55 protein-coding genes are annotated in these 55964 nt (G+C 71.3%); 20 read left to right on the forward strand and 35 right to left on the reverse strand.

Annotated features, from left to right (window positions below; translation table 11 throughout):
* Nucleotides 1-152: 152 nt before the first annotated feature.
* The 14 genes from AB0H83_RS41955 to AB0H83_RS42020 all read left to right on the forward strand — a co-directional run bounded on the left by AB0H83_RS41955 (nt 153) and on the right by AB0H83_RS42020 (nt 13977).
* Nucleotides 153-608, forward strand: coding sequence for a chemotaxis protein CheW (locus AB0H83_RS41955; RefSeq protein ID WP_327008652.1), 456 nt, complete (start codon nt 153-155; stop codon nt 606-608).
* 4 nt (nt 609-612) lie between these two features.
* A complete protein-coding gene (locus AB0H83_RS41960; protein WP_360106024.1) occupies nt 613-2157 on the forward strand; it encodes a methyl-accepting chemotaxis protein in 1545 nt (514 codons plus the stop codon).
* Nucleotides 2158-2370: 213 nt separating this feature from the next.
* On the forward strand, nt 2371-3159 hold the full coding sequence (locus AB0H83_RS41965) for a hypothetical protein (RefSeq protein ID WP_360106027.1): 789 nt from the start codon (nt 2371-2373) through the stop codon (nt 3157-3159).
* A gap of 165 nt (nt 3160-3324) precedes the next feature.
* Nucleotides 3325-4545: a chemotaxis response regulator protein-glutamate methylesterase gene (locus tag AB0H83_RS41970; RefSeq protein ID WP_360106030.1), complete on the forward strand. Its 1221-nt coding sequence runs from the start codon at nt 3325-3327 to the stop codon at nt 4543-4545.
* Entirely contained in the window at nt 4542-5399 is an 858-nt protein-coding gene (locus AB0H83_RS41975) for a protein-glutamate O-methyltransferase CheR (RefSeq protein WP_360106033.1), read from the forward strand. The genes AB0H83_RS41970 and AB0H83_RS41975 overlap by 4 nt, the downstream gene beginning before the upstream one ends.
* A gap of 6 nt (nt 5400-5405) precedes the next feature.
* Nucleotides 5406-5807, forward strand: coding sequence for a response regulator (locus tag AB0H83_RS41980; protein ID WP_327008657.1), 402 nt, complete (start codon nt 5406-5408; stop codon nt 5805-5807).
* A complete protein-coding gene (locus tag AB0H83_RS41985) occupies nt 5804-6280 on the forward strand; it encodes a chemotaxis protein CheX (protein ID WP_360106038.1) in 477 nt (158 codons plus the stop codon). Before AB0H83_RS41980 ends, AB0H83_RS41985 begins: the two co-directional genes overlap by 4 nt.
* On the forward strand, nt 6277-6639 hold the full coding sequence (locus AB0H83_RS41990) for a response regulator (protein ID WP_360106041.1): 363 nt from the start codon (nt 6277-6279) through the stop codon (nt 6637-6639). Before AB0H83_RS41985 ends, AB0H83_RS41990 begins: the two co-directional genes overlap by 4 nt.
* Nucleotides 6640-6647: 8 nt before the next feature.
* Entirely contained in the window at nt 6648-7130 is a 483-nt protein-coding gene (locus AB0H83_RS41995; RefSeq protein ID WP_360106044.1) for a hypothetical protein, read from the forward strand.
* Between the two features lie 121 nt (nt 7131-7251).
* Nucleotides 7252-8292 carry a LacI family DNA-binding transcriptional regulator gene (locus tag AB0H83_RS42000; protein WP_360106047.1) on the forward strand — a complete coding sequence of 347 codons (1041 nt, stop codon included), beginning with the start codon at nt 7252-7254 and terminating at the stop codon, nt 8290-8292.
* 466 nt (nt 8293-8758) lie between these two features.
* Nucleotides 8759-10129: an extracellular solute-binding protein gene (locus tag AB0H83_RS42005; RefSeq protein ID WP_360106050.1), complete on the forward strand. Its 1371-nt coding sequence runs from the start codon at nt 8759-8761 to the stop codon at nt 10127-10129.
* A 103-nt stretch (nt 10130-10232) separates the two neighbouring features.
* Nucleotides 10233-11228, forward strand: coding sequence for a sugar ABC transporter permease (locus tag AB0H83_RS42010; protein WP_360106053.1), 996 nt, complete (start codon nt 10233-10235; stop codon nt 11226-11228).
* A 35-nt stretch (nt 11229-11263) separates the two neighbouring features.
* Complete coding sequence (locus AB0H83_RS42015) at nt 11264-12286, forward strand: carbohydrate ABC transporter permease (RefSeq protein WP_360106056.1); 1023 nt, start codon at nt 11264-11266, stop codon at nt 12284-12286.
* Nucleotides 12287-12384: 98 nt separating this feature from the next.
* Complete coding sequence (locus tag AB0H83_RS42020) at nt 12385-13977, forward strand: alpha-amylase family glycosyl hydrolase (protein ID WP_360106059.1); 1593 nt, start codon at nt 12385-12387, stop codon at nt 13975-13977.
* Nucleotides 13978-14874: 897 nt separating this feature from the next.
* Here AB0H83_RS42020 and AB0H83_RS42025 read toward each other — a convergent pair.
* A complete protein-coding gene (locus tag AB0H83_RS42025) occupies nt 14875-15879 on the reverse strand; it encodes a hypothetical protein (RefSeq protein ID WP_360106062.1) in 1005 nt (334 codons plus the stop codon).
* Between AB0H83_RS42025 and AB0H83_RS42030 the strand changes: the two genes are divergently transcribed.
* Nucleotides 15848-17488, forward strand: coding sequence for an alpha-amylase family protein (locus AB0H83_RS42030; RefSeq protein WP_360106065.1), 1641 nt, complete (start codon nt 15848-15850; stop codon nt 17486-17488). The genes AB0H83_RS42025 and AB0H83_RS42030 overlap by 32 nt on opposite strands.
* Here the strand turns inward: AB0H83_RS42030 and AB0H83_RS42035 are convergent.
* Together AB0H83_RS42035 and AB0H83_RS42040 are read right to left on the reverse strand one after the other, a co-directional pair.
* Nucleotides 17485-19227, reverse strand: a complete 1743-nt coding sequence (locus AB0H83_RS42035; RefSeq protein ID WP_360106068.1) for a bifunctional diguanylate cyclase/phosphodiesterase — start codon at nt 19225-19227, stop codon at nt 17485-17487. The genes AB0H83_RS42030 and AB0H83_RS42035 overlap by 4 nt on opposite strands.
* Nucleotides 19228-19283: 56 nt before the next feature.
* The gene (locus AB0H83_RS42040) at nt 19284-19733 is read right to left on the reverse strand and encodes a MarR family transcriptional regulator (protein ID WP_360106070.1); all 450 of its coding nucleotides are present in this window, start codon (nt 19731-19733) and stop codon (nt 19284-19286) included.
* Nucleotides 19734-19777: 44 nt separating this feature from the next.
* Here AB0H83_RS42040 and AB0H83_RS42045 point away from each other — a divergent pair, with 44 nt between their 5' ends.
* Nucleotides 19778-20152: a hypothetical protein gene (locus AB0H83_RS42045; protein WP_360106073.1), complete on the forward strand. Its 375-nt coding sequence runs from the start codon at nt 19778-19780 to the stop codon at nt 20150-20152.
* A gap of 62 nt (nt 20153-20214) precedes the next feature.
* On the opposite strand, the gene AB0H83_RS42050 is transcribed toward AB0H83_RS42045, so the two are convergent.
* The 3 genes from AB0H83_RS42050 to AB0H83_RS42060 are packed head-to-tail and all read right to left on the reverse strand — an operon-like array spanning nt 20215 to nt 23698.
* Nucleotides 20215-21336: a geranylgeranyl reductase family protein gene (locus tag AB0H83_RS42050; protein ID WP_360106076.1), complete on the reverse strand. Its 1122-nt coding sequence runs from the start codon at nt 21334-21336 to the stop codon at nt 20215-20217.
* A gap of 37 nt (nt 21337-21373) precedes the next feature.
* Entirely contained in the window at nt 21374-22453 is a 1080-nt protein-coding gene (locus tag AB0H83_RS42055) for an EscU/YscU/HrcU family type III secretion system export apparatus switch protein (protein WP_360106079.1), read from the reverse strand.
* Nucleotides 22454-23698: an HDOD domain-containing protein gene (locus tag AB0H83_RS42060; RefSeq protein ID WP_360106082.1), complete on the reverse strand. Its 1245-nt coding sequence runs from the start codon at nt 23696-23698 to the stop codon at nt 22454-22456.
* A gap of 105 nt (nt 23699-23803) precedes the next feature.
* On the opposite strand from AB0H83_RS42060, the gene flhA reads away from it, so the two are divergent.
* From flhA to AB0H83_RS42075, 3 genes are read left to right on the forward strand one after another with little or no spacing between them, the layout of a single operon-like run.
* Nucleotides 23804-25849 carry a flagellar biosynthesis protein FlhA gene (gene flhA / locus AB0H83_RS42065; protein WP_360106085.1) on the forward strand — a complete coding sequence of 682 codons (2046 nt, stop codon included), beginning with the start codon at nt 23804-23806 and terminating at the stop codon, nt 25847-25849.
* Entirely contained in the window at nt 25839-27596 is a 1758-nt protein-coding gene (locus tag AB0H83_RS42070) for a hypothetical protein (RefSeq protein ID WP_360106088.1), read from the forward strand. Before flhA ends, AB0H83_RS42070 begins: the two co-directional genes overlap by 11 nt.
* A gap of 10 nt (nt 27597-27606) precedes the next feature.
* The gene (locus tag AB0H83_RS42075) at nt 27607-27900 is read left to right on the forward strand and encodes a hypothetical protein (protein ID WP_360106091.1); all 294 of its coding nucleotides are present in this window, start codon (nt 27607-27609) and stop codon (nt 27898-27900) included.
* A 21-nt stretch (nt 27901-27921) separates the two neighbouring features.
* Here the strand turns inward: AB0H83_RS42075 and AB0H83_RS42080 are convergent, their stop codons facing one another.
* The 22 genes from AB0H83_RS42080 to flgB all read right to left on the reverse strand — a co-directional run bounded on the left by AB0H83_RS42080 (nt 27922) and on the right by flgB (nt 45942).
* Nucleotides 27922-28695 carry a flagellar biosynthetic protein FliR gene (locus AB0H83_RS42080; RefSeq protein ID WP_360106094.1) on the reverse strand — a complete coding sequence of 258 codons (774 nt, stop codon included), beginning with the start codon at nt 28693-28695 and terminating at the stop codon, nt 27922-27924.
* Complete coding sequence (gene fliQ / locus AB0H83_RS42085; RefSeq protein WP_360106097.1) at nt 28688-28963, reverse strand: flagellar biosynthesis protein FliQ; 276 nt, start codon at nt 28961-28963, stop codon at nt 28688-28690. The genes AB0H83_RS42080 and fliQ overlap by 8 nt, the downstream gene beginning before the upstream one ends.
* 15 nt (nt 28964-28978) lie before the next feature.
* Nucleotides 28979-29764, reverse strand: a complete 786-nt coding sequence (gene fliP, locus AB0H83_RS42090) for a flagellar type III secretion system pore protein FliP (RefSeq protein ID WP_360106100.1) — start codon at nt 29762-29764, stop codon at nt 28979-28981.
* Entirely contained in the window at nt 29761-30096 is a 336-nt protein-coding gene (locus tag AB0H83_RS42095; protein ID WP_360106103.1) for a flagellar biosynthetic protein FliO, read from the reverse strand. The genes fliP and AB0H83_RS42095 overlap by 4 nt, the downstream gene beginning before the upstream one ends.
* A gap of 11 nt (nt 30097-30107) precedes the next feature.
* Nucleotides 30108-30848 carry a flagellar motor switch protein FliN gene (gene fliN / locus AB0H83_RS42100; RefSeq protein ID WP_360106106.1) on the reverse strand — a complete coding sequence of 247 codons (741 nt, stop codon included), beginning with the start codon at nt 30846-30848 and terminating at the stop codon, nt 30108-30110.
* Nucleotides 30845-31822, reverse strand: coding sequence for a flagellar motor switch protein FliM (locus AB0H83_RS42105; protein WP_360106108.1), 978 nt, complete (start codon nt 31820-31822; stop codon nt 30845-30847). The genes fliN and AB0H83_RS42105 overlap by 4 nt, the downstream gene beginning before the upstream one ends.
* 144 nt (nt 31823-31966) lie before the next feature.
* Nucleotides 31967-32419: a flagellar basal body-associated FliL family protein gene (locus tag AB0H83_RS42110; protein WP_360106111.1), complete on the reverse strand. Its 453-nt coding sequence runs from the start codon at nt 32417-32419 to the stop codon at nt 31967-31969.
* A 13-nt stretch (nt 32420-32432) separates the two neighbouring features.
* Complete coding sequence (locus AB0H83_RS42115; protein ID WP_360106114.1) at nt 32433-33353, reverse strand: flagellar motor protein MotB; 921 nt, start codon at nt 33351-33353, stop codon at nt 32433-32435.
* Nucleotides 33353-34126 carry a flagellar motor protein gene (locus tag AB0H83_RS42120; protein WP_360106117.1) on the reverse strand — a complete coding sequence of 258 codons (774 nt, stop codon included), beginning with the start codon at nt 34124-34126 and terminating at the stop codon, nt 33353-33355. The genes AB0H83_RS42115 and AB0H83_RS42120 overlap by 1 nt, the downstream gene beginning before the upstream one ends.
* Nucleotides 34127-34131: 5 nt before the next feature.
* Entirely contained in the window at nt 34132-34416 is a 285-nt protein-coding gene (locus AB0H83_RS42125; RefSeq protein WP_360106120.1) for a flagellar FlbD family protein, read from the reverse strand.
* Nucleotides 34417-34580: 164 nt separating this feature from the next.
* On the reverse strand, nt 34581-35804 hold the full coding sequence (locus AB0H83_RS42130; protein WP_360106123.1) for a flagellar hook protein FlgE: 1224 nt from the start codon (nt 35802-35804) through the stop codon (nt 34581-34583).
* Nucleotides 35805-35820: 16 nt separating this feature from the next.
* A complete protein-coding gene (locus AB0H83_RS42135) occupies nt 35821-36342 on the reverse strand; it encodes a flagellar hook capping FlgD N-terminal domain-containing protein (RefSeq protein ID WP_360106188.1) in 522 nt (173 codons plus the stop codon).
* On the reverse strand, nt 36302-38632 hold the full coding sequence (locus tag AB0H83_RS42140) for a flagellar hook-length control protein FliK (RefSeq protein ID WP_360106126.1): 2331 nt from the start codon (nt 38630-38632) through the stop codon (nt 36302-36304). The genes AB0H83_RS42135 and AB0H83_RS42140 overlap by 41 nt, the downstream gene beginning before the upstream one ends.
* Nucleotides 38633-38663: 31 nt before the next feature.
* Complete coding sequence (locus AB0H83_RS42145) at nt 38664-39701, reverse strand: transglycosylase SLT domain-containing protein (RefSeq protein WP_360106129.1); 1038 nt, start codon at nt 39699-39701, stop codon at nt 38664-38666.
* Nucleotides 39698-40132, reverse strand: coding sequence for a cell envelope biogenesis protein TolA (locus tag AB0H83_RS42150; protein WP_360106132.1), 435 nt, complete (start codon nt 40130-40132; stop codon nt 39698-39700). The genes AB0H83_RS42145 and AB0H83_RS42150 overlap by 4 nt, the downstream gene beginning before the upstream one ends.
* The gene (locus AB0H83_RS42155; protein WP_360106135.1) at nt 40132-41439 is read right to left on the reverse strand and encodes a FliI/YscN family ATPase; all 1308 of its coding nucleotides are present in this window, start codon (nt 41437-41439) and stop codon (nt 40132-40134) included. Before AB0H83_RS42155 ends, AB0H83_RS42150 begins: the two co-directional genes overlap by 1 nt.
* Nucleotides 41436-42236: a FliH/SctL family protein gene (locus tag AB0H83_RS42160; RefSeq protein WP_360106137.1), complete on the reverse strand. Its 801-nt coding sequence runs from the start codon at nt 42234-42236 to the stop codon at nt 41436-41438. Before AB0H83_RS42160 ends, AB0H83_RS42155 begins: the two co-directional genes overlap by 4 nt.
* Nucleotides 42220-43230, reverse strand: a complete 1011-nt coding sequence (gene fliG, locus AB0H83_RS42165) for a flagellar motor switch protein FliG (RefSeq protein WP_360106140.1) — start codon at nt 43228-43230, stop codon at nt 42220-42222. The genes AB0H83_RS42160 and fliG overlap by 17 nt, the downstream gene beginning before the upstream one ends.
* 6 nt (nt 43231-43236) lie before the next feature.
* The gene (fliF, locus tag AB0H83_RS42170; protein WP_360106143.1) at nt 43237-44850 is read right to left on the reverse strand and encodes a flagellar basal-body MS-ring/collar protein FliF; all 1614 of its coding nucleotides are present in this window, start codon (nt 44848-44850) and stop codon (nt 43237-43239) included.
* A complete protein-coding gene (fliE, locus tag AB0H83_RS42175; RefSeq protein WP_360106145.1) occupies nt 44850-45170 on the reverse strand; it encodes a flagellar hook-basal body complex protein FliE in 321 nt (106 codons plus the stop codon). The genes fliF and fliE overlap by 1 nt, the downstream gene beginning before the upstream one ends.
* Before the next feature lie 2 nt (nt 45171-45172).
* Complete coding sequence (locus tag AB0H83_RS42180) at nt 45173-45577, reverse strand: flagellar basal body rod C-terminal domain-containing protein (RefSeq protein WP_360106148.1); 405 nt, start codon at nt 45575-45577, stop codon at nt 45173-45175.
* Nucleotides 45578-45579: 2 nt separating this feature from the next.
* Entirely contained in the window at nt 45580-45942 is a 363-nt protein-coding gene (gene flgB / locus AB0H83_RS42185; RefSeq protein WP_360106151.1) for a flagellar basal body rod protein FlgB, read from the reverse strand.
* A gap of 277 nt (nt 45943-46219) precedes the next feature.
* Here flgB and AB0H83_RS42190 point away from each other — a divergent pair, with 277 nt between their 5' ends.
* Entirely contained in the window at nt 46220-48373 is a 2154-nt protein-coding gene (locus tag AB0H83_RS42190; protein WP_360106154.1) for an MMPL family transporter, read from the forward strand.
* Between the two features lie 72 nt (nt 48374-48445).
* Here AB0H83_RS42190 and AB0H83_RS42195 read toward each other — a convergent pair whose 3' ends face one another.
* From AB0H83_RS42195 to AB0H83_RS42225, 7 genes are all read right to left on the reverse strand, one after another.
* Nucleotides 48446-50629, reverse strand: a complete 2184-nt coding sequence (locus AB0H83_RS42195) for a glycosyltransferase (protein WP_360106157.1) — start codon at nt 50627-50629, stop codon at nt 48446-48448.
* Between the two features lie 41 nt (nt 50630-50670).
* Nucleotides 50671-51003: a hypothetical protein gene (locus AB0H83_RS42200; protein ID WP_360106160.1), complete on the reverse strand. Its 333-nt coding sequence runs from the start codon at nt 51001-51003 to the stop codon at nt 50671-50673.
* A complete protein-coding gene (fliS, locus tag AB0H83_RS42205) occupies nt 51000-51386 on the reverse strand; it encodes a flagellar export chaperone FliS (protein ID WP_360106162.1) in 387 nt (128 codons plus the stop codon). Before fliS ends, AB0H83_RS42200 begins: the two co-directional genes overlap by 4 nt.
* Nucleotides 51387-51427: 41 nt before the next feature.
* Complete coding sequence (gene fliD, locus AB0H83_RS42210; protein WP_360106165.1) at nt 51428-52792, reverse strand: flagellar filament capping protein FliD; 1365 nt, start codon at nt 52790-52792, stop codon at nt 51428-51430.
* Nucleotides 52793-52861: 69 nt separating this feature from the next.
* A complete protein-coding gene (locus AB0H83_RS42215) occupies nt 52862-53719 on the reverse strand; it encodes a flagellin (protein ID WP_360106168.1) in 858 nt (285 codons plus the stop codon).
* A gap of 175 nt (nt 53720-53894) precedes the next feature.
* Nucleotides 53895-54752 carry a flagellin gene (locus tag AB0H83_RS42220; protein WP_360106171.1) on the reverse strand — a complete coding sequence of 286 codons (858 nt, stop codon included), beginning with the start codon at nt 54750-54752 and terminating at the stop codon, nt 53895-53897.
* Between the two features lie 166 nt (nt 54753-54918).
* Entirely contained in the window at nt 54919-55752 is an 834-nt protein-coding gene (locus tag AB0H83_RS42225; protein WP_360106191.1) for a FliA/WhiG family RNA polymerase sigma factor, read from the reverse strand.
* Between the last annotated feature and the right edge of the window lie 212 nt (nt 55753-55964).

Raw genomic sequence — 55964 nt, forward strand, 5'->3', positions numbered from 1 at the left:
CACCGCGTCACCGAACTCCTCGACGTCCGCCGCGCCATCCTCGCCGCCGACCCCCTCTTCCACACCACCATCAACCACACCACCAACCCGTACGACCCGTACCAGTCGGACGCCAACGCCGACTACACCTACCAGCCCGCCGGAGCCTGATCATGGCCAGCCGCCAGTACGCCACCTTCGAGGTCGCCGACCAGCTCTTCGGGCTGGACGTCGCGAAGGTGCAGGAGGTCCTCTCGTTCGACCAGTACACGCCCGTGCCGCTCGCCCCGGAGTCCGTCGGTGGGCTGTTCAACCTCCGCGGCCAGGTGATCGCCGCCGTCGACCTGCGCGTGCAGCTCGGCCTGCCGCCGCGTACGAAGAGCGCCGAGCCGGCGATGAACGTGATCGTGAAGACCGACGAGGAGTCCGTGTCCCTGCTCGTGGACCGGATCGGCGAGGTCGTCACGCTGCAGGACGACACGTTCGAGCCGCCGCCGGACACCCTGCACGGCCCCAGCCGGCACCTCATCACGGGCGCGTTCAAGCTCGACGGCCGGCTGCTGCTGGCGCTGGACACCACGAAAGCCGTCAACACCAGTCAGCCCGGCACCGGCAACCGCGAGGAGTGACCGTATGAACTGGTTCACCGACCGCGGTGTGCGCACGAAGGTGCTCAGCGCCCTCGTCGTCGCCGGCATCGTCATGATCGCCATCACCGCCGGGGCACTGCGCGAGCTGAGCGACGCCAACGACACCATGCGCCAGGTCACCAGCAAGAGCGAGCAGTTCACCGCCCTGTCCGACATCCGCGACGGGATCATCGACACCCTCGCCGCGCTGTCACCCGAGGAGCAGCAGGCGGCCGACGAGAGTGTCGCGGCCGGGGTCGAGCGGTACAGCAGCAGCGGCGCCGCGCCCGACCGGGTCGCCGAGATCAGGGCCGTCGGCGAGGCGATGAAGACGTACCAGACGGTGCGCGACACCGAGATGCTGCCGGCCGCCAACTCCGGCCGGGTCGACCACTACGTGCGGATCGCCGCGGCCAAGGGCACCCCGCAGATCGTCAAGGCCGAGCACCTCCTGGCCAAGGTGCAGGCCGCGGAGTTCGCCGAGGCCGAGCAGTGGCGGGCCGCCGCCCAGGACGACTACGAGCGCAGCCGGATGATGCTGATCGGCGCGGCCGTGCTGGGGCTGCTCGCCGCGTTCGGCATCGGCCTGTGGGTCACCGCGCTCGTCGTGCGGCCGCTGCGCCGGGTCGCCGAGGTGCTCGGCGCCGTTGCCACCGGCGACCTCAGCCAGCGGGTCGAGGTCAGGTCCGCCGACGAGGTCGGCGTCATGGCGGAGGCGCTCAACAAGGCGACCGAGAGCATGCGCACGACGGTGCAGACGATGGACCACACCGCCTCGTCGCTGGCCGCGTCCGCCGGTGAGCTCACCGGGGTCAGCGCGCAGATCGCCAGCGGCACCGGCGAGGCCAGCGACCAGGCCAACCTCGTCGCCGCCGCGGCCGAACAGGTGTCGCGCAACGTGCAGACCGTGGCCGCCGGTGCCGACGAGATGGGGCTGTCGATCCGGGAGATCGCGCAGAACGCCAGCGAGGCGGCGAAGGTCGCGTCGCAGGCCGTGATGGCGGCCGAGTCGACCAACCAGGCGGTCGCCCGGCTCGGCGAGTCGTCCACCGAGATCGGCAACGTCGTCAAGGTCATCACCTCGATCGCCGAGCAGACCAATCTCCTCGCGCTCAACGCGACGATCGAGGCGGCCCGCGCGGGCGAGGCCGGCAAGGGCTTCGCCGTCGTCGCCAACGAGGTCAAGGACCTGGCGCAGGAGACGGCCCGGGCGACCGAGGACATCTCCCGGCGGGTCGAGGCGATCCAGGCGGACACCACCGGCGCGGTCGCCGCGATCGGCGAGATCAGCCAGATCATCTCGCGGATCAACGACTACCAGCTCACCATCGCCTCGGCCGTCGAGGAGCAGACCGCGACGACCAACGAGATGAACCGCAGCGTCAGCGAGGCCGCGACCGGCTCCGTCGAGATCGCCACCAACGTCTCCACGGTCGCCGCGGGCACCCAGAACACGTCACTCAACGTAGCGGAAGCACAACGTGCGGCCTCGGATCTGTCCCGCATGTCGAGTGAGATGCGCTCACTCGTCGCACGGTTCAGGATCTGACCCGGCCGGCCGGGGTACGCTCGGGGGGTGACGGCCGGCCGCCCGCCGGGCGTCGCCCCCGACCCTTTTGGCTGACAGACCGGGGTGCAGGAGCGTTGCAGACTAGTTGCCATGTACAGCCTGGTTAGCGCCCCCGTTCTCGGCTTCGACCTCTCCCGTCTGCAGGGCGGATCGGCCGCGGCCGATGTGCTGCTTCGCGGACTCTCGCTCACTGTGAGTGACCTTGACGCCGTCGCGTCGGCCCGCGCCGACGACGACTGGGACCGTGTCGGCCTGTGGCGTGACGTCGACGCCGCCGCCCAGGAGCGCCGCGCGGTCAACGCCGACGCCGGCGGGCTCGCGGTGGTCGAGCGCGCCCCGCTCGGGACCCTCGACGGGCTGCTGCACTGCCTGCGGTACGACATCCTCGACTGGACCTGGGGCAACCGCCCGGCGCAGGCGACCACGCCGACGCCGCAGGTGCGCGCGCCGCGGCAGCGGCAGAGCGAGATCGCGAGCAAGGCCACGGGCGTGCTGTCCGACGCCGCCGCGGCCGCCTACCTGCGGGAGCTGCTGACCGACGAGTCGCGGCGCCGGCTGAGCGCCCCCTACGCCGCGGCGCTGCGCGCCCTGCCCGAGCCCGAGCACGACCTCGGCCCGCAGGCCGACGAGCTGCGCCAGCTGCTGCGCCGGGTCGGCTCGCTGTCGCCGGCGCAGATGCGCCAACTCAACAAGGTCACCGACACCTCGCGCCCCGGCCTGGCCGACTGGGCGCCGGCCGTGCACTCCGCGTCCTGGGCCGTCTTTCTCTCCGGCCGGGTCCGCACCGGTGCCGCCGCGCAGCTGCTGCTCGTGCAGGCCCTCGACCGCTCCGGCGTGCCGGTCAGCGACCGCGCCGGCGGGGTGTGGAACCTGCTCAGCGGCGCCGTCCAGGCCCTGATGGTGCGCGACCTGCTGGACTCCGCGACGGCCCGCCGGCTGCTCGACCCGTACTTCACCGCGATGGGGCCGCTGTCGGTCTGAAGCCGCGGCCCGCGAGCCCAAACATCGCCCCTGTCCGGAATGCTCCGGGCAGGGGCGGTTCTTTTGGGATTTCCCTCATCGTCCCGGGAACAACGCCGATTTATCCGCTGGAACGTGACGGGCCTCGCACTTGCCTCGAGGCCCCCGGTGCTGGAGGCAGGGCGCGTGATCTCGGTTCTGGTGGTGGACGACTCAGTCGTCGTCCGGCGTCTGATCACCGACGCGCTGAGCGATGACCCCGAGATCCGTGTCGTCGGCACCGCCCCGAACGGCAAGGTGGCGCTCGCCAAGATCGAGCAGCTCCACCCCGACCTGGTCACCCTCGACATCGAGATGCCGATCATGGACGGACTGGAGACGCTGCGCGCGATCCGCGCCCTGTACGCCCGGCTCCCGGTCATCATGTTCAGCACGCTGACGGCGGCGGGCGCGACCGCGACCCTGGACGCGCTGTCGGCGGGCGCCAGCGACTACGTCACCAAGCCGGCCAACGTCGGCAGCGTCGCGGAGAGCATCCGGTCTGTCCGCGAGCAGATCATCCCGCGGATCCACGCGCTGTGCGGTGGCCGCCGGGGCGCGCTCGCGGCACCGGTGCGGCCGTCGATCGGCATCGGGCCCAACATCGGGCCGAACACCCGCACGTACGGCGCCGGCCACGCCGTCGCCCCGCCCATGACGCCGCCACTGGCCCGCCCCGGCGGCAACCCGCTGCCCGGCGCGACCCGGCCGCCGGCGACCGCGCCGCCGCCCGCACCGGCGCGCACCGCACCGCGGACCGACCGGGTCGAGGTCGTCACCATCGGCTGCTCGACCGGCGGCCCGGACGCGCTGACGACCGTCGTGCGGGCCCTACCGGCGAACCTGCCGGTGCCGGTGGTCGTGGTGCAGCACATGCCGCCCGTCTTCACCAAGATGTTCGCCGACCGGCTCGACCGGACCGCGGCGCTCAACGTCGTGGAGGCCACCGGCGACATGGTCGTGCGCCCCGGCACCGTCTACATCGCACCCGGCGACTTCCACCTGGAGGTGCACCGGCGCGGGACCGAGGTGGTCACGAAGCTCAACACCGGCCCGCCGGAGAACTTCTGCCGGCCCGCCGTCGACGTGCTGTTCCGATCGGTGGCCAAGACCTACGGCCGCGCCACCCTCGCGATCATCCTCACCGGGATGGGACAGGACGGCAAGCGCGGCGCCGAGCAGCTGCGCGGGGCCGGCGCGGAGATCGTCGCGCAGGACGAGGCGACCTCGGTCGTGTGGGGCATGCCCGGCGCGGTGGCGACGGCCGGCCTGGCCCACGCCGTCCTGCCGCTCGGTGAGATCGCCCACCATCTCATCAGCCGTACCGCCGGTGGCCGGGGTGCGAAGTCCATGGAGGTGACCCGATGACATTGACTGCCCAGGAGTTCGCCTTCATCAGCGGCCTCGTCCGGCGCGACGCGGCGATCGTGCTCGAGGCCGGCAAGGAGTACCTGGTCGAGGCGCGGCTGCTGCCGCTGGCCCGGCAGTCCGGTCTGCCGAGCGTCTCGGAGTTCGTCGCCCGCGCCCAGCAGCGGCCCGAGCCGGAGGTCCACCGCAAGATCGTCGATGCGCTCACCACCAACGAGACGTCGTTCTTCCGCGACGGCGAGCCGTTCAAGCAGCTCGTCGACACCGTCCTGCCGGACCTGCTGGCCCGGCGGGCGTCGACCCGCTCGATCAAGGTGTGGTCCGCGGCGAGCTCCAGCGGGCAGGAGCCGTACACGATCGCGATGGTGCTGCAGGACAACCTGCCGCCGGGCTGGTCCTTCGACATCATCGGCACCGACATCTCCACGGAGATGCTCACCAGGGCCGAGGCCGGCCAGTACACCCAGCTGGAGGTCAACCGCGGGCTCCCGGCGCCGCTGCTGGTGAAGCACTTCGAGCGCAACGGGGCGCACTGGCAGGTCGCGCAGTCGTTGCGCAAGAACGTCTCGTTCCGCCGGCTCAACCTGGCCGCGCCGTTTCCCTCCATGGGGCCGTTCGACATCGTGTTCATCCGCAATGTGCTGATCTACTTCGATGTCCAGACGAAGCGCACGGTGCTGCAGCGGGTCGCCGGCACGCTGCGGCCCGACGGCTGGCTCTTCCTGGGCTCGGCCGAGACCACGATCGGCATCGACGACAGATTCGAACGGGTGGTCGCCGGCAGGACGTCCGCCTACAAGCTGCGGACCGCACCGAAGACCGCCGCTTCCGTGAGCGCAGTAGGAAAGGGGTGACGCCAGATGCTCACCATGGTGATCGACGATTCCCGCGCGATGCGCCTCATTCTGAAGCGGATCGTGGCGCAGCTCGGCTTCGACGTGGTCGAGGCGGGCAACGGCCAAGAGGCGATGGACTACCTCACGGCCAATGTTCTCGACGGTGACGGCGAGATCCCCGGCCTGGCGCTGGTCGACTGGAACATGCCCGAGATGAACGGGCTGGAGTTCGTGACCGCGGTCCGCGCCGAACCCCGCCTGCGCGGGATGACGCTGATGATGGTCACGACGGAGAGCGAGCAGAGCCAGATCGTGCGGGCGTTGGCCTCGGGGGCGCACGAATACGTGATCAAGCCGTTCACGCCGGACGCGATCATCGACAAGCTGGCGCTGCTCGGCCTCGTCCCGAACGGAGTCGCGGCATGACGACGATCCCCACCGAGGACGACCTGAAGGTGATCGCCGAGCAGGTCTGGTCCTCCTACCTCGACCTCGACGGCGCCAGTCCGCTGGTGCCGATCCCGGCGGAGAAACACCAGGCCGACGTCACGGCCTCGGTCTCCGTCACCGGTGCCTGGCGCGGCCACGTCCTGGTCAGCTGCTCCGACGCGGCGTCGCGCAACGTCGCGGCCGCGCTGCTGGGCATCGAGTACGACGAGGTGGCCGAGGAGGACGTCGCCGACGCCCTGGGCGAGCTCGCGAACATCATCGGCGGCAACGTGAAGAGCCTGCTGCCGGAGCCGTGCGCCCTGTCGCTGCCACACGTACACGTCGAGGGGACGTCGGGTCGCTACCCGGCCGTCACCGAGGTGTGCCATCTCGAAGGCACCTGGATGGACGAGTCCGTCACCGTGACCGTCCTGGAGAGCACCACCGACCTTGCTGGAGCAAGCGCATGAAAATTCTGATCGCCGACGACAGCCGGGTCATGCGGCAGATCGTGACCCGCACCCTTCGGCAGGCCGGCTACGAGGGGCATGACCTGGTCGAGGCGTGCGACGGGCAGGAGGCGTTCGACAAGGCCGTCGCGGAGAAGCCGGACCTGGTGCTGTCGGACTGGAACATGCCCCACCTGAGCGGTGTCGAGGTGCTGCGGATGCTGCGGGCCAACGGCGTGCAGGTGCCGTTCGGCTTCGTGACGTCGGAGGGCACGCCCGAGATGCGGCAGGCGGCGCAGGACGCGGGGGCGCTCTTTCTGGTCACCAAGCCGTTCACAGCGGACACATTCAAGGACGCACTCGACCCAATTTTGGGATGATTTAAGCCATGGAGCATGTTTTGCCCGTTCCGAAGGCCGTCAAGGACCTCTTTGACGACCTTCTCGGCCGGCCCGTCACGGTCAGCCCGGCCGAGCCGATCCGAGCCGCCGACGTCCCCAAGACCCTCGTCGCCCTGTACACCGACGAACGCCAGCAACTGCTGGCGGTGATCGGGATGGACTTCGCGCTCACGGCGTTCGCCGGTGCCGCGATCGGTCTGATCCCGCCCGGCGGTGCCGAGGCCTGCATCGAGGACAACGAGATCTCCAAGATGATCGGCGAGAACGCCATCGAGGTGTGCAACATTCTCGCCGGGCTGCTCAACCGCGAGGGAGCGCCGCGCCTGAAGCTGTACCAGACCTTCCTGCCGGGCGAAAGTGCGCCGACCGACGCGGTGAACTGGCTGATGGCGCTGGGCCGGCGGCTCGACCTGAAGGTCGACGTCTCGGGGTACGGCGCCGGGAAGATCTCCATCACCCTTGCCGGCTGATCGTGGCGGCTGCGGCCTTTGTGCCGGTTTTCCGGTGGTCGCAGCCGCACCGCGGGCCTCGGGGCGGTTGGGTGGGCGACATCGTGCAAAAAATTGCGAAGGCATGCACTACGCTTGCGGTATGACTCGACGACTCGCTGAGGTGGCGAAGTACGCCGGCGTGAGCGAGGCGACCGTGAGTCGGGTGCTCAATGGCAAGCCCGGCATCTCTGACGCTACCCGCACCGCTGTGCTCACCGCGCTCGACGTCCTGGGCTACGAACGCCCGACGAAACTGCGCGGCGAGCGCGCCCGCCTCGTAGGGCTTGTGCTGCCGGAACTGCAGAACCCGATCTTCCCGGCGTTCGCCGAGGTGGTCGCCGGCGCGCTGTCCAAGCGCGGCTTCACGCCGGTGCTGTGCACCCGGACCGCGGACGGCGTCTCGGAGGCCGACTACGTCGAGATGCTGCTGGACCAGCACGTGTCCGGCATCATCTTCTGCGGCGGCCTCTACCATCAGGCTGCCGCCGAGCACGAGCACTACCACCGCCTGCATGAGCGCGGCCTGCCCGCGGTGCTGGTCAACGCCGCGATCGACGACCTGGGCTTCCCGCGGGTGTCGGTCGACGACGGCCACGCGGTGGACCAGGCGTTCAACCATCTGGTATCGCTCGGGCACAAGCGCATCGGCCTGATCCTCGGCCCGGCCGACCACGCGCCGTCCAACCGCAAGCTGACCGCCTTCGAGGCGGCGGCGCGGTTCAACGACACGGTCAACGCCGAGGATGTCGAGCGGGTCATCTTCTCCATGGAGGGTGGCCGGGCCGGCGCGACGCGGCTCATCAAGCACGGCGTCACCGGCATCATCTGCGCCAGCGACGTGCAGGCGCTCGGCGCGATCCGGGCGGCCCGCCGACTGGGCCGCGAGGTGCCCGACGACATCTCCGTGGTCGGCTTCGACGACTCACTCTTCATGAACTGCACGGACCCGCCGCTGACCACGGTCCGCCAGCCCATCCAGGCGATGGGGCAGGCGGCGGTGACCCTGCTCGTCAGCCAGGTGGCCGGCACGCTGGTGCCGACCGAGGAGATGCTCTTCGAGCCGGAGCTGGTCGTGCGCGGCTCGACGGGCGCCCTCAAGGTGGCCCCGCCGAAGGCGACGAAGGCGGCCTCCGCCGCGTAGTTCCGGTCCGAAGTTTCATAGCTGCACCGAGCGCCACGACTCCTGCACAGGGGTCGTGGCGCTCTTTCGTTGCGTGCGCAACGGTACGGCCGTCGCGGGCCGCGACCTTCCGTGCGCACCGCCGGGGCCGACCGGGGGCCAGTGCACGATTTCAACCGCTTTCGTGCAAGTCCACGGCGCATGGGAGCGTCTCCATGCAAAGACCTGCCTGTGGATCATTAAAATCTTGCAACGAGCCATGGACTTCTTGTGGCGCGTGAGCCTAATCTCTTGCCTACGTCAGGCCGAAACCCTGACGCGACGCTACGGAAACCGATCAGTAACGCGCCTGAAGCACGTGAATACCCCGGCAGCCGACGCGAGGCTGCGCACCTGTGCGGAGCGGTCCAGGTCGGACGCCCACTTCTCCATCCGGTTCCCGTCCAGGCGGGGACCGGATGTCTCCACACCCCAACAAGGAGCGACGATGAAGTACTCACGTACCAGGATGGCTGTAGCCATCGCCGGTGCGCTGGCGCTCACCAGCACGCTCGTCGCGTGCGGCAGCGACGAGGACACCAAGGCCGACACGAACGCCAAGGTCACCCTCAACGTGGTGGGCCTCCTCCCGGGCTCGAAGCCCGAGGCGCAGCAGGCGCTCGCGGCCGAGGTCGCGGACTTCCAGAAGGAAAACCCGAACATCACGGTCGTCACGAAGGACTACGAGTGGAAGGCCACCACGTTCGCGGCCGACCTCGCCGGCGGGACCCTGCCGACCGTGTTCGAGATCCCCTTCACTGACGCGAAGACGCTGATCAGCAACGGGCAGATCGCCGACATGCAGGCGAACCTGAGCTCGCTGTCCTACGCCGCGAACTTCAACAAGAACGTGCTCCAGTACGGCCAGGGCCCGGACGGGCACGTCTACGCCATCCCGGCCAAGAGCGTCTACGCGATCGGCCTGCACTACAACCGCGACCTGTTCACGCAGGCCGGTCTCGACCCGAACAAGCCGCCGACGACCTGGGACGAGGTCCGCAGCGCGGCCAAGGCGATCGCGGAGAAGACCGGCCAGGCCGGCTTCGCCCAGATGGCCAAGGACGGCACCGGCGGCTGGCAGCTGACGGTCGACACCTACGCCCGGGGCGGCCGCCTCGAGGACGGCAAGAAGGCGACGCTCACCAACGACGCCACCAAGGCATCGCTGCAGTTCCTGAAGGACCTGCGCTGGACCGACAACTCCATGGGCGCCAACTTCGACTACGACTGGACCGGCATCAACCAGGCGTTCGCCGCCGGCAAGGTCGGCATGTACACCTCGGGCCAGGACGTCTACACCAGCCTCGTGCAGACGAACAACATCAACCCGAAGTCCTACGGCCTCACCATGATCCCGCTGTCCGGCGGTGACTCCGGCGTGCTCGGCGGCGGCACCATGGCCGCCGTGTCCAGCAAGGCCAGCGCCAACGAGAAGGCCGCGGCGATCAAGTGGATCGACTACCACTACCTGCGCAAGTACACCAACCAGGAAGCCGCGAAGAAGGCCGCCGAGATCCAGATCGCGAGCAAGCAGCCCGTCGGCACCCCTGAGCTGCCGATCTTCACGCAGCAGCAGTACCAGCAGTACCAGGAGTGGATCAAGCCGCTCGTGAACGTGCCGCTGGACCAGATGACCACGTTCACCGGCAAGGTCTTCGAGGCCAAGGTCGTCAACGAGCCGCCGCTGGCCACCCAGGACGTCTACAAGTCGCTCGACTCGGTTGTCCAGGCCGTCCTGACCGACAAGAACGCCAACATCGACCAGCTGCTCGCCGACGCCAACACGAAGGCGCAGCGCGCCATCGACGCGGCCGGCTGACCCTCACCGCACATCGACAAACCCGCAGAGGTGTGGGCCGTGGGTACGCCGACGGCCCACACCGGGGCTCTGCCCCCGAAACCAGGACGAGGAGTGAGGTGTCGTGAGTTCTTCCGGCGCCCTGCGGCACACCGGCGGCGACGCCGCCACCGGGGGCAACCACACGCCGGGGACGGACGGCCCCCGAGGCGGGCGGGGCCGCCGCCGTGACGTGGTGACCTGGGTCCAGCGCGGGGGGCTGAGCTCGGTCGTGTTCGCGCTGCCGCTGCTGCTGATCTTCGGGATCTTCTCGTGGTGGCCGATCGTGCGGTCGGTCATCATGAGCTTCCAGAAGACCAACCTCGTCGGCGACCCGACGTGGGTCGGCTGGCGCAACTTCGAGTACGTGCTCACCGACCCCGACCTGCCGAACGCGATCGGGAACACGCTGTACTTCGCGCTGCTCGCCCTCCTGTTCGGGTACCCGATCCCGCTGGTGACGGCGGTGCTCATGAGCTCGGTCCGGCGGCGCAAGGGCCTCTACTCCGTGCTCGCCTACCTCCCCGTCGTGGTGCCGCCGGTCGTCGCCGTCCTGCTGTGGAAGTTCTTCTACGACGGCGCCGCGGACGGCGTGTTCAACACGATCCTCGGCTACGTCGGGCTCGGCCCGTACGCCTGGCTGTCCAGCCCTTCGCTCGCGATGCCCTCGCTGGTGCTCGAGGCGACCTGGGCCGCGGCCGGCGGGACCGTCATCATCTACCTGGCCGCGCTGCTCAGTGTCCCGGACGAGCTGTACGACGCCGCCGAGGTCGACGGCGCCGGCATCTGGCGCAGGGTCTGGCACGTGAGCATGCCGCAGCTGCGCGGGGTCCTGCTCATCACGTTCATCCTGCAGATCATCGGCACCGTTCAGGTGTTCCTGGAGCCCTACCTGTTCACCGGCGGCGGCCCGGCGGGCGCCACGCAGACGATCCTGCTCATGATCTACGACTATGCGTTCGGCAGGTCGCTGGGCGGAAACTACGGTGCCGCGACGGCGCTGTCGGTCATGCTCGCCGCGTTCCTGGCGATCCTGTCGCTGGTGTACTTCAAGCTCACGTCCGGCTGGAGCAAGTCATGACGGGCCGGCACATCCCGGAAGGGAAGAGGACCACGATGACCGTCACCAATCCCACCGGGCAGCGGCCGGACACCGGTCCCGCCGCGGGAGCGCGGGGGCGGGCGCCCGGCGCCGCGGCCCCGTCCGGTCCGGCCAGGGGCGCGCGCACGGCCTCCAAGCGCAAGGCCTCCCAGCTCGACGGCAGCACCCGCGGCTACGTCTCCGCGCAGGACTGGCGCAACCCGCGGGTCAGGATGACCATCAAGACCCTGCACGGGATCCTGCTGGTGCTGCTCCTCGTGGTCGGCGTCGGCCCGATGCTGCTGCTCGCGAAGTACGCGATCACCCCCACCCAGGACATCATCCGCACGCCGCTGGCGATCTTCCCGAACGGCGTGCGCTGGGCGAACATCTCCGAGGCGTGGAACGACGTCAAGATCAGCCGGTACTTCCTGAACACCATCTGGCTCGCGGCCGGCTCCTGGTTCGTGCAGATGCTCGTCGCCACCACGGGCGGCTACGTGCTGTCCGTGCTGCGGCCCGCCTGGGGCAGGATCGTCAACGGCCTGGTGATCGCGACCCTGTTCGTGCCGAGCGTCGTGCTTCTCGTGCCGCTGTACCTCACCATCCTCAACCCGCCGCTCATCGGTACCTCGCTGATCAACAACTTCTTCGCCGTCTGGCTGCCGTCCGGCGCGAGCGCGTTCAACGTCGTGCTCATGACCCGCTTCTTCGACGGCCTGCCGCGCGAGGTGTTCGAGGCGGCCAAGGTCGACGGCGCCAGCACGTTCCGGCTGTTCTGGTCCGTCGTCCTGCCGATGTCCAAGCCCATCCTCGGTGTCGTGTCCGTGTTCGCCACCATCGCCAGCTGGAAGGACTTCCTCTGGCCGATGCTGGTGCTCAAGGACCCGACCAAGCAGCCGCTGTCGGTACGCCTGCCGGCCATCGCGTCGCAGACCGACCTCGGCGTGTTCCTCGCCGCCCTCGCGATCTCGACGCTCATCCCGGTCGTGTTCTTCATCGCCTTCCAGCGCCTGTTCCTGTCCGGTGCAGGATTGGGAGGAGCCGTCAAGGGCTGAGCTGACAACCCTCCGGCAGCACCAGCGACACCCACAGCCAACGCCTCCGGCAGTCCTGTCGTGTGTAGGCAATCCGAGTGTGAGAAAGCAGGTTCCACGTGGCCGACCAACACCACCAGGCTTGGTGGCGCAGCGCCGCTATCTACCAGATCTATTTGCGCAGCTTCGCCGACGGCAACGGCGACGGCGTCGGCGACCTGGCGGGCCTGCGTTCCAGACTGCCCTACCTGGCAGGGCTCGGCATCGACGCGATCTGGATCGTGCCGTGGTACCCGTCCCCACTCGCCGACGGCGGCTATGACGTCGCCGACTTCCGCGCCATCGACCCGATCTTCGGTACCCTCGCGGAGGCCGAGAAGCTGATCGAGGAGGCGCACGCCGCCGGCATCCGCGTCATCTGCGACATCGTGCCCAACCACTGCTCCTACCAGCACGCCTGGTTCCAGAAGGCGCTGGCCTCCGCCCCCGGCTCACCCGAGCGCGACCTCTTCTGGTTCCGCAAGGGGCGCGGCCCCGACGGCGAGCAGGCGCCGACCGACCTGCAGTCCATCTTCGGCGGCTCCGCCTGGACCCGGGTCCCCGACGGCGAGTGGTACCTGCACCTGTTCGCGTCCGAACAACCCGACTTCAACTGGGACCACCCGGCCGTCCGCGACGAGTTCGAGGACATCGTGCGCTTCTGGCTCGACCGCGGCATCGACGGCATCCGCATCGACTCCGCCGCCGTCCTCATCAAGGACCCGCTGGTCAGCGACGTCTACGAGGACAACGAGGGGATCCACGAGATCTACCAGAGCTGGCGGCGCATCTCCGACACGTACACGCCGCCGCGCGCCCTCATCGGCGAGCTGTGGCTGCCCGACCACGAGGCGTTCGCCCGCTACCTGGAGCCCAACGAGCTGCACACCGCCTTCAACTTCGCGTTCCTCAACGCGCCGTGGGAGGCCGCGAAGCTCCGGTACGAGATCGACATGACCCTCGAGGTGCACGCGCCGGTCGCCGCCCCCGCCACCTGGGTGCTGAGCAACCACGACGTCACCCGCGAGGTGACCCGCTTCGGCCGCGAGGTGACCAACTTCGCCTTCGCCGAGAAGCGCCGCGACGTGCCTTCCGACCTCGACCTCGGCGCCCGCCGGGCCCGCGCCGCCGCGCTGCTCATCATGTCCCTGCCCGGCGCGGTCTACCTGTACCAGGGCGAGGAGCTGGGCCTTGAGGAGGTCGAGGACCTCGACGACGCCCTCCGCGAGGACCCGATGTTCCACCGCTCCGGCGGCGTCAACCCCGGCCGCGACGGCTGCCGCGTGCCGCTGCCCTGGTCTGGCACCGAGGCCCCCTTCGGCTTCAGCCCGGCCGACGCGACCGGCGAACCCTGGCTGCCGCAGCCCGCCGCCTGGGCCGGCAAGACGGTCGCCGCGCAGGAGGGCGACCCGGCCTCCTTCCTCGAGCTGTACCGCCAGGCGCTGCGCATCCGCCGCACCGAACCCTCCCTCGGCGACGGCCCCATGCGCTGGCTCGACTCGGACCCGGAGGTCCTGGCATTCGCCCGCGACGACACCTTCGCCAACGTCACCAACCTCGGCACCACGCCGGCGTACCTCCCGCCGCACCGCGAGGTCCTCATCAGCAGCGTGCCGCTCAACGCCGACGGCACGCTCCCCTCGGACGCCTCAGCCTGGCTGCGGTTGTCCTGACCCACTCCGGACGCCGCCGGCCTCGGCCGTGGTTGTCCTGACCCGCTTGGACGCCGCCGGCCTCGGCCGTGGTTTGTCCTGACCCACCGCAGACGGCGTCCGGAACCTGGCGCTGGGCCCGGCCGCCACCGAGCCCAGCGCCAGCCGGCCCGCCGCCCACAGTCGCCGGGCGGTCGCACAAGTTGGCGGGTGCGACCGCCCGGTCCGAGCGCCGCGCGGGTGCGGCAAGCGGCTCCCCTTCGCGGTGGTGCGGGGGTCGGCGTATGACAGAAACCCGACCAGCGTCACCGGCCACAGCGCTGTCTTCGGCGCGCTCGGCAGCCTCACTCGTGCGGCATCCGGCGCTCGCCGCCCCGCCAGCCGGACCACCGTGGTGATCCAAGTCGCGCCCCGGTCATCTGAACGACCGCGATGCGACTTTGATCAACCGCGCAAGATCAGAAGCGAGCCGGTCGCGACCGCCGGGCAAGGTCACCAGTGGGGCGATCGGCGCGCGGGTTGAACAGGCTGCGGGCAGGAGGCGGCGGCTTGCAGACGCGGGCTGGGCTTGTCGTTGTGCCGGGCGCCAGGTGCCGGTGCGCACCTCGGCGGGGAGCGTGCAGGGCTGATGTGAACGGTCGATTTCCCATACTTAACTGTTAATGGCGGCCAGGCGTCGAGCGTTAACTGTTAAGCCGTGGGGAGATCTTCCGGTGGTTCGCGCGCCGCCATAACGTCATTGGCAAGGAAAACGAACTTCCTTGTGGAGGCGGCACATGCGTTCCACCCTTACCGTCGCGGCGACATCCCAGCCGTTCAGATGGTGACGCCGGTTATGTCCGGGAACAGAGGCGGGGCGCTGGACACACCGGCGCCCCGTTGTTCCCAACTGCCCAAGACCATCTGAGCAGCAGGAACTCAATCCCAGTCCCATCGGAACCCATATCGACCCGGGCCGTAGTCCAGCGCGATCGCGTGGACTGAATTGCCCACGTCGACCTCGTAAGGGGTCACCTGTTCGGTCTGGCCGTCCATCTGCTGGAACTGATAGACGGCCCGCGGCAGCGCTGCCGGGTCGAAACACACCTCGAGCACGTATTCGCGCACCGGAAGCCTGAACTTGCGCTCATAATTGGTCGCTGTCGGAAACGGCGGATAATTATGTAGCGCATGTTCGGTGATGACCGTTTCGCCTTTGGCGAGCGGGCGGTCGAAGAGCAGCTCCGCCAGGAGAAACGCGCTTTCCACGTGCTCGACCACCCGGCCCAGGCGGCAGTTGCGGACCGCGGTGATCAGCGGGAGCGGGTGCTCCAGCTCGTCGAGGCGCACGATCACCACATACCGGTCGGGGCCGTCGGCCTCGGCCCGCAGCACCTGCCGGACGAGGAACGAGACCTCCTCGCGCTCCGGCCCGACGTTGACCCGGTCGTGCTGGCTGAGCCGGGTCAGCCGCTCGTCCCAGCGGGTGTCGACGCCCTGCGCCAGGTCGGTGATGAGGTCCTGCTCGGACCAGAACGCTCCCAGACTGGGCGCCTCCTGGCTCTTGTGCAGGTGCCGGCCGCGCGGTCGCGGAGGACCCACCAGAGCGGCCAGGGATCCCGGCTCGACCTCCAGGATCTTCTCGAGCTCGGCGAGGGCGGCCAGGGACTCACGCCGCTCCGGGCGGCTGCGCCCAGTCTGCCAGTAACTCAACGTGGCGAGACTCACCGAGAAGCCCTCGGCGCGAAGCCGCTCCTGGATGCGTTCCAGTCCCAGGCCCCGTGCCTGGATGGCGTCACGTAGCGCGCCGGCGAAGTCGACCATCAGCCCCCCGGGAGCCATCCTCGCGGTCGGGGCGGGGCGCACGCAAGCGCGCGTTTGCGTAATTGCCGATTCGGTAACCCCGGAGCACATGGGCGAGCGCTGGTACACCGAGAGTGTCATCTATTGCCTGGACGTCGAGACGTTCCAGGACTCCAACGGCGATGGCATCGGCGACTTTCAAGGTCTCATCAGCCGTCTCGACTATCTGACCAGGCTCGGGGTCAACTGCCTGTGGCTGCATCCGATCCATCCGACACCTGGCCGGGACGACGGTTACGACGCCACGGACTTCTACAACGTCGACCCGAGGCTGGGTACTCTGGGCGACTTCGCCGAGTTGCTGCACGCGGCGGCGAACCGCGGCATCAAGGTCATCATCGATCTCGTGGTGAATCACACTTCGGACGAGCACCCCTGGTTCCAGTCGGCGGTCGCGTCGAAGGACTCACCGTACCGCGACTGGTACGTCTGGTCCGACAAGGAACCCTCGGACCGCTACCAGGGCATGGTGTTCCCGGGCGAGCAGCAGGAGACGTGGACGTACCACCGCCGCGCCCGCGCCTGGTACTACCACCGCTTCTACGACTTCCAGCCGGACCTGAACTTCGCCAACCCGCACGTGCGGGCCGAGATCAAGAAGATCCTGGCGTTCTGGATCCAGCTCGGCGTCGCCGGGTTCCGGATGGACGCGGTGCCGTTCATCATCGAGCTCACCGAGCCGGGGCGCCCCGAGTGCCCGATGGACTTCGACTACCTGACCGAGCTGCGCCAGCACATCCAGTGGCGCCGCGGTGACGCGGTCCTGATCGCCGAGGCCAACGTCGAGCCGGAGAAGCTGCCGGAGTACTTCGGCGACGCGGGCGGGTCGGGCAACCGCATCCACATGCTGTTCGACTTCATGCTCAACGGCCGGCTGGTGCTGGCCCTCGCCCGGCAGAACCCGGAGCCGGTCATCGAGTGGCTGAAGACCACCCCGAAGCTCCCGCCGGGCGGGCAATGGGCGACGTTCCTGCGCAACCACGACGAGATCGACCTGTCGCGGCTCACCGCCGAGCAGCGTGAGGACGTGTTCGAGCAGTTCGGCCCCGACGAGGACATGCGCCTGTACGACCGGGGCATCCGCCGCCGCCTCGGCCCGATGCTCGGCGGTGACCGGCGGCGGCTGGAGATGGCCTACTCGCTGCAGTTCACGCTGCGCGGCACCCCGGTGCTGCGCTACGGCGAGGAGATCGGCATGGGGGAGGACCTGAGCCAGGTCGGCCGGTACGCCATCCGGACCCCGATGCAGTGGTCGTTCACCGCCAACAGCGGCTTCAGCGACGCCGAGCCGATCCGGCCGGTCATCAGCAAGGGCGACTACGGCTACGAGACCGTCAACGTCACCGCGCAGCGGGACGACCCCGGGTCGTTGCTGGCCTGGTTCGAGCGGATGATCCGGACCCTGCGGGAGAGCCCGGAGGTCGGCGGCGGCACCTGCACCTGCGTCGACCAGTCGCTGCCGCCGGGCGTACTGGTGCACCGCGCCGACGGCCCGACCGGCTCGATGCTGTTCCTGCACAACCTGGGCACCGAGGACGTGACGGTCGACCTCGGCAACCTCGCCGGGGAGGCCGACCACCCCAACGAGGTGTTCACCAACCAGGAGTACGGGCCGCTCGGCGACTTCACGTCGCTGCAACTGTCGGCGTACGGCTACCGCTGGATCCGCCTGCGCCGCAGCACGGTCTAGGAGCTGGGGATCTGGGCCGGGGCGACCGGGCGGCCGAAGTGCCAGCCCTGGCCCAGGTCACAGCCGAGGGCGGCGAGGCGGGCGGCCTGGTCGGCCGTCTCGATGCCCTCGGCGGTGACGGTCATCTGCAGCGTGTGCGCGAGCCGGATCACCGTCTCCACGATCTGCTCGTCGACGTGGTCGCTGGCCAGCGAGCGGATGCCGGCCATGAAGGCGCCGGCCAGCTTCAGCCCGTGCACCGGCAGGTGGCGCAGGTAGGCCAGGTTGGAGTAGCCGATGCCGAAGTCGTCGATGACGATGCGCACGCCGAGGTCGGCGATGGTGCGCAGGGTCTGCACCGGCCGGCCGGTCGACTGCATGAGCACCGTCTCGGTCAGCTCCAGCTGCAGGTTGGTCGGGTCGAGGCCGGTGTCGGCCAGGGCGTGCCGCACGTCGTCGAGCAGGCGCGGGTCGGTGCACTGGCGGGGCGAGACGTTGACGCTGATGAGCAGCGGGGTGTCCGGATGGGCGCGCTGCCAGTCGGCGGCGACCCGGCACGACTCGCGCAGCACCCACCGGCCCAGCGGGTGGATCATGCCGGACTGCTCGGCGACGGGGATGAACGTGTTCGGTGACACCGTGCCGAGGTCCGGGTGCCGCCACCGCAGCAGCGCCTCCGCGCCGCGCAGGCGGTTGTCGGCGAGGGCGACGAGCGGCTGGTACACCAGCTCGAACTCGCCGCGGTCCAGGGCGCCGGCGAGCCGGCCGGTCAGCCCGTAGCGCAGGACCTGCTGGGCGTTGCGCTTGACGTCGAACAGCGCGTAGCGCGCCCGGCCCTCCTCCTTGGCCAGGTAGAGGGTGGCGTCGGCGGCGCGCAGCAGCTCCTCGGGCTCGGCGCCCAGGCACGGCTGCTCGACGATGCCGATGCTCGCCGACACCGCCAGCTCGTGGCCGTCGAGACGCACCGGCTTGCTGAGCTCGGCGAGCATCGCCTCCGCCAGCTCGGTCAGCTGCCCGGGGCCGCTGCTGTCGCGCACGACCACCACGAACTCGTCGCCGCCGACCCGGGCGACCAGGTGCCCGGCGCCGTTGACGCAGGCCCGCAGCCGGTCGGCGAGGGCGACCAGCAGCCGGTCGCCGGAGCCGTGCCCGAGCGTGTCGTTGATGGTCTTGAACTCGTCGAGGTCGAGGAAGCAGACCCCGATCCGCTCGCCGTCGCCGGCCGCGCCGAGGGTGTCGGTGAGGTGCCGGTAGAGCAGCACCCGGTTGGGCAGGCCGGTCAGCGGGTCATGGTGCGCCTGGTGGTGCAGCTCCTGCTGCAGGCTGTGCTCGGCGTCGGTGAGCGCCCGGGCCCAGGCGCGGCGGATCCGCTCCTGGTCGTCGAGGACGCGCTGCCGGCCGGTGCGGGTGAAGCCGGCCGCGACCGCGCCGAGGACCGCGCCGATGCGGTCGTCGTCGGGCTTGCCGTCCGCGGCGGCGGGCAGCCCGGTGAGGACCGCGATCGTGCGCTGCAGCGCCTCGGGGCTGGACAGGCCCAGCTCCACGAGCGCGGAGCCGACGGCGGCGGCGGGCTCGGGGTCGAAGGGCTCGGCGCGCAGCACCTCGGCCAGGCGCGCGACGAGGTCGTCGAACCTGGCGCGCATCGCCTCGGCGCCGAGGTCGAGGTAGCTGGTCTGGCGGACGGCGGCGACCCACCGGTGCGCGAGGTCGGACAGCGCAGGCTCGATGAGCACATCGTCCTGGCCGTCAGCGCCGCTCAACCGCATCACCCCTGGCGCGAAGATTACCGTGCCGGGAAGCGTTGAAGAATCGACGCTCAGTGCCGTTGTCCAGCCGTTTCGGTGAGGCCGGCGACGAAGCGCGTCAGGAGCTGGGCGAACAGGTCCAGGTCAGCGGCGGTCCAGCCGGCGGTCGCGGCGGCGAACCTGGCCCGCCGGGCCGCGTGCACCCGCTCCGACAGCGCCAGGCCCTGCGCGGTGCGCACCAGCAGCGAGCGCCGGCCGTCGCCCTGGTCGGCCTCGCGCCGCAGCCAGCCCGCCTCGACGGCGGCGGCGACGAGCTTGCTCGCCCGGGGCTGCGCCACGTCGAGCGCCGCGGCGACCGTCATCACCGTGGCCCGGTCGCCGAGCCCCTCGACGGCGTCGACGACGTCGAACACGGCCGGGTCGACCCCGCCGGTGGGGCCGCTGCGGGCCAGCGCGCGGCGGGTCTGGCTGCGCCGGATGGCGACCATCGCGGTCTCGACCGCGGACAGGGCATCTTGCATAATCTTTGTTATCTACATTCTTTTTGGCATGTACTGGGGGTTCCATGAAACCAGAGGAGCGGCCGATCGGCTACTGGCTGCGCGAGCTCGACCGGCGCGTCGAGGACGCGTTCCGGCGCACGCTCGACGGGCGGCAGCTGCGCCGCCGGCACTGGCAGGTGCTCAACGGGCTGGGCCCGCAGGACCCGTTCTGGGGTCCGGGGGAGCGGCCGTACGAGGAGGTCGTCGCCGACCTCGCCGGCCGCGGCTGGGTCACGCCGGACGGCACGCTGACCGCCGACGGCGAGACGGCCAGGGCGGCGATCGCGGCGGACGTCGCCGAGGTCCGGCGGCGGGCCGCCGCGGGGGTGCCGGACGAGGACTACCTGACCACGGTGCGCACCCTGGCCCGGATGGCGGACAACCTCAGCGCCGGGTGACCCATGCACCCGGACCGCGGCGGCCGCCCTCAGCGGGCGGGCGATGTCAACGGCGGGCGACCTCAGCGACGGGTGACCGTGTGCCGGGCGATGGCGGCGACCGTGCGCGGGGTCAGGGTGCCGTCGCCGAGGCCCAGCTCGACGAGGTCGTCGAAGACCGCCTGCCGGCGGTCGGCGGCCCGCACGGCGGCGTTGACGATCCACCGCTGGCCGCCGAGCAGCGCCGCCGCCCGCGAGTGCCGAAGGTGCCGCCCGAGCCGGGCCCGCAGCGCGGCGGCGTAGCGGCGCCCCGGCGCGTCCCCGGGCGCCGCCGCGGCCGCCCCCGCCAGCGCGCCGGACAGCACCGCGTAGAAGATCCCCTCGCCGGTGAAGGGGTTGATCAGCGACAGCGCGTCGCCGGCGAGCAGCAGCCGGCCCCGGGCCGGCACCGGGCGCCGGGTCGACAGCGGCAGGTGGTGGGCGCGCAGGCCGGTCGCCGCGGCGGCGTCCACGTCGGGCAGCAGCGCCGCCAGCCGGTCCAGCAGGTGCGCGCGGGAGACCGGCCGGCCGCGCAGGACCTCGCCGTAGCCGATGTTGGCGGTGCCGTCGCCGATGGGGAAGACCCACGCGTACGCCGGCCACTCCCGCGACGCGGTGACGATGCGCTGCTCGGTCGGGCCCTCGAACGGCGCGTACCCGCGGATGGCCAGCGCCAGGTGGCCGGGGCCGTTCGGCGGCTGCCCGAGCGCCCTGCGCACCACCGAGTACGCGCCGTCGGCGCCGATGACCGCGCCCGCCGACACCGTGCCGTCCAGCACGACCCGGGCCCCGCGCTCCTCGACCCGGCGCACCGAGTGCCGGCGCAGCACCGCCCCGGCCGCCACGGCCGCGTCCGCGATCCGCCCGTCCAGCCGCAGGCGCGGGACCGTGTACGCGGGCCGCGCGTGCGCCCGGGCGACCGACCCGCCCGCCGGCCCGACGAGCCGCAGCGACGGCACCGGCACGGACCCCTCCTCGACGCCGGTCACGCCCAGCCCGGCGAGCACGTCGAGGGCGTGCGGGGCGACCCCGTCACCGCACGGCTTGTCGCGCGGGAAGTCGGCCTTGTCCAGCAGCAGCACGCTCGCGCCGGCGCGCCGCGCGGCGAGCGCCGCCGCCGCACCCGCCGGCCCGGCGCCGACCACCACGACGTCGAACTCGTCCATGACCAGCACTCTGCCAGCACTTTGCCACCAGTGCGGCTCAGCGGTGCTCCGGGACCGTGTGCACGCCCGCCGCGGAGCCCTTCGACTTGAGCATCATGATGAACGCCAGGACGCGGGCGACCGCGCCGAAGAACTCCGCGGGGATCTCGTCGCCGACGTCGCAGGCGCCGTAGAGCGCCCTGGCCAGAGGCACGTCCTCGACCATCGGGACACGGTGCTCGCCGGCCACCTCGCGGATCTTCAGGGCGATCACGCCCATGCCCTTCGCGACCACCCGCGGGGCGCCCTTCGCCGGGTCGTACCGCAGCGCCACCGCCACGTGCGTCGGGTTGACCACGACCACGTCGGCGCGGGGCACGTCGGCCATCATCCGGCTGCGCGCCATCTCGTGCTGGCGCTGCCGGATCTGGCCCTTGACGTGCGGGTCACCCTCCGACTTCTTGTGCTCCTCCTTGACCTCCTCCTTCGACATCTTCAGCTGCTTGTTGACCCGTCGCTTGGCCACGAAGTAGTCGGCGAAGGCGAGCACCAGACCGGTCGCCGCGGCGACCCGGATGACCTCCAGCACCGTGTCGGCGACCAGGGCGATGATGGTCTGCAGCGGCATCGCCGTCGCCCCGAGCAGCGTCGGGATGAGCGTCCGCATCGTGTTGTAGACGACGATGCTCAGGATCACGACCTTGGTCAGGGACTTGACGCTCTCCCACGCGGCCTGCCCGCCGAAGGTACGCTTCAGGCCCTTGAACGGGTCGAGCTTCTTGAGGTCCGGCTTCAGCGTCTTCGTCGCGGGGCGCAGGCCGCCCTGGGCGGCGGTGGCGAGGATCGCGAACACGAACAGGCCCACCGTGATCGGCGCGGACAGGATCGCGATGTCCTTCCCGCCGGCCTTGAGCAGCTCCAGCGCCTTCGCCGGCTCCGGGTCGACGAACGCCTGCGTGCTGCGCATGAACAGCGACTGGGTCCGCGACATGATGGACCGGGCCGTCATCGGCAGCAGCATGCTGGCCAGCAGCACCCCGCCCCACGCGCCGAGGTCCGGCGTGCGGGCCCGGGTGCCCTCACGCCGCGCCTGCCGTTTCTTCTGCTCGGTAGGCTGCTCGGTCTTCTCACCAGCCATCTAGCGGCCGAGTGCCCCCTCGATCGTCCGCATCGACCAGCCGACCGCCGCCAGGTACGCCTTCGCCAGCTCCGCCGAGGACACCGGGGCGTTGGCCAGCGCGTGCTCGTCGGCGACCTCGTACGCGCGCACGATCGACAGCACCTGGCCGAGCCGGCCGTGCCCGTCGACCAGCGCGTCGGCCACCTCCACCGTCAGCGGCAGGTGGTTGACCAGCTCGGCGACCGGCTCCGAGATGAGTTCGGCGACCCCGGCGAGCAGCCCGACGGTGAACGCCGCGTCGCCCTGCAGCCCCAGCCGCTCCGCGACGGTCTGGCACAGCCGGGCCCGCGCCATCGTCGTGGACAGCTGGTCCTCGGTCGCGGACTCGGCCACGTCGCTGACCAGCATCAGCGCCGCCCACTGCCGGATCTTCGCCGAGCCGAGCAGGACCACCGCGTCGCGGACCGAGGCCACCTTGCGCGGCAGGCCCGACGCGGCGGAGTTCGTCGCCCGCAGCACCCGGTACGACAGCGCCGGGTCACTCTGCACGATCGAGGACACCTTCGCGATGTCGGCGTCCTCCGCGGTGACCGCGCCGAGCAGCTCCAGCCGGCGCAGCCGCGACGGCGACAGTGCGACCGCCGTCAGCACCTGGGGGCGGCCGACCGCGTACCCCTGCAGCAGGTCGAAGCCGACCCGCTGGGCGAGCAGGATGTGCTCCTCGGTCTCGACCCGCTCCGCGACGAGCTTGATGCCGGGGTACCGGCGGCACCGCTCGACCACCTCCATGAGCTCGTCCGGTTCGCGGATGAGCAGGTCCAGCTTCACGTAGGCGGCGAGCCCGAGCAGCCGCTCGTGGCCGAGGCCGAACACGAAGTCGTCGAGGGCGATCTCGTACCCCTGCTGCACCAGCCGCGCGGTCCCGGCGAGCACCGCGTCGTCGATCTCGACGGTCTCCAGGATCTCCAGGATCGCGTGGTCCGGGTCGAACGGCAGCGGCAGGTCGCCGACGAGGAAGTCGCGGGTCAGGTTGATGAAGCACTTGCGGCCGCCGACGAGCTGCTCCAGGCCGAACTCGGTGAAGGCGTTGACGATGACCTGGCTGGTGGCGTACGCGCTGCGCCGGGACGCCTCGACCTCGTCCGCGGCGCCGCGGAACAGCAGCTCGTAGCCGACGACGTGACCCGCCCAGTCATAGAGCGGCTGGCGGCCGATGTGCACGAGCTGCGTCGCGTCCGGGTGGGAGGTGGTGGCGGGCTGCACGCCCCAACGATCGGCACCGGACGCTGCAACCAAAGGAAAACCCTCAGAACGACCCGTTCGGCACCGATCAGGGGATCGCGTCACATCGGAGAAGACGGGAAGAGCGTGCCCAAACGCCTGTCGCAGTTCATCGTGCCCATCGGCATCGTGCTGATCATCCTCATGATGGTCGTGCCGCTGCCGGCTGTCCTGCTGGACACGCTGATCGCCGCGAACATCACCCTGGCGCTGGTGATCGTGCTGGTCAGCATGTACGTGAAGCGCCCGCTCGAGTTCTCCTCGTTCCCCTCGCTGCTGCTCGTCGCGACCCTGTTCCGCCTGGCGCTCAACATCAGCGCGACCCGGCTCGTGCTCACCGACGGCTTCGCCGGCGCCGTCATCGACGCGTTCGGCCACTTCGTCGTCGGCGGCTCCCTCATCGTCGGCCTCGTCATCTTCCTGATCCTGTTCATCGTCCAGTTCATGGTCGTGACCAAGGGCGCCGAGCGGGTCGCGGAGGTCGGCGCGCGCTTCACCCTCGACGCCATGCCCGGCAAGCAGATGGCGATCGACGCCGACCTCAACGCCGGCCTCATCGACGAGGCGACGGCCCGCAAGCGCCGCACCGAGATCACCTCCGAGGCGAGCTTCTACGGCGCCATGGACGGCGCGTCGAAGTTCGTCAAGGGCGACGCGATCGCCGCCATCATCATCACCCTGGTCAACCTCATCGGCGGCTTCGCGATCGGCATGCTGCAGCGCGGCATGTCGCCCGGCGACGCGATCGCGACCTATTCGCTGCTGTCCATCGGCGACGGCCTTGTCTCGCAGATCCCGGCCCTGCTGCTGTCGGTGGCGACGGGCCTCATCGTGACCCGCTCCGCCAACGACGGCGACATGGGCACCACGGTCAGCAAGCAGCTCAGCCAGAACCGCCGCGCGCTGCAGATCGGCGGCGGCGCGGCGCTGGCCCTGTGCCTGATCCCCGGGCTGCCGAAGCTGCCCTTCCTGCTGGTGGGCGCCGCGGTACTGGTGGTCGCGCAGCGCCTGCCGAAGCCGGTCACGGAGGCCGACGAGCAGGCCGCGGCCGCCGCCGAGGCGGAGCCGCCGCCCATGGACCCGACGGAGGCGCTGCTCGGCGAGATGCGGGTCGACCCGCTCGAGCTCGCCCTGGCCCCCGACCTGGTGGACCTCGTCGACGCCAGCGGAGGCGACCTGCTCGAACGCGTCCGGGCGCTGCGCCGCAAGGTCGCCCTCGAGCTCGGCATCGTCATGCCGCCCGTGCGGACCCGCGACGACCTGGAGCTGCCGCTGTCCACGTACGCGGTGCGCATCAGCGGCGTCGAGGTCGGCCGCGGGCAGGCCCCGCCCGGCACCGTCCTGGCCATCGGCGACGGCCTGGACTTCCTGCCCGGCCGGGCCGGCGTCGAGCCGGTCTTCGGCCTGGCCGGCAAGTGGGTCCCCGCCGAGCTGCGCCACCAGGCCGACCTCACCGGCGCCACGGTCGTGGACCGGGCGTCGGTCATCATCACGCACCTCGCCGAGATCGTCCGCGTGCACGCCAGCCGCCTGCTGGGCCGCGAGGACGTCCGCGCGCTCACCGAGATCGTGAAGCGCACCCACCCCGTGGTCGTGGAGGAGCTGACCCCGTCGTCGCTCAGTCTCGGTCAGATCCAGCGGGTGCTGCAGACGATGCTCGACGAGGGCGTGCCGATCCGCGACCTGGTGCGCATCTTCGAGTCCCTGTCGCTGCAGGCGAAACAGTCCACGGACCCGGACTCGCTCGTCGAGGCGGCCCGCGCGTCGCTGGGGCCGGCGATCGCCTCCCGGTACGCGCACGACGGCACCCTCACCGCGATCACGCTCGACCCGAGACTGGAGCAGCAGCTACTGGAATCCCTGCGGCCCACCGACAGCGGGCTGCAACTGCTGATCGACACCGCGCGCGCCGAGTCGATGCTGGCGGATCTCACCAGAATCACCGAACTCGGCGAGGAACGCGGCACCGGTCCCGTCCTTGTCTGTTCGCCGCAACTGCGCAACGCACTGCGGAAACTGGTGCAGATGGCGCTGCCGCGTTTGCCGGTTCTGTCTTACTCAGAGATCGCCGGGAGTACGCTGCGGATTGAGACTATTGGGGTGGTGAATGGTGCCTACCCGGTTGCTGCTTGAGGGTCGTGACCTCGAAGAACTGCTCGCGCAGGTGCGCGCGGAGCACGGGCCGGACGCTGTTGTCGTCTCCGCCGAGAAAGTGCGCACCGGCGGAGTCGGTGGCCTTTTCGGCACCCAGAAATATGAGCTGACGGTGGAAATTCCGGATTCCGCTGCCACAACTCAATCATCCGGCCGTGACACCCGCAACGACGACACGCCGAAACGTTCGCTGAGCATCCAGGATCTGGCCGCGCTGGCGGATGCCGCCGAGGCGCAGGGCAGGAATCCGACGTTCGCCGACGTGCTCGCCGGCGCGCGGGAAGGTGTGCGGGACGGCGTGCGGGACGGTGCGCCTGCGTTCGTCGAGGACGTGCCTCGGCCGCCGGCGGGTGGTGCCGTCCCGGGTCCGCCGGGCGCCGGGCGTCCTGCGGGTCCGCCTGGTGCCGCGGGTCCGGTCGGTGCCGGGGGGCCTGCGGGCCCGGTCGGTGCCGGGGGGCCGCCGCGGCCGCCGACCGCGGCCGACGCGTTGAACCGGCTCCTGGTCGACGCGCCGCCCGCCGAGGCGCCCAGCGGCGCGCCGTCGGTGCGCCCGTTCCGGCCGGCGGCCAACCAGCCGATCGCGAAGCTCGGGGTCCGGCAGGTCAACGCCGACCCCCGGTTCGAGCAGCGACCCGAGGTGCCGCAGCTGCAGCGGTACCAGCCACCGCCGGACCATCCGCGTGCGGCGCCGCGCGACGGCGGGCCACGGACCGACCCTCGACGCCGCGTGCTGCCGCCCCCATCACAGCTGTTCGACCCTGAAACCGATTTCTGGCAGGAGTCCCCAATGCCTGTTGAAGCCACCGCCACCGTGGAGAAGCCGCGGACACCAGACGCGAGCGAACGGCTGGCCGGCGCGTACAACCCGCACACCGCCGCACAGGCAGCGGAGCGGGCCGCCGCTGAGCGCCCGGCGGCCGCGGCCGCCACCGAGCGCGCCGCCGCTGCGCCTGCTTCGCCTTCGCCTGCCTCTGAGCGGACCGCGGCCGAGCGGGGCGCTGCCGAGCGGGCCTTGGCTGAGCGGGGCGGGGCTGAGCGCGGCGCGGCCGCGGCGCCCGCCGGCACCGAGAAGCCGGAGCGGCAGGCCGCGCTGGGCCGCCGGCTGCAGTCGCTGGGCGTGCCGAGCGACATCGCGTTCCGGGCGACGGCCGCGGACACGTACGCCGCCGTCGTCGACGCGTTCTCGGCGTTGCCGGTCGCCGAGCCGGCCCCCGACGGCCCGGGCGAGACGCTCATCGTGGTCGGCGAGTCGACGCACGCCGTCGAGGTCGCCCGCTGGGTCGCGGAGTCCCAGCGCCTCGACACCGGCCACATCCTGTTCGCCGGCCGCAACGCCGCCGCCGCGGGCATCGACCCGAAGCGTCGCATCACCGGCGCCCACGACGCCCGGCTCTGGGCCAAGAAGCTGCGCAAGTCCGACTCGGCCAGCGTCGTGGCCGTCGAGGCCGCCCTGGACGAGTCCGCCTGGGCCGCCGCGATCGTCGAGGCGGTCCGCCCGGTCGCGGTCTGGGTCGTCGTGGACGCCAGCCGCAAGACCTCCGACGTCGCCCACCACCTGCAGGGCCTGCGCCGCGTCGACGCGATCTGCCTGCGCGGCACCATGTCCAGCGGCGACCCCGCCAGCCCGCTGTCGCTGCGCCTGCCGGTGGCCCTCCTCGACGGCCGGCCCTCCACCCCGTTCCAGTGGGCCGCGATGCTCTGCGAACGCCTGAGCCTGGTGGGCTGACATGCTCGGCATGGCGCGCTTCCCCACGCTGCTCCTGGCGTTGCTGATCGCGTCGCCGGCGCTGTACGCCTCCCTCGTCACCCACCGGCTCGACCTGCAGACCGGCCTGCTGCGGCTGCTCATCGCCGTCCCGGTGGCGGCGGTGATGCTCGCGGTGTTCCGGGTGGTCACCCGCAACTACGGCAAGCCCGAGGACCGGTCCAAGGAACCGGTCACCGGCGCGCCCGCGGACGAGGAACCCCTGCGCGCCGAGGCCGTCGCCGGCGAGCCGTTCCCCCAGCGCCGCGCCGAGGACGCCTCCTGATCGTTCGCGGCGGTCCCGTCCTCAGGCGGCGAGCAGGCGCAGGACCAGGGTCACCGAACGGTCCGTCAGGTTGGCGATGGCGTTGGGCAGCAGCAGCATCGCGGAGCCCACGATCAGCAGAGTCAGCAGCACCTTCGCCGGGAAGCCGAAGGCGAACGGGTTCAGGGCGGGCGCGGCGCGGGTCAGCAGCCCCAGGGCGACGTCCACCGCGAGCATCACCGCGATCAGCGGCGCCGCGATCTGCAGGCCCGCCAGGAACATCTCGCCCAGGCCGCCGGTGATGATGTCGGTGAAGGTCTGCAGGGACATGGCGTCGGTGAGCGGGATCGCGGTGTACGAGCGGGCGAAGCCCCGCAGGATCAGCTGGTGGGAGTCGGTGGCGAACATCAGCGCCATGCCGATGAGGTTGTAGAAGCGGCCGAAGACGGCGTTGCCCTGCAGGGAGAAGGGGTCCATCGCGAAGGCGAGGGTGAAGCCGCCGACGAGGTCGATGAGGTTGCCGGCGACCTGGACGGCGGCGAAGAGCAGTGCGGTGATGAAGGCGAGCGCGGCGCCGACGACGGCCTGCTCGACGGCGTTGGCGATGAGGACGCCGGCGGACATGCCGGCGGGGATCTGCGGGGCGAGGCTCGGCGCGAGCGGCAGCGCGATCGCCACCGACAGCAGGGCCTTGATCGGTGCCGGGGCGCCGCGGTTGTTGAACGGCGGGCACAGCGCGAGCCACACGCCGGCGCGGATCGAGCCGAGCAGGACGGCCAGGACCGTGCTCAGCGGCACGGTGTAGGTGTCAGGCACCCTTGATCAGATCGGGGATCTGGGCGTACAGCTGCTCGGTGTACGTGACCATCTCGTGCAGCATCCAGTTGCCGGCGAAGAGGAGCGCGAGCCCGATCGCGGCGGCCTTCGGCACGAAGGACAGCGTCGACTCCTGGATCTGGGTCACGGACTGGAACAGGGAGATGGCGAAGCCGACGACGAGCGCGGTGAGCAGGATCGGCGCGCCGAGCTTCGCGGCGATCGTCATGGCCTGCAGGCTCAGTTCGATGATCTTGGTGTCGGTCATCAGGGGTACACCTCGTCAGTGATAGCTGGCCACGAGGGCGGTGAGGATCAGCCCCCACCCGTTGACCAGGACGAACAGCAGGAGCTTGAAGGGCAGGGCGATGGTGACCGGGGGCAGCATCATCATGCCGAGCGACATGAGGGCCGCCGAGACGACCATGTCGATCACCAGGAACGGGATGTAGATGACGAAGCCGATGATGAACGCGGCCCGCAGCTCCGACAGGATGAACGCGGGCACCAGCGTGGTCAGCGGCACGTCGTCCTTGTTCTTCGGCAGGGGCCGGTCGGCGATCTTCGTGAAGAGCGCGATCTCGTCCTTGCGGGTCTGCTTGAGCATGAACGTCTCGAGGGGCTGGACCCCGTCCTTGAAGGCGACCGACTGGCTCTTCTCCCCTCGCAGGTACGGCTGCACCCCGACGTCGTTCACCTCGCCGATGACCGGCGCCATGATGAAGAGGCTGATGAACAGCGCCAGTCCGGCGATCACCTGGTTGGGCGGCACGTTGCTGAGGCCGAGCGCGTTGCGGGTGATCGACAGGACCACGAAGATCTTGGTGAAGCTGGTCGTCATCAGCAGCAGCGACGGCGCGATCGACAGCAGGGTCAGCAGGATGATGATGGTGATCGACTGGCTGGGCTGCACGCCGCCGACGTCGATGTTGACGGTGCCGTCGGGCGGGCTCGGCGACACCGGCGGCTGCGGGGTCGGCGCGCCGGCGGCGGCGCCGGGCAGCAACAGCAGCGGCGCGATGCACCCGGCCGCAACGGCGGCCGCCCGGTCCCGGATCGCGGAGCTCATCGCCGGCCCCGCAGGAAGCGCCACGTGTCGGCCGAGAACAGCGAGCCCGCCAGCGGCGACGGCGGGGACGCCTCGACCGGCTGCTCGAACAGGTGCGCGTCGGCGTCGGCGAGCAGCGACACGCCTGCGTCGCTGACGCCGAGGACCAGGGCCCGGTCGGCGACCTTGACGATCGCGACCGAGGAGCCGCGGCTGAGCTGCTGGCGGGCGAGCACGGTGAGCAGCCCGGCCCCGTGGCCGCCGACGCCGCGCCGGGCCAGCCGCGCAAGCGCCCACAGTAGTACAAAAACTACTGTGAGTGAACACAGGACGCGCAGTGCCAGCTCGATCATGACGGCAGGTCCTACGCCCGGTCCGACGGGCCGACGATCTCGGTGATCCGGATGCCGAAGTTCTCGTCGATCACGACCACCTCGCCGCGGGCGATGAGCCGGCCGTTGACGAGCAGGTCGGCGGGGCCGCCGGCGGCCCGGTCCAGCTCGATCACCGCGCCCGGGGCCAGCGACAGCAGCTCCCGCACGCTCATGCGGGTGCGCCCCAGCTCGGCGGTGACCTCCATCTCGACGTCGTGCAGGAGGTCGAACGCGGGACGGCCACGGTCCGCGCGCTCGCTGCGGGGCTCGTCGCCGCCCGGGGCGCCGCTGACCTCCACGGCGACGGCGAGCGCGACGACGGCCTGCACGGTGCCCTCGTCGGTGCGCAGCGGCACCAGCGCGCCGCCCGCGCCGGCCAGCGTGCGCATGGCGTCGGCGGGGGAGAGCACCTCGCCGGGGTCCACGACGACGGGGCCGACGGTGGCCGCCGCGGCCTCCAGGGCTGGCCGGACGGCCTGGCTGAGGTCCAGGGCGCCCATGGGGGAGTTGGCGAGGGCCTCGACCAGGTCCTGCGTGACGACGATCGCGACCTCGCCCTGCGCCGTCCCGGCGAACCGGGCGCGGACCGCCTGGCCGTCGATGGCGAGTTCGTCGACGTTCTGCGTGGGCGCACCGACGGAGAGCGGCGAGCTGGCGGGCAGCAGTGCCACGGCGGCCTGGGCGGCCGCCTCGGCACGAGCCAGCATGGCCTCGTTGGTGGCGGTGGTCATCGGCGGGTCTCCTCAGCGCGGTTCTGGCCGAGCTGCCCGGCTGCTTGTCCGGCGGGCCGGTGGGTCGGTCGCTGGCCCGGCTGTGGGCTCGGCACCACGAGACAGGCCAGCCGGTTGCCCTGCGCGCCCGGCACGGCGTAGGCGAACGTGATGTCCGCCGTGGTCACCGCCAGGGGCGTCGAGGTGGTGTGGGCCAAGGGGACCACGTCACCGGGGCGCAGCCCGATCAGGTCGGCCGGGTGCATGCGGACCGGCTGGAACCGCACCGCGACCTCGATCGGCGCGCCCTCCAGCCCGGCGACCACGTTGCGGTACGCGGCCTCCCGGGCCAGCCGCTGCGCCTCGGTGAGCACCGCGCTGCCCTGCTCGCCCTGCAGCTTCGGGAAGATCGAGCCGAAGGGCAGGCAGATGCTCGCCACGCACTCCTCGGTGCCGACCCGCATCTCGAACGAGGCCACGATGACCGCGTCGGACGTCGCGCCCGCCTGGGCGAACTGTGGGTTGTACTCGATGGTGGTCATCTCCGGCCGTAACGCCACGATGCCCTCGAAGGCGTAGCGCAGCTCGCCGAGCGTCCGCTCGATGAGGCCGTGCAGCAACGGCGTCTCGATGTCGCTCAGTGGGCGTTGCGGCTGCGGACCGCCCGGGCCGCCGAGCATGTGGTCGATGCAGGCCATGGCGGTGCTCAGGGAGAACTCCAGAATGGCTGTGCCGGGTAGGGGGTCGATGCTGAACATGGCGACGATGGTCGGGCTCGACAGGCCACTGATGTACTCGTCGTAGGTCAGCTGCTCGATCGAGACCAGGCTGATCTGCGACACCGCCCGGAGGCTGGTGGTCAGGAGCGTGGCGTACTGGCGGGCGAAGGTCTCGTAGGCGATCTGCAGGGTTCGGATGTGTTCACGGGACAGTTTGGTCGGACGCCGGAAGTCATACGGCTCTGGACCGGAGCTCTTGCCGCCACGCCGGCTCATCCTGCCGGGCATGCGGCCGGTACCAGTGGCCGACGTTGACTGCGTCACTCTCCTACCATCGGTCTTTTCGGGTGCAGCTTGACGGAAAACGGCCGAAACGGACCTGGAGGTTTCCTAGAAACCCCCAGATCCGCCGGTTCGTGGCTACTGGATTACGAACGACGTGAAGTACACGTCCATGATCTCTTTCTCCTTGTCCACCGTGTAGGCCGCCTCGATCTTCTCCCTGAGCTCCGTCTTCGAGCGCTCCCGCTCCGCGTTGGACATCAGCTCGGCCATCTCCCGGTTGCTGTACAGGTCGATCGCGATGTCCAGCGCCTTGCTGCCGTCGGGCGCCTCCGCGACGTCCGCGGTGGCCTGCAGCGACAGCTTCAGCTTCAGGAAGTGCCCGTCCGCCAGGTTGATCGTGATCGCGTCCAGCGGCACCACCATGCCGGGCTCCGGCTCCGGCTCAGCGGTGGCGGAGGACGGCTTGAACATCAGGTAGCCGCCCGCGCCGCCGCCCAGCAGCACCGCCACGGCCGCGATGATCATGATGAGCTTCTTCTTGCGCTTCTTCGGGGCCTCGCCGGCCGCGGCCTTTTCGTCGTTCGCCATGGACGCCGTTTCCTCAGTTGCTCGAAGTCGCCGAGGGCAGCAGCGCCCGGGTGTCGGCCGGAAGGGATGACAGGACGATGATCTCCACCCGCCGGTTGAGCGACGCCGCTCGCGGGTCGTCCGCCGGGTACAGCGGCTTGGTGTCGGCGAAACCGGACGCCATCAGGCGGCTCTCCGGGATGCCGGAGCTGCTGTGCAGGAAGCGCACGACGGTCGAGGCACGGGCCGTGGACAGCTCCCAGCCGCTCGGGTACATGCCGGTCGTGGCGGCGAGCTGGTTGGTGTGCCCGTCGACCTCGATCTTGTTCGGCAGGCCGGCGATCGCCGGGCCGATGCCGGCCATGATCTGCCGCCCGGCGGACAGCAGCTGCGCCTCGCCGCCGTCGAACACGATCGCGCTGGTGACGACCGTGACGACCAGGCCGCGCTCGTCGATGGTGAACCGCACCGAGTCGGCGAGCCCTTGCTTCTTCAGGCTCTCCTCGATCTGCGCCTTGATCTTCTCGAAGTTCTCGACCTCCTGCTGGGCGGCCTTCTGCCGCGCCGACGCCGAGGCCCGCTCCTTGGCCGCCACGGCCTCCTGGATCGCCGTCGCGTCGCTGGTGGTGCCGCCGATGCCCGAGGACATGTCCATCGCGGAGTCGCTGTCGGAGGACTCCATCAGGCTGGCCTCGCCGCCGTCGAACGCCACCGCCGGGGCGCCGAAGCCGACCGCCAGGCCGTTCTTGAGCTCCGCGAACTTCTTCTGGTCGATCTGGCTGATCGCGAACAGCACGATGAAGAGCACCATGAGCAGCGTCATCATGTCGGCGTAGCTGACCAGCCAGCGCTCGTGGTTCTCGTGCTCCTCCTCGTGCGCCGCGTGCTTCTTGCCGTGCCCCTTGGCGTGCGCGCCCTGCTTGCCGCCTTTGACGGCGTGGTTCCCCCCGCTCATCAGGCGGCCTCCTTCTTCTCAGTACCGCTGCTCGGCGGCAGCAGGCTCCGGAGCTTCTGTGCGACCAGGCGGGGGTTGGCCCCTGCCTGGATGTTGATGATGCCGGCGATCACGAGCTCCATCTGTGCGCATTCGAGCTCGGACAGTCGCTTCAACTTCGCTGCCATCGGCAGCCACAGGACGTTTGCTGAGAGAACTCCCCACAGCGTCGCCACGAAGGCGCCGGCGATGAGGTGACCGAGCTTCTCCGGCTCGCTCAGGTTCTCCAGGACGTGGATCAGACCGAGCACGGTGCCGATGATGCCGATCGTGGGCGCGTACCCGCCCATGCCCGTGAAGATCGCGCCGGCCTGCTTGTCGGCCTTGCGTTTGGCGTCCACCTCCGCCTCGAGGATGGTGGCGAGCTCCTCGGAGTCGGTGCCGTCGATGGCCAGCTGCAGGCCCTTCTTGAGGAACGGGTCCTGCACCTCCTTCATCGCGTCCTCCAGGGCCAGCAACCCCTCGCGGCGGGCCTTCTCGGCGAGCTTCACGATGTCGTCGACGAGGCCGTCGGCCGGTGCCACACTGCCGAGCAGCACCCGCTTGAAGGAGTCGACGAGGGCGATCGTGTCCTTGAGCATGCCGCCCGCCATGGCGGCGCCGAAGGTGCCGACGAAGACCAGAATCAGCGGCGGCAGCAGGAAGATGGCGCCGGGGCTGCCACCTTCCAGGATCATCGCGGCGAAGATCGCGACGAAGGCCAGCACGACGCCGATAAGGGTTGCCGGATCCATGGGTGTCAGCGCTCCCGACGGTGCAGATGGACGACGTTGGTCTCGTTGACCCGCTCGCGCGCGGTCTCAGCGCGTTCGGCCGGCGTCTGGCCGACCAGCTGCTGGGCGTCGACGACGACCTGGGCCCGGTACTTGCGGATCAGCTCCACCAGCTCGGGCAGCGACTCGGCGATCAGGTACTTCGTGCCGTCCACCAGCGTCACGACGGTGTCGGGGGTGCAGTCGGCCCGCTCAACCAGGTCGGGGTTGAGGGCGAACACCGGGCCGTTGAGTCGGGTCAGCAGGATCATCGACGCGCTCCACTCCTTGGAGGTTGTGGGCGAGGCCCCCTCCGTGGGGCCTTCGGAGTTCACATCGGACCGATCACCCGACAGGTGAGGAGTTGACGGTTGCCGGGCAGGTGCTACGGAAAAGGCCCGCCACCAGGGCGGGCCTTTTCGAGCGGAACGTCCGGTTACCGCTTCAGGTTCACCAGCTCCTGCAGCACGTCGTCGGAGGTGCTGATCACCTTCGAGTTCGCCTGGAAGCCGCGCTGCGCCACGATCAGGTTCGTGAACTCCTGCGCGAGGTCGACGTTGGACATCTCCACCGCACCGCTCTGCAACGTGCCGAGACCCACCGTCCCCGCCACGCCGACCTGGGCCAGGCCCGAGTTCACCGTGAACCGGTAGAGCGAGTCGCCGACCTTCTCCAGGCCCGGCGGGTTGTTGAAGTTGGCCAGGGCGAGCTGCGCCACGGTCTGCTTGTTGCCGTTGGAGAACACGCCGACCAGCTGACCGTCGGGGTTGATGCTGAAGGACTGCAGCGTCGCGGCCGGCGAGCCGTTCTGGCTCAGCGGGCTCACTGTCGTGTTGCCGGTGTACTCCGTCAGGCCGGCCAGGTCGACCTCCACGCCGATGCCGTCACCGTCCGGGTCGTACAACAGGCCGATCCTCGTGGCGCCGGTCGAGTCCGTGTACGTCGGCTGGCTGATCTGCCCGTTCGGCAGGAACGTCAGCGGGGTCGACGCCGACGGGCTGGATCCGTCGGAGACGACCGCCTCCCAGCCGCCCGCGGTCAGCGTGAACGTCGTCGTCAGCGTCACCACGTTGCCCTGCACGTCGTACGTCTTGATCGAGCGCGGGATCGTCGTGTTCACCGGCGCATCGGCCGGCAGGTTACCGGCGATGACCATGTTGCGGGTGGCGTTCGGCGCGATCAGTGTGCCCATCGGCAGCCGGATGTCGCCGATCGGCGCGTTGGTGTTCACCTCGCCGTTGACCGCGGGCCAGCCCTGCACCGCGGCGCCGGTCGGGGTGACCAGCTTGCCCTCGGCGTCGAAGTTGAACGCGCCGGCCCGCGTGTACAGCTGCTCGTTGACCGAGTTGACGACGAAGAACCCGTCGCCGGAGATCATCACGTCGGTCGCCCGGCCGGTGGTCTGCGCCGAGCCCTGCACGAAGCTGGTGTTGATGGCGCCGAGCCGCACACCGAGGCCGACCTGCGCCGGGTTGGTGCCGCCCTGCCCCTGCTGCGGCGCGCCGGCGGCCCGCATCATCTGGCTCAGCGTGTCCTGGAAGACCACCTGCGACGACTTGAACCCCACGGTGTTGACGTTGGCGATGTTGTTGCTGGTGACGTCCATCATCTGCTGGTGCGCGCGCAGGCCGCTGATGCCGGAGAAAAGTGAGCGGAGCATTGGGGAGGGGGTCCTTTCAGGATGCCGGGTTGCGGACTTCCTTGACCGCACTGAGCGCGACATCCGTGTCGCCGACCCGCAGGGTGGGGGTGCTGCCGGAGAACGCCGCCGCGGTCACCACGCCGGTCTGCTCCTTGCCGTCGTCGCCGGTGTAGGCGACGGTCTTGCCGATCAGGTTGCTCGCGCCGAGCTGCAGCTGCGCGGTGAGCAGGCTCTGCTCCAACGTCGCCAGGTCGGTCAGCTTCTCGACCGTGGTGAACTGCGCCGTCTGCGCCAGGAACTCCGAGTTGTCCATCGGCTTCATCGGATCCTGGTACTTCAGCTGCGCCACGAGCAGCTTCAGGAACGCGTCCTTGCCCAGCTCGCCGCCGGGCTTCGCGGGTGTTTCCGTCGTGTCGCCGGCCTTCGGGGCGTCGCTCGGCGCGCTCGTCTTCGGGACGTAGTCGCTGATCTTGCCGCTGACCGGCGCGGTCGGGGTGGTGATGGCTGGACCCCCTTTAGATGCGCATGTCGACCAGAACCTCGGCGGCGTCCGGATCGCGCAGCGGTTCCGTCGCCCGTGGTTCGGGTGCCTGCTGTTGAGATCGACCCGGAGACTGCCAACCTGAGGACTGTTGCGACTGGTTGCCCGGCCGGTGCGGATCCTGGTGCGGGCCCTGGTGCTGGTCGTGGTGCAGGTCGAGCGTGCACTGGGCGAACCCGGCGTCGCGCAGGTCCTGCCGCAGGTCCGGCAGCGCCGCCTGCAACGCGGCCCGCGCCGCCTCGCTGCCGCCCGTCAGCTGCACGGCGATCGTGCCGTCGCGCACCTCCGCCACGATGCTCACCGGCCCGAGATCGCCCGGGCTGAGCTGGACCGTCATCCGGTGCACCCCGTCGGGCCCCCGTCGCAGCGGCGTCAGGACCATCGCCACCTGCGTCGCCACGGGCGGCTGCGGCACGGCGGGTGCCGGGCCGGGGCCGTTCGGCGCCGCGACGGCGGACGTGTTCGTCGGTGGCTGCAGGGGTACGCCCACCGCCTGCCCCTGATCGGCACCGACCCCCGGCTCGACACGTGCCGCGTGCCGCTGAGGGCCGGACCCGTCGCCGGCCTGCCCGCCGCGTCCCTGCGCGTCGCCGGCCGGGGCACCCTGCGCCGCCTGCGGCACGGTGAACACCGGCACGCCCGCGGCACCGCCCGGCCCGCCGGGGCTCGGGGCCGCGGCCTGGCCTGCGGCGCCAGCCTGCGTCCGGCCGCCGTCCTGGGTGCCGGCCGCAGGCACCGCCTGGGCGGCGCCCTGCCCGGCGACCTGCGCCGCGATCTGGGCGGACGTCTGGGCAGCGGTCTGGGCGGACGTCTGGGCGGCGGTCTGGGCGGCTTGCGCGGCGGCCGTGACCTGCGCGGCGCCGGTGAGCGGCGCGGCGCCGGTGGGCGGCGTGGCGGCCGTGACCTGCCCGGCGGCGGTGGGCGGCGTGGCGGGCGTGACCTGCCCGGCGGCGGTGGGTTGCGCGGCGCCGGGTGCGACGGCCTGGGGGAGCGGCTCGGGACTGCCCATGACGACGCCGCCGGCGAGGCCATGGGCAGCCGTGCCAGCGGTGGCCTGCGCTACCGGCTGTCCGCCGGCCTGGGCACCGGCCTGGTCGGTGATTTTCGTTTCGGTGACCGGGGCGGCGATCACTGTGGCCATGCCGGGGAGTGCCGGTTCGGTGGGGCGTGCGGCCGCAGCGTGCGGCGGCATGCCGGACGGCTCGATGGCCTGCCCGGTCAACGGCACGACCAGGGCCGCGTCCTGGCGGTCCCCGTCGGTCGCCATCGCTGGCTGGGTGGCCTGCGCGCCGGGAAGGACGCCGCTGGCCCGGTCTGGGCCCGCCTGTCCTGTCCCGGCCTGCCCCGCCTGCGCGACCTGCCCTTCCTGCGGGACCACGCGGGCCTGATCGGCGGCCGACGGCACGGACATCCACGTCTGCGCCGTGGCGGACCGGCCGACGGTGACCGCCGGGGGTGTCGTGCCCGGTTGCATCGCGGCGGTGGCCTGCGCGGCTCGTGCGACATCGGCGTGGCTGGTCGCGACGGTCAGCGCCTGGTCGGCCGCCAAGGCGCCCGGGACGACCGGTCCGGCCGGCGGGTCACCGGTCCAGGCACCGGGTGGTGACGGGATCCCGGCCGCCGCCGGGACGTCGGTCCGGTCGCCGAGCAATCCGGCGGCCGGAGGAGGTCCGGCCGGCAGTCCGGGCGGACCCGGTGCCGGGGGTGCGGCCATGAGCGCCGTCCCGGCGGCGTCGACGGGCACGGACACCTCGGTGACTCCGGACCGGGCCGCCGCCGCGCGCAGCATCGCCTGCAGTGCGCTCTGCCCGGCCGGCCGGGAGACCTGGGCCGGTAGCGGAGTTCTGGCAGAGGACTCGTCCTGCCGGGCCCCGGTCCCGCGACCGGCAGACCCCGCCGGGACCGAGGATTCCGGTGCGGCGGGACGCTCACGGCGGTCCACGTCGCCCGGACGAACCCCGGCGTCGCGGTGGACGGGGTCGCGGTGCTGGGCGGCTGCGGCGGTGACCGGGTCGGGGTCGGTGGCGCGGGGGCGGGGGCGTTCGTCGCGGACCCGGCGGTCCCGCACCGGGAACCGGCGCTCCTGCTCGTCCGCCCGATCCTGGCCGCGGTCCTGCGGCCGGTCCGGCCGGCGGTCGGCGGTGTGATCACGGGCGGCCTGGGCCGCGGCACTCAGCGGTACGCGGCCGCGGGTCGCGGCGGCCAGGGCGGCGGCGAAGGCGTCGGACGGGCCGGTGGCGGGGTTGGCGGAGTCCGCGGCGCGGGCGGCGCCGGCCGGGCCAAGCGGGCCGATGGGGGCGGTCATGCCATCGCCCCGGAAACCGTCGCGGTCGTGGTCATGCGAACCCTCTTCCGGCGAGCTGCTCCATCGCGGCTTTGACCTTCGGCACGTACGCCTGGGTCTGCGCGAACGGTGGGATGCCGCCGTACCGGCTGACGGCGCCGCCGCCGGCGTTGTACGCGGCGAGGGCCAGGTCGAGCGAGCCGAAGCGGTCCAGGTTCGCCGACAGCATCCGGGCGGCGCCGTCGACGGCCTGGGCCGGGTCGAGGGCGTTGACGCCGAGGCCGCGGGCGGTCGCCGGCATCAGCTGCATGAGCCCCTGCGCGCCGGCGCCGCTGACGGCCGCCGGGTTGTATCCGGACTCGACCTTCGCGACCGCGGCGAGGAGGGCGGGCGAGAGGCCGTACTTCGCGCCGGCCTGCTGGAACAGCTCCGCGTACGGCACGCCGTTGAGCGCCGCGGGCCGCAGCGCCGCCGCCGTGACCATCGCCCCGCCGGCCAGTGCCCCCGCCGGCAGTGCCCCCGCCGGCAGTGCCCCCGCCGGCAGTGCCCCCGCCGGCAGAGCCCCGGCCGCAAGTGCACCCGTGGCGAGCGGGTCGAGCGCCGTCGTGGGCACGATCCGGCGGATGGCGGTCGGGGTCTCGTACACCTGCTGCAGCTTCACCACGTCCCCGGCGTGCGGTGCGGCGATCATGCGGCCGTCGCCGGCGTAGATGGCGACGTGGTCGACCGGGTCGCCGAAGGCCAGCAGGTCGCCGGGGCGCGCGTGGGCCAGGCCGGGCACCGCGGTGCCCTCCCGGGCCTGGTCCTTCGCCACGCGGGGCAGCCGCACCCCGAGGTCGGCGTAGACCCGCTGGACGAGGCCCGAGCAGTCCATGCCGCGCTCCGGGGTGTTGCCGCCGAAGACGTACGGCGTGCCCAGGTACCGTTTCGCCGCGTCGACGACGGCCGTGCCGGTGACCGGGCGGCCGGCGGCCATCGTGGACTGCAGCGCGGCCGCGAACGCGTCGCCACCGCCGGTCGGCGCGGGTGCGGGAAGCCCGAACCGGGAGCGGATCTCCATCATGCGCGCCTGCGCCTCGTACACCGTCATGCTTGGTCCTTGCGGTTGTGGGCGGCGGCGGTGGTGAGGTCGTCGACCGCCTTGGCCTCGGCCGCGGCCGCCGTCTGCTTGCGGGTCAGGTCGTGGCGCTCCTGCAGCTTCTCGATGGTGCGCCGCTGCACGGCCGCGTCGGTGAGGTCGTCGAGCCGGTCCTGGACGGTCTCGTCGGCGAGGGAGGCCGCGCCGATCGCTGCGGACAGCGCGCCCGCGATCGCCTGCCGGGCCATGAGGGTCGCGGCGAACGCCGCCGAGGTCGCCGCGTCCGGGACCCGTCGCCCGTCGAGGTCGCGTTCGCGGGCGTGGACCGCGCCGTGCGCCGCCATGGCGTCAGCGCGGGCCCGCACGACGGCCGCCTTCGCCGCGTCCTCCTGCGCCTTGCGCGCCCGCAGGACCGCGCCCAGCCGGAAACCGTTCTTCGCCATCAGGATTTCACCAGCGCATCCAGCATCGACCACGCCAGCGGCGCCGGGGTGGTGTCGTCCATGTCCTGCCGCAGGAAGTCGTTGATCTGCGGCCACAGCGCCCGGGCCCGGTCCGCGTCGGGGTTGGTGCCGCTGACGTACGCGCCGATCTCGACGAGCTCGCGCACGTCGCGGTGCGCGGCCAGCATCCGGCGCAGGGCGGTGGCGTCGGCGCGCTGCTCGCGGGTGGTGACCGCGTTCGCGACCCTGGACACCGACTCCAGCACGTCGATGCTGGGGAAGTGCCCGGACGTGGCGAGCCGCCGGTCGAGCGTGATGTGCCCGTCGAGGATCGAGCGGGCCGTGTCGGCGATCGGCTCGTTGTGGTCGTCGCCCTCGACGAGGACCGTGTACAGGCCGGTGATCGAGCCGGCGGGCGCCGGGCCGGCCCGCTCCAGCAGGCGCGGCAGCAGCGCGAACACGCTCGGCGGGTAGCCGCGGGTGGCGGGCGGCTCGCCGGCGGACAGGCCGACCTCGCGCTGCGCCATGGCGGTGCGGGTGAGGCTGTCCATCAGCAGCAGCACGTCCCGGCCGCCGTCACGGAAGTACTCGGCGATCCGGGTCGCGACGAACCCGGCCCGCAACCGCACCAGCGGCGGCTGGTCGGAGGTCGCGATTACGACGACGGACCGGGCGAGCCCTTCGGGCCCGAGGTCGTTCTCGATGAACTCGCGTACCTCGCGGCCCCGCTCGCCGACCAGCCCGATGACGGAGATCTCGGCGTCGGTACCCCGGGTGATCATCGACATCAGGCTGCTCTTGCCGACGCCGGACCCGGCGAAGATGCCGATGCGCTGCCCCCGGCCGCACGGCACGAGGGTGTCCAGCGCGCGTACGCCGAGCGACAGCGGCTCCTGGACGCGGCCGCGGGCGAGGGCGTCGGGGGCGTCGTTCTCGACGCTCACCAGCTCCAGGCCGGTGAGCGGCGGGCCGCCGTCCATCGGGCGGCCCAGCCCGTCGAGGATGCGGCCGCGCAGCTGCGGGCCGACGGCGATCTGCAGCGGCGAGCCGGTCCCGCGTACGGGACTGCCGGTGCCGATGCCGGTGAGCGCGCCCAGCGGCAGGCACGCGAGCCGGTCGCCGTCGATGGAGACGACCTCGGCGGGCACGGCCGAGCCGGCCGCACCGATCTCGACGAGGTCGCCGACGCGCCCGTCGACGCCGGCGACGGTGACCGACAGGCCGACGATGGAGGTGACCCGGCCGGTGACCCGGGGGCCGGCGGCCCAGCGGGCGGCGGCGATGCGCTGCTGCAGCGACGACGTCATTGTTCGAGCACCTCCCGCACCCGGTCGAGGGCCGGCCCGAGCCGGGCGTCGACCGTCGTGGCGTCGCACAGCGCGAGCGCGTCACCCGGGGCGAGGCCGGGGTCGTCCACGAGGGACACCGTGCGGGCGTCCATGACCAGTTCCGTGTGTCCTATCGTCAGCCGGTCCGCCGGGTTGAGCCGGACCGTCACCGGACTTCCCTCCGGCACCAGCGCCAGCGCCCTGGCCAGGGCCTCCCGGCCCGGTTCGGTCGCGGTGCGCAGCTCCCGGCGCAGGACCGCCTCGGCGATCGCGAACGCCGTCGCCACGATCTGGTCCTCGATGTCCTGCGCGGCCGGCACGACCCGGCGCTCCAGGTCGCTCACGGCGGCGTCGATCGCCCGCAGGGCACGCTCGATCCGCTGCCGGTGCGCCTCGGCGGCCGCGGCGGCCTCGGCGGAGACCCGGACGGCCTCCGCCTCGGCGCCCGCCCGCGCCTCCCGCACGCCCTGCGCCCACCCCGCGGCGTACCCGGCCGCCTCGGCCTCGGCGCGGACCTGCGCGACGAGCTCCGGCGGGTACGTCTCGCGCTCGCGCAGGTCGACGTCGAAGCGGGCCGGTGGGGCGGCCCCGGCCCGGTCGTCGGTGAGGACGCTCTCGCCGTACCGGAGGGTGGTCGGCGCCTCCGGCGGCGGGAACGCCCTGGTCGCCGGGGTCGGCGGTGGCGGGGGAGGCGGTGGGAACGCGGTGCGCGGCCGGGCCGGCTTCTTCGGCGGTGGCGGCGGGAACGCGAGCGGGTAGTCAGCCGACGAACTCATCGTCGTCCCCTCGGCGGATGGTGATCTGGCCGGACTCCTCCAGGGTCCGGATCGCCTGGACGATCTTCGCCTGGGACTCCTCGACCGTGCGCAGGCGGACCGGCCCGAGCATCTCGATCTCGTCGGCGAGGTTCTCCGCGGCGCGTTCGGAGAGGTTCTTCATCACCTTCTGGCGGACCTCCTCGCGGACGCCCTTGAGCGCGGTGGCCAGGTCGTTGGTCTCGACCTGGCGCAGCACCAGCTGGATGGAGCGGTCGTCGAGGGACACGATGTCCTCGAACATGAACATCTTCGAGCGGATCTCCTCTGCCAGCTCCGGGTTGCGCCCGGCGAGCCCCTCCAGGATCAGCCGCTCCGTGGCCCGGTCGGTCCGGTTGATGATCTCGACCAGCGGCTCGAGCCCGCCGACCGCGGACAGGTCGCTGGGCTGCAGGACCGACGACATCTTGCGTTCCAGGGTCGCCTCGACCTTGCGGATGATCTCCGGCGAGGTGCGGTCCATGACGGCGATGCGGTGCGCGACGTCGGCCTGTAGCTCCGGGGCGAGCCCGCCGAGGATCTGCGACGCCTGCGTGGCCGTCATGTGCGCGAGCACCAGCGCGATCGTCTGCGGGTGCTCGTCCTGCAGGAACGACAGCAGCTGCCGCGGGTCGGCCTGGCCGAGGAAGCCGAACGGCACGTCCATGAAGACCGTGTTGAGCCGGCCGACGATCTCCCCGGCCCGCTCCCGGCCGAGGGACGCCTCCAGCAGGTCCCGGGCGAAGTCGAGGCCGCCCTGACCGACGTACCGGTGCCCGGTCGCCATGTCGTGGAACTCCTGGAGCACCACGTCGGCCACGTCGCCCTCGACCTGCCCGAGCCGCATGATCTCGGCGGTGAGCTCCTCGACCTCCGACTCGCGCAGGTGCGACATGATCTTCGCGGCGTCCTCCTTGCCCATCTGTACGAGCAGGACGGCGGCTTTGCGCAGCCCGGAGAGCTCACCGGTGGTCATGCGGGCTCATCCGCGGCGGTCGGCGAGCCAGCCGCGCAGCAGCTGGGCCACCTCATCGGGCTGCTTCTCGACCATCTGGGTGATGTCGCGGAAACGGCCGTCGCGGTCGAACTCCTCGCCGGGGCCGCCGGCGCCTTCGAGGGCGTGGACGCCGCCGATGCCGCCGTGGCCCTCCAGGGCCAGCTTGGCGCGGGCCGCCTCGATCGCCGCCTGCATCTCCTCCAGCGCCGCGTTCTGCTGGTCGGTGAGCTTGGCCTTCTCGGCCTTGCGCCGCCGGCGGCCGGAGATCGCCGCGACGATCAGCAGGATCAGCAGCGCCAGGATGATCAGGCCCATCTGGATGTACTTCTGCTGCAGCCGGCTCTGCTCGGCCTTCGCCGCCTCCTTGGCCGCGTTCTGCTCGGCCTCGGACCTGGTGGTGTCGAACGCCATCGAGCTGACCGCGATCTGGTCGCCGCGGGTCGCGTCGAGGCCGACGGCGGAGGAGACCAGCTGCTGCAGCTGCGCCTCATCGATCCTCGCCGCGGAGCTGTCGACGATGACGGCGACGGCGAGCTTCTTCACCGCCCCGGGCGCGGACTTCTTCGTCTCGGTGACCATGCCGACGGCGTTGTTGCGGGTCTCGGTGGTCTGCTGGTACGTGCCGTCCCCACCGGCGCCAGTGCCGTTGGGCACCTGGATGTTGTCGGGGCCCAGGACGCCGCCGACCGGGGTGCCGTTGCCGCCCGTGTACTGCTCGGAGGTCTTCGACTCCGACAGTGGCGGCACGGCCGGGTCCGCGACGTACGTCTGGGTCTTGGTCTCCGTGGCGTCGAAGTCGAGGTCGGCGGTCACCTGCACGACGGAGTGCCCCGGGCCGACGACGGTGTCGAGCATGCGCTGCAGCGCGGTGTTGAGGCGCTGCTCGTACGCCGACGTCTGGCCCGACGGCCCGTCGGCGGAGCCCGAGTCGTCGCCGGAGCCGGACAGCACCTTGCCGTTGGCGCCGACGACGGTGACCGCGGCCGGCTCCAGCCCTTCGACGCTGGAGGAGACGAGGTGCACGATCGAGGTGACGGCGCCGCCGGGCAGGGGCTTGGTGCCGGTGTCCACGAGCACCGACGCGGTCGGCGCGATCTGGTCGTCGGTGAAGACGTCCTTCTGTGGGATCGCCAGGTGCACGGTGGCCTTGTTGACGCCGTTGATCGCCTCGATGGTCTTGCCGAGCTCACCCTCCAGCGCGCGGCGGTAGGTGATCTGCTGCATGAACTCGCTGGTCATGATGCCCTGCTTGTCCAGCAGCGCGTAGCCCGCGTCGCCGGAGGCGGGCAGCCCGGCGCCGCTCATCGAGATCCGCAGGTTGTACACCTGGTCGCTGGGCACGTTGATGGTGCTGCCGCCGTCGGACAGGGTGTAGGTGACACCCTCGGCGTTGAGCCGGTCGACGATCGCGCTGGCGTCGCTGGCCGCGAGGTTCGAGAACAGCGGCGCCATGGTCGGCTTGCCGGCCCACGTCGCGAAGAAGTAGCCACCGATCGCCAGGGCCAGCACGGCGAAGATGGTGACGGCCCGCTGCCCGGGGGTGAACGACTTCCATCCGTCCGTCCCCCGCCGCATGAGGGCGGTGAGCCGGTCGCGCATCAGGCCTGCATCCTCATGATCTCGTTGAAGGCGTCCAGGGCCCTGTTCCGCACGGCGACGGTGAGGCTGGTCGCGAGGCTCGCCTCGGTCGCGGCGATCATGTAGTCGTGCACGTCGGTGAGGCGGCCGGTGGCGGCCTGCACGGCGAGGTCGTCGGCGGTGTCCTGGACCTGCTGCAGCCGCTGCAGACCCTGCGCCACCATGGCGCCGAAGTCGGCGCCGGAGGACGAGGGGCCGGCCTGGCCGGATGCGCTGTCGGACGCGCTGATCGGGGACAGCGCCGGCAGCGCGCCGACGGCGGGGACGGCGGAGACGGTCATGATCAGCCCTTCCCGATCTGGATCGCGGCCTGGTACGCGTCCTTGGCCCGGTCGACGACGGTCAGGTTCGCCTGGTAGCCGCGCTGCGCCATGATCATCTGTGTCATCTGCGAACCGAGGTCGATGTCGGGGTACTTCACGTAGCCCTCCCGGTCCGCCAGCGGGTTCTCCGGCTCGTACACCAGGCGGCCCTTGGCGTCGCCGAGCGCGGTGCCGGCGACCACCACGCCGCCCTCGCCGGTGCCGTAGTCGACCGCGCGGGCCTGCACGTACCGGGCGCGGAACACCTGCCCGGCGGTCGGCGCGGCGTCGTTCATGTTGGCGACGTTGTCGGCGATCGCGTCGAGCCACTTGCGGTGGACGGTCACGCCGGTGCCGGCGATGCCGATCGCGCTGAAGATGGTCATGGTCAGCCCCTGATCGCGGTGCGCAGCAGCACGAACTTGTCGTCCACGCCGCGCAGCATCGTCTGGTACCGCAGGCCGGTGTCGACGTTGGAGAGCACCTCGTGGTCGAGGTTGACGTTGTTGCCGTCCTCGCGGGTCGGCTCCAGCGACCGGGCCACGGCGATCGTCGCGTTCTGCGGCGTGCCGGCCTCGACCGCGGTGCGCAGCGAGTCCTCGAACGACACCCGCCCGGCGAGGAACCCGGGGGTCTCGATGTTGGCGATGTTGTCGGCGATGACCCGCTGCCGCTTCGCGAGCCCTGTCAGGGCGCTGTGCAGGGTGACCGAGGTGACGTCTTCGAACACGGCAGGGAGGCTCCCGTCCACCGGAAAACGGTGCTGCTTGCGGTGTGTCGCCGGTCCTTGGCTGCTGTGATGAGCGATCCTTGCTCGTCAGAGGTATCGGCGCCGCTCACCGGGGCTTGAGGATTTCGGCCTCGGGGAAAACCCCCACGGTCCGGATCCGGGTGCGGGCGGGGTGTAGCCCGGATGTTTCCGGCGCCGCCGATCCATAGCGTCTCTTCACGTGGAGAAGAGACCAGTTACCGTACGGGTGGCGCGCTGGAGCGCGGAGCACCCTTGGCGCGCAATCGCACTGTGGGTCGTGTTCGTCGCTGTCTGCTTCATCGGTGGCAACATGGCGGGGACCGTCGAGGCGAGCAACGCCGACCAGGCGATCGGCGAGTCCGGCCGGGCCGACGTCATCGTCGACGAGGGCAAGTTCGACCACCCGGCGACCGAGAGCGTCCTCATCACGCCGCTCGCCGGCACCCTGGACCGCGGCGCCGCCGACAAGGCCGCCGCCGACGTGACCGCCGCGATGAAGGCGCTGCCCGAGGTCGCCTCCGTGAGCGACCCGCTGCTCTCCCACGACGGCGGCGCGCTGCTGGTCCGGGTCACCATGAGCGGCGACCCCGAGACCGCCCAGGACCGCGTCGGCAAGCTGCGCGACGCCACCGCCGGCGTGCAGCGGGCCCACCCGCAGCTGCGGGTCGAGGAGACCGGCGGCGAGTCCATCGGCCAGGCCATGGACGAGACTCTCGGCAAGGACTTCCAGCGGGCCGAGTTCCTCAGCCTGCCGGTGACGTTCGCGATCCTCATCGTCGCGTTCGGCGCGCTCATCGCCGCCGGCGTGCCGGTGCTGCTCGCGCTGTCCTCGGTCGCGGCCGCGCTCGGCCTGTCGACCCTCGCCTCGCACCTGGTCCCGTCGACCGACACGACCGCCAGCGTCATCCTGCTCATCGGCATGGCCGTCGGCGTCGACTACTCGCTGTTCTATCTGCGCCGGGAGCGCGAGGAACGGGCGAAGGGCCGCAAGCACCTGGACGCGGTCGAGATCGCCGCCGAGACCTCCGGGCACGCCGTGGTCGTCTCCGGCATCGCCGTGACGATCGCGATGGCCGGGCTGTTCCTCGCCGGTGACATCGTCTTCTCGTCGCTCGCCATCGGCTCGATCCTGGTCGTGCTGGTCTCCGTGATCGGCTCGCTGACCGTCCTGCCCGCGCTGCTGTCGAAGCTGGGCCGCTGGATCGACCGGCCCCGCGTGCCGGTGCTGTGGCGCCTCACCCGGCCCCGCGGCGCGGCCGAGGGCCAGTCCCGGATCTGGAGCTTCATCCTGCGGCCCGCCCTGCGCCGGCCGGCGGCCACCCTCGTCGTGTCGGTCCTCGCCCTGCTGGCCCTCGCGGCGCCGGCGCTGACCATGCGGCTGAGCTTCCCCGGCATGGAGGACCTGCCGCGCACCACGCCGGCGATGCAGGCGTACGACCGGCTGGTCAAGGCGTACCCGAGCAACGGCACCGTGCACGTCGTCGCCGTCCGCATCCCGGCCGGCCAGCTCGACGCCACGAAGGCCGCGCTCACCGAGCTGGCAAGGACCGCCGCCGCCGACCCGCTGTTCGCGCCGCTGGACCTTCCGGCGGGCGCTGAGCCGGACATCGAGGTCTCCGCCGACGGCAAGGTCGCAGTGCTCGACGTCGCCACCCCGTTCGCCGGCCGCTCCGAGGAGGCCAAGGAGTCCCTGACCCGGCTGCGCGAGGTCATGGTCCCGCAGACCGTCGGCAAGGTGCCGGGCGTGACGGCGGGCACCGACGCGGCCGTCGGCGGGTTCGTCGGCGCCGACGTCGACTACGCCGGGCACGTCAAGCAGAAGCTGCCGCTCGTGGTGGGTTTCGTGCTGGTGCTGACGTTCCTGGTCATGGCGTTCACGTTCCGCTCGGTGGTCGTCGCGGTCACCTCGATCGGGCTGAACCTGCTCTCCGCCGGCGCCTCCTACGGCCTCGTGGTACTCATCTTCCAGGGCACCTGGGCCGAGGGCATCCTGGGCTTCAAGTCCATGGACGCGGTCGTGTCGTGGCTGCCGCTGTTCCTCTTCGTGGTGCTGTTCGGCCTGTCGATGGACTACCACGTGTTCGTCGTCAGCCGCATCCGCGAGGCGGTCCGGCAGGGCATGTCCACCCGCGACGCGGTGGCGCACGGCATCACCGGCTCCGCCGGCGTGGTCACCAGCGCGGCGATCGTGATGGTGGCGGTGTTCTCCATCTTCGCCACGCTGAGCACCGTGGACATGAAGCAGCTCGGCGTCGGCCTGGCCGCCGCGATCCTGCTCGACGCGACCATCATCCGTGCGGTGGTGCTGCCGTCGCTGATGACGCTGCTGGGCAACGCGAACTGGTGGGCGCCGCGCTTCATGCGCCGCCGCGAGGTGCCGCCGGCACCGGCGCCCGTGATCGAGGGGGAGCTGGTCGGCGCCGGGCGCTGATCCAGCTGCAGGGGGAAGGCCGGCCGGCACCGCGCAAACGGTGCCGGCCGGCCGCGTCGTCGCAGCGGGCTTTCAGGCGTCAGCCAGCTCGACCGACCCCGACACCCTCGGGGCCAGGATGCGCATCTCCTCCAGCACCGGGGCGCTCTGCTCGTCCGGCACCGCCGACAGGGCGTCGCTCAGCAGCGGCAGCGCCGCCTCGTCGTGGAACATCTCCAGGGCGATCGCCGCTGCGAGGGTCCGCTCCCGCGGGGTGCGCCGCGGATCGCCGGACAGCGCCAGCAGCGTGCAGCGCTCGGCGAAGCCGTGCTGGCGCAGCCGGGCCGACCACTCCATCGCGCGGATCAGCGGGACCAGCCGGCCGACCCGCGCGGCCACGCTCAGCACCGTCGGCTCACCCGGGTACCGCCGCCACAACGCCTCGAGCAGCTCGTCGGCGGCCTCCGGCGGGGCCTCGGCGATGCTGAACAGCAGCCCGCGCACCCCCGAGCGGGGCAGCAGCTCGGCGACCTCGGCCAGGCTGCCGCCGGCGGCGCCGAGGATCTGCGCCATCCGGGCCACCGGCACGGGCACCTGGCCCTTGCGCAGGGTCTCCCGCAGGTGCAGGGCGGCCTCCGGGTGCCGGTCCAGGCGGCTCAGCGCGTCGATCCGCAGGCCGGCGAAGCGGTCCTTGCCGACGCCGTACAGCAGGTCGTTGACGCCCGACTCGGGCAGCTCCTCGATGATCTCCAGGGCGCGCTCGTAGTCGCCCTCGACGAAGCGGAGCTTGACCTCGTGCTCGCCGACCGTGGCCGGGTTCGTGGCGATCGCGCGCAGGTCCTCGATCACCGCGGCCGCCTCGGCGACGCGGTCCAGGGCGAGGTACGCGTCGGCCAGGATCTTCAGGAACAGCACCCGGTGGCTGCGCTCCTTCGCCTCGGCGAGGCCGCGCCGGGAGGTGGCGATCGCCTCCTCGACGTGGCCGGAGCTGATCTGGGAGCGGGCCAGGTTGCCCACGGCGGTCATGCCGGTGACGTCGTCCACGGCGAGCTGCGCCAGGCGCAGGTTGCGTTCGGTCTTGCTCTTCACCACCCGGCGCAGCCGCGTGTACCCGGAGTGGTCGAGCACCAGGTCCGGCAGGTGCGGGCCCATGAGGCCCTGCCCGGTGATGCGGTCCAGGACCTGTTCGTGCAGCCGGCCGTACAGGCGCGCCTGCGCCCGGCGGAACAGTCGCGGGTAGTAGATGGCGCTGGAGCCGCTGCCGCCCTCGTGACCCTCCCGGTTCTCGATGAGCGCCAGGAACGCCCTGCCGTCGGCGCGCTCGACCGTCTCCCGGACCGCGCGGCGGTCGCCGGTGAAGACCTCGTCCGCGTCGATCCACAGCACCCAGCGGCCGCGGCAGTGATCCAGCGAGCGGTTGCGGGCGTCGCCGAAGTGGTCGTTCCAGAAGCCTTCGACGACGCGGGCGCCGTGGGCCCGGGCGATCGCCACGGTGTCGTCGGTGGAGCCGGTGTCGTACACGACGATCTCGTCGACCAGGTCGCGGATCGCGTCGAGGGACCGGCCCAGCACGTCGGCCTCGTCCTTGACGATGAGCGACGCGCTGATCAGCGGGGCGTCCGGGGCGTCGACGAGGTCGGTGCGCAGCCCGCAGGCGGGCGAGGCCACGTGCGCGACGAGCGCGGCGTGCGCGATGGTGATCCGGCCCTGCTCGGCGAGCGCGTCCCAGGGCAGGTCCGCGGTGGGGCCGCCGGCGATCGCCAGGGCGTCGCGGCGGATCGCCACGCACACCGGTCCGAGCCGGTCGACGTCGCTGAACTCGTCGCGGTGCTCCTGGCGCCACTGCCGGGCGTAGGTCTTGAACGCCGCCGGGCTGGTCATCGCCTTGTCCGGCAGCTGCACCTGCTGCGGGCCGAACGTGTGCTGGCAGCTGGGGCCGGTGGCGACGACGGCCGGGTCGTGGAACGGCTCCAGCACCGGGTCCAGCCAGTGCGCCGACAGGATCACGTCGCCGTCGACCAGCACGACGACCGGGTGGCGGGTGGCGTCGACCCCGGCGGACCAGCGGCCGGCGGCACCGGAGCCGGCGGCCGGCTCCAGCACCCGTAGCCAGGTCTCGCCGCGCAGCTCGGCGCGCAGGTCGGGGCGGTCCGGTGGCAGCACGCACACGACCTCGTCGTGCAGGCCGAGGGTGGGCCGCAGCGACTGCAGGCAGGCGTGGAAGTCATCGGGGGTGCCCCCGGCGGCGACGATCACGGACACCGGGATATGGGTCATGCCGGCACCATCGGCATTTTCGGGCGCAATTCCAGTGCTTTTCAGGTGCGGTTGTCGACGAACACGGGCACCGCGCCGGCCGCCTCGCGGTGCAGCCGGTTGACCAGCCGGGCCTGCTGGCGGTTGCCCGCCATCGCGATCGTCAGCTCCCGGGACAGGTCCAGCTGGCGCTGCACGAGCCGGCGGGCCCGGTCCGCGAGCGCCAGCGGCAACGGCCCGAGCCCCTCCGGCGGCGTGAACGTCACCGGCGTCACCGGCGCGGTCTCCAGCACGTCGCGGTGCCGCAGCAGCTGCTCGACCTGGTCCGTCTCGAGCTCCATCGCGTCGAGGGCGGCGGCCCACGCGCCGTCCCACCTCTCGTCCGGGGGTGTCACGGCCCGGCCCCGATGACCTGCGCCGCCGCCTCCCGCCACGCGTCGCGCAGCTGCTCGGCGAAGCTCTGCACGGACTCGACCTTGCCGCGGTCGCCGGTCACGTTCGCCTGGACCAGCTCGGTGATGAGGAAGCTGTACAGCGCCGCGAGGCCGGGCCCGCCGCTCCACGCGGACGTGTCCAGCGTCGCCCGCAGCTCCATGATGATCTCCTGGGCGTGCTGGATCCGCCCCGATGCCGTCGGCCGGTCGCCCTGTTCCAGGGACTGGCCGGCGATCATCAGGTCGAGCACGAGCCGGTCGTACAGCATCACGAGCAGCCGGGAGGGGGGCGCGGTCGCGACGCTGTCACTGACGTAGCGGTTGCGCAGGGCTTGTGTGGTCATGCGATCTCCGTGCTCTTTCCAGGGCCTGAGGGGGAATCGGCCTAGCCGAGCGAGGCGAGCTGGCCCGCCAGCCAGGAGCTCTGGTTCTTGAGCTTGCCCAGCGCGGTCTCCATCGCGCCGAACTGCTTCTGCAGCGCCGCCTGCCGGGCCTGCAGCCGGACGTCCCAGTCGTCGACGCGGTGGTTGAGCTCCGTGATGGCGTCGTTGCCGCTGATGATCAGGCGGGACAGCGTGCCGGTGTTGGTCTGCGTCGCCTTGTCCGCCACGGCGGTCATCCGGTCGGCGAGGCCGTTCTTCCTGGTGACGTCGGACTCGGCGGCGTCGATGAACAGCGCCTGCGTCTTGTCCGGGTCGGCGGTGAGCGCCGCGGTGAACTTCGCCTTGTCGAACGTCAGCCGGCCGTCGCGGGTCAGCTCGATGCCGATGTCCTTGAAGCTGCCGTTGGTCCCGGTGCCGCCCGAGACGGTGTTGAGCACCCGGGTGGCGACCTGCGACATGATGCTGTTGCCGGCGAGGGGACCGCCGGGGACCGCGCCGCTCTTGTTCTTGGTCTGCGTGGCGATCTCCGACAGCGCCGCGTTCGCCGCGTCGACCATCGCCTGCACCTTGGTGGCGACGCCCTCGGTGTCGCGGGCGACGGTGACCGTCACCGGCGGGTCGGTGGCCGACTGCTCCTTGACCGCGGTCACGGACAGGCCGCCCATGAGGTCCTTGAACGTGTTCGACGACGACGTCACCTTGAGCGGGGTCGCCGCGTCGCCGATGGTCAGCTCGGCGTCGGAGCCCTCGGTGACCGGCGTGACGGCGCCGAGACCGCTGAACGGCGAGCCGCCCAGGTCGAACTTGGACTGCACGCCGAGCGACGTCGAGGTGATCTGCATCGTGTACTTGCCGGGGGAGACCTGGAAGGCGGTGGCCTTCACGCCGAGGTCGGGGGTCTTGTTGATCGCGTCGACGACGCCCTGCAGCGAGGTGTCGGTGACGTTGACCGTCTTCGGCCCGCCGGCGAAGTTGATCTGGAACGACGAGCCGTTCATGATCGTGTCGGTCGTCGCGTCGACCGGCGTGTCGAACACGATGGAGTGCGCCGTCGCCAGGTGGTTGACGCGGAAGGTGAGCGAGCCGCTCTGCGTGCTGCTCGACGCGGTGGTCGAGGCCGTGGCGGCGTCGGAGCTCGACGTGGCGACGCCGCCCTTCCAGGCGGTGGGGTCGCCGATCGCCTTGGCCGCGGTGAGCAGCGCCTGCATCTTGGTGTTGATGCCCTGGTACGCGCTGACAACCTTCTGCTGCGTGGCGACCTTGGCCTTGAGCGCGGTTTGCGGCGCGGCCTCGACCTGCATCAGGCCGCTGATGACGGCCGAGGTGCTCATGCCTGAGATGAGGCCGTCGACGCTTCCGGTTGCCATGCTGGTACCTCCGTGGGACAAAGCGTGCGGGGAGGAAATCTGGGTCCCCTCCCCGCCTTACGAGCGCTGTCAGCGCAGCAGCGACAGCACGTTCTGCGGTGCCTGGTTGGCCTGGGCCAGCATGCTGGTGCCGGCCTGGGTCAGGATCTGCGAGCGGGTGAAGGAGACCATCTCCTGTGCCATGTCCGTGTCCCGGATGCGTGACTCGGACGCGGAGAGGTTCTCCACCGCGACGTTGAGGTTGTTGATGGTGTGTTCGAAGCGGTTCTGGTACGCACCGAGCGTGGCCCGGGCGGTGGAGACACCCTTGATCGCGTCGTCGATCGCGGCGATCGCCACGGACGCGCCGGTCACCAGGTCCAGGGCGGCCACCCCGAGCCCGGTCGAGTCGAAGCCGGTCACGACCGTGACCCCGCCGAACGCGGCGGTGCCGAGACTGACCGTGATCTGGTCCGCGGTCGCGGTGTTGGCACCCACCTGGAACGTGCCGACGTAGGACGCCGACGGGTCGAGCAGCTTCTGCCCGCCGAACGCGGTCGTCGTCGCGATGCGGTCCAGCTCCTGGTTCAGCTGGGCGAACTCGGTCTGCGCGGCGGTGCGCGCGTCGGAGTCCTGCGAACCCGTGGACGACGCCTGCACGGACAGGTCACGCATGCGCTGCAGGATCGAGTGCGTCTCGGTGAGCGCGCCCTCAGCGGTCTGTACCACCGAGATGCCGTCCTGCGCGTTGCGCACCGCGACCTTCAGGCCACCGATCTGCGAGCGCAGGCCCTCACTGATCGACAGGCCGGCCGCGTCGTCCGCCGCCCGGTTGATCCGGAAACCGGAGGACAGCTTCTCCAGCGACTTGCTCATCTGGCTGTCCGTCACGGAGAGGTTCCGGTAGGAGTTCTGCGCGGCGATGTTGTTGTTGATCCGAAGACCCATGTCAGTTCCTCCTTGAGCTCGGTCGGCCCTCCGTGGCCTGTTCACGGGGCAGATCGGCGGGGTCCGCGAAGAGTTGAGGAGAAACGGCCACGCCCGTGCACAACTGGCAGGGCACGGCGCCCTGGCTGGGTGCCGTGCCCTGTCATGCCCTCGTCAGGTCATCGACTCAAGTTCCTCAGCGCAGCAGCGAGAGGACGTTCTGCGGCGCCTGGTTGGCCTGGGCCAGCATGCTGGTGCCGGCCTGGGTCAGGATCTGTGAGCGGGTGAACGACACCATCTCGGAGGCCATGTCCGTGTCCCGGATGCGCGACTCCGAGGCGGACAGGTTCTCCACGGCGACGTTGAGGTTGTTGATGGTGTGCTCGAACCGGTTCTGGTATGCACCGAGCGTGGCCCGAGCGGTCGAAATACCCTTGATCGCATCGTCGATCGCGGTGATGGCCGCCGACGCGCCCGTCACGAGGTCGAGCGAGACGACCCCGAGGCCGGTCGAGTCGAAGCCGGTCACGGCGGTGACGCCACCGAAGGCGGCGGTGCCGAGGTCCACTGCGATCTGGTCTGCGGACGCCGTGTTGGCGCCGACCTGGAACGTGCCGGTGTACGCGCCCGACGGGTCGAGCAACTTCTGCCCGCCGAACGCCGTGGTGGTGGCGATCCGGTCCAGCTCAGCATTCAGCTGGGTGAACTCGGTCTGCGCGGCGGTGCGGGCGTCGGTGTCCTGCGAGCCCGTGGACGACGCCTGCACGGACAGGTCACGCATGCGCTGCAGGATCGAGTGCGTCTCGGTGAGCGCGCCCTCAGCGGTCTGCACGACCGAGATGCCGTCCTGCGCGTTGCGCACCGCGACCTTCAGGCCACCGATCTGCGAGCGCAGGCCCTCACTGATCGACAGGCCGGCCGCGTCGTCCGCCGCCCGGTTGATCCGGAAACCCGAGGACAGCTTCTCCAGCGACTTGCTCATCTGACTGTCGGTGACCGACAGGTTCCGGTAGGCGTTCTGTGCGGCGATGTTGTTGTTGATGCGAAGACCCATGGTGATTCCTCCTTGATGCGGGCCATACCGAGCGGGCCGTCCCTGGCCCGCTCGCCCACGACATCGGTGTCAGGGCCCGGCAGATGAGGAATCTGCGGAAGAAATTTTCCGCAACGCAACTATAACCGGAGAAGACCCGGTTCCGCAGGGGAACCGGGTCTTCTCGTCACGCGCTGTACGGGATGCCCAGCGGCGAGGTGCGTGCCAGCCGGGCACTCAGGTCACCCTGGTCCGCGATCCGGTTGTAGTACGCCTCCAGCCGGCGGGCGACGCAGCCGCCGGCGCGGTCCCGGGCGGCCACCAGGTGCGGGTCGAGGTGGTTGTTGAGCCCGTCGCGCAGCAGCACGAGCGCCTCGGAGCGCAGCTGGCTGATCCGGCTCTCCGTCACGCCCAGCTCGCGCGCGATGTCGTTCATCGGGCGTTCGTCGAAGAAGTACGCCGTGATGACCTGGCGCAGCCGGTCCGGCAGTGCACTGATCGCGTGGTGCAGGTACCCGATGCGCTCCCGGTGCAGGATCAGCTCCTCGGGTCCCGGGGTCCGCTCGGGCACCAGGTCCTCGGCGGTGCCCGCGGCGAACCCCTGCAGCGACAGCACCACGGCCCGCTGTACGTCGTCGTCGATGCTCTTGAGCCCGTCCGGCGCGATCCCGAGAGCCTCGGCCAGTTCGGTCTGGGTGGGGGTGCGGCCGAGGGTGGCGGTGAGTTCCTGTTGGGTGGTTTCGACCTTGCGGGCGCGGGTGCGGACGGATCGGCTGGCCCAGTCGAGGCCGCGCAGTTCGTCGAGGAGGGCGCCGCGGATGCGGGTGGTGGCGAAGCTGCCGAAGGGGATGCCGCGGCTGGGGTCGAAGCCTTTGGCGGCGTGGGCGAGGGCGGCCATGCCGGCGGAGACGAGGTCTTCGCGGGAGACGTGGGAGGGCAGCCGGCCGAGCATCTCGCGGACCAGGTGGCCGACGAGCGGCAGGTGCGCGCGGACGGCGGCGTCCAGCTCGGCGGGCGTCAGCGTGGTCGCGGCCGGGGTCCGCTCCCCGGTCTCGAGCCGGGTGCCGGCCGTGGCGTCGGAGGTGGCGTCGGTGGTGGCTTCGGTGGTGACGGTCACGGCAACCTCTTCGTGGCAGGAGTTGGTCGATCACCAGACTCGGCAGCCGTGGGTGCATGCAGCGGTGACGCAAAGTTGCGGGGAGGTTGTACTCAACCCTCGTATCGACCTGCCGA

Source organism: Dactylosporangium sp. NPDC050688, assembly GCF_040654515.1.
Taxonomy (GTDB): domain Bacteria; phylum Actinomycetota; class Actinomycetes; order Mycobacteriales; family Micromonosporaceae; genus Dactylosporangium.

Excerpts from the sequence above, each read along its gene's own strand:
- AB0H83_RS42140 (WP_360106126.1), bottom strand. The coding sequence starts at position 38,632 with ATGACCGCCCCCATCGGCCCGCTTGGCCCGGCCGGCGCCGCCCGCGCC.
- AB0H83_RS42050 (WP_360106076.1), bottom strand. The coding sequence starts at position 21,336 with ATGGACGAGTTCGACGTCGTGGTGGTCGGCGCCGGGCCGGCGGGTGCG.
- AB0H83_RS42055 (WP_360106079.1), bottom strand. The coding sequence starts at position 22,453 with ATGGCTGGTGAGAAGACCGAGCAGCCTACCGAGCAGAAGAAACGGCAG.
- AB0H83_RS42155 (WP_360106135.1), bottom strand. The coding sequence starts at position 41,439 with ATGACGTCGTCGCTGCAGCAGCGCATCGCCGCCGCCCGCTGGGCCGCC.
- AB0H83_RS42145 (WP_360106129.1), bottom strand. The coding sequence starts at position 39,701 with ATGACGGTGTACGAGGCGCAGGCGCGCATGATGGAGATCCGCTCCCGG.
- AB0H83_RS42105 (WP_360106108.1), bottom strand. The coding sequence starts at position 31,822 with ATGAGCCGGCGTGGCGGCAAGAGCTCCGGTCCAGAGCCGTATGACTTC.
- fliQ (WP_360106097.1), bottom strand. The coding sequence starts at position 28,963 with ATGACCGACACCAAGATCATCGAACTGAGCCTGCAGGCCATGACGATC.
- AB0H83_RS42025 (WP_360106062.1), bottom strand. The coding sequence starts at position 15,879 with ATGACACTCTCGGTGTACCAGCGCTCGCCCATGTGCTCCGGGGTTACC.
- AB0H83_RS42180 (WP_360106148.1), bottom strand. The coding sequence starts at position 45,577 with ATGACCATCTTCAGCGCGATCGGCATCGCCGGCACCGGCGTGACCGTC.
- AB0H83_RS42120 (WP_360106117.1), bottom strand. The coding sequence starts at position 34,126 with ATGGATCCGGCAACCCTTATCGGCGTCGTGCTGGCCTTCGTCGCGATC.
- AB0H83_RS42125 (WP_360106120.1), bottom strand. The coding sequence starts at position 34,416 with ATGATCCTGCTGACCCGACTCAACGGCCCGGTGTTCGCCCTCAACCCC.
- AB0H83_RS42115 (WP_360106114.1), bottom strand. The coding sequence starts at position 33,353 with ATGAGCGGGGGGAACCACGCCGTCAAAGGCGGCAAGCAGGGCGCGCAC.
- AB0H83_RS42005 (WP_360106050.1), top strand. The coding sequence starts at position 8,759 with ATGAAGTACTCACGTACCAGGATGGCTGTAGCCATCGCCGGTGCGCTG.
- fliD (WP_360106165.1), bottom strand. The coding sequence starts at position 52,792 with ATGGCAACCGGAAGCGTCGACGGCCTCATCTCAGGCATGAGCACCTCG.
- AB0H83_RS41980 (WP_327008657.1), top strand. The coding sequence starts at position 5,406 with ATGCTCACCATGGTGATCGACGATTCCCGCGCGATGCGCCTCATTCTG.
- AB0H83_RS42015 (WP_360106056.1), top strand. The coding sequence starts at position 11,264 with ATGACCGTCACCAATCCCACCGGGCAGCGGCCGGACACCGGTCCCGCC.
- fliN (WP_360106106.1), bottom strand. The coding sequence starts at position 30,848 with ATGACCACCGCCACCAACGAGGCCATGCTGGCTCGTGCCGAGGCGGCC.
- fliF (WP_360106143.1), bottom strand. The coding sequence starts at position 44,850 with ATGCGCGACCGGCTCACCGCCCTCATGCGGCGGGGGACGGACGGATGG.
- AB0H83_RS42000 (WP_360106047.1), top strand. The coding sequence starts at position 7,252 with ATGACTCGACGACTCGCTGAGGTGGCGAAGTACGCCGGCGTGAGCGAG.
- AB0H83_RS42095 (WP_360106103.1), bottom strand. The coding sequence starts at position 30,096 with ATGATCGAGCTGGCACTGCGCGTCCTGTGTTCACTCACAGTAGTTTTT.
- fliP (WP_360106100.1), bottom strand. The coding sequence starts at position 29,764 with ATGAGCTCCGCGATCCGGGACCGGGCGGCCGCCGTTGCGGCCGGGTGC.
- AB0H83_RS41990 (WP_360106041.1), top strand. The coding sequence starts at position 6,277 with ATGAAAATTCTGATCGCCGACGACAGCCGGGTCATGCGGCAGATCGTG.
- AB0H83_RS42075 (WP_360106091.1), top strand. The coding sequence starts at position 27,607 with ATGGCGCGCTTCCCCACGCTGCTCCTGGCGTTGCTGATCGCGTCGCCG.
- AB0H83_RS42215 (WP_360106168.1), bottom strand. The coding sequence starts at position 53,719 with ATGGGTCTTCGGATCAACAACAACATCGCCGCGCAGAACTCCTACCGG.
- AB0H83_RS42040 (WP_360106070.1), bottom strand. The coding sequence starts at position 19,733 with ATGCAAGATGCCCTGTCCGCGGTCGAGACCGCGATGGTCGCCATCCGG.
- AB0H83_RS42030 (WP_360106065.1), top strand. The coding sequence starts at position 15,848 with ATGGGCGAGCGCTGGTACACCGAGAGTGTCATCTATTGCCTGGACGTC.
- AB0H83_RS41995 (WP_360106044.1), top strand. The coding sequence starts at position 6,648 with ATGGAGCATGTTTTGCCCGTTCCGAAGGCCGTCAAGGACCTCTTTGAC.
- fliS (WP_360106162.1), bottom strand. The coding sequence starts at position 51,386 with ATGACCACACAAGCCCTGCGCAACCGCTACGTCAGTGACAGCGTCGCG.
- AB0H83_RS42130 (WP_360106123.1), bottom strand. The coding sequence starts at position 35,804 with ATGCTCCGCTCACTTTTCTCCGGCATCAGCGGCCTGCGCGCGCACCAG.
- AB0H83_RS42220 (WP_360106171.1), bottom strand. The coding sequence starts at position 54,752 with ATGGGTCTTCGCATCAACAACAACATCGCCGCACAGAACGCCTACCGG.
- AB0H83_RS42045 (WP_360106073.1), top strand. The coding sequence starts at position 19,778 with ATGAAACCAGAGGAGCGGCCGATCGGCTACTGGCTGCGCGAGCTCGAC.
- AB0H83_RS41975 (WP_360106033.1), top strand. The coding sequence starts at position 4,542 with ATGACATTGACTGCCCAGGAGTTCGCCTTCATCAGCGGCCTCGTCCGG.
- AB0H83_RS42195 (WP_360106157.1), bottom strand. The coding sequence starts at position 50,629 with ATGACCCATATCCCGGTGTCCGTGATCGTCGCCGCCGGGGGCACCCCC.
- AB0H83_RS42150 (WP_360106132.1), bottom strand. The coding sequence starts at position 40,132 with ATGGCGAAGAACGGTTTCCGGCTGGGCGCGGTCCTGCGGGCGCGCAAG.
- AB0H83_RS42160 (WP_360106137.1), bottom strand. The coding sequence starts at position 42,236 with ATGAGTTCGTCGGCTGACTACCCGCTCGCGTTCCCGCCGCCACCGCCG.
- AB0H83_RS41960 (WP_360106024.1), top strand. The coding sequence starts at position 613 with ATGAACTGGTTCACCGACCGCGGTGTGCGCACGAAGGTGCTCAGCGCC.
- AB0H83_RS41955 (WP_327008652.1), top strand. The coding sequence starts at position 153 with ATGGCCAGCCGCCAGTACGCCACCTTCGAGGTCGCCGACCAGCTCTTC.
- fliE (WP_360106145.1), bottom strand. The coding sequence starts at position 45,170 with ATGACCGTCTCCGCCGTCCCCGCCGTCGGCGCGCTGCCGGCGCTGTCC.
- AB0H83_RS41985 (WP_360106038.1), top strand. The coding sequence starts at position 5,804 with ATGACGACGATCCCCACCGAGGACGACCTGAAGGTGATCGCCGAGCAG.
- fliG (WP_360106140.1), bottom strand. The coding sequence starts at position 43,230 with ATGACCACCGGTGAGCTCTCCGGGCTGCGCAAAGCCGCCGTCCTGCTC.
- AB0H83_RS42110 (WP_360106111.1), bottom strand. The coding sequence starts at position 32,419 with ATGGCGAACGACGAAAAGGCCGCGGCCGGCGAGGCCCCGAAGAAGCGC.